This window comes from Daejeonella sp., from assembly GCF_030684675.1.
Taxonomy (GTDB): Bacteria; Bacteroidota; Bacteroidia; order Sphingobacteriales; family Sphingobacteriaceae; genus Daejeonella.
On sequence record NZ_JAUXXZ010000035.1, the window covers coordinates 1 to 57,671 of the forward strand.

Annotated in this window: 43 protein-coding genes; 17 read left to right on the top strand and 26 right to left on the bottom strand. The window is 39.3% G+C overall.

Annotated features, from left to right (window positions below):
* Positions 1-3,434 (bottom strand): SprB repeat-containing protein (locus tag Q8M41_RS07305; protein WP_305364593.1); only part of this gene is annotated, 3,434 nt, incomplete at its 3' end.
* A gap of 112 nt (positions 3,435-3,546) precedes the next feature.
* On the bottom strand, positions 3,547-3,768 hold the full coding sequence (locus tag Q8M41_RS07310; RefSeq protein WP_305364594.1) for a VF530 family protein: 222 nt from the start codon (positions 3,766-3,768) through the stop codon (positions 3,547-3,549).
* A gap of 139 nt (positions 3,769-3,907) precedes the next feature.
* On the opposite strand from Q8M41_RS07310, the gene Q8M41_RS07315 reads away from it, so the two are divergent.
* Both Q8M41_RS07315 and Q8M41_RS07320 read left to right on the top strand, forming a co-directional pair.
* A complete protein-coding gene (locus Q8M41_RS07315; RefSeq protein WP_305364595.1) occupies positions 3,908-4,858 on the top strand; it encodes a Smr/MutS family protein in 951 nt (316 codons plus the stop codon).
* Positions 4,859-4,999: 141 nt separating this feature from the next.
* Complete coding sequence (locus Q8M41_RS07320; protein WP_305364596.1) at positions 5,000-6,592, top strand: peptide chain release factor 3; 1,593 nt, start codon at positions 5,000-5,002, stop codon at positions 6,590-6,592.
* Positions 6,593-6,666: 74 nt separating this feature from the next.
* Here Q8M41_RS07320 and Q8M41_RS07325 read toward each other — a convergent pair whose 3' ends face one another.
* Positions 6,667-8,430 (bottom strand): murein L,D-transpeptidase, encoded by a 1,764-nt coding sequence (locus tag Q8M41_RS07325; protein WP_305364597.1) that lies wholly within the window; start codon positions 8,428-8,430, stop codon positions 6,667-6,669.
* A 623-nt stretch (positions 8,431-9,053) separates the two neighbouring features.
* Here Q8M41_RS07325 and htpG point away from each other — a divergent pair.
* The 3 genes from htpG to Q8M41_RS07340 all read left to right on the top strand — a co-directional run bounded on the left by htpG (position 9,054) and on the right by Q8M41_RS07340 (position 13,639).
* Positions 9,054-10,937, top strand: a complete 1,884-nt coding sequence (htpG, locus tag Q8M41_RS07330; protein ID WP_305364598.1) for a molecular chaperone HtpG — start codon at positions 9,054-9,056, stop codon at positions 10,935-10,937.
* A gap of 125 nt (positions 10,938-11,062) precedes the next feature.
* Positions 11,063-12,268 carry a M14 family zinc carboxypeptidase gene (locus Q8M41_RS07335; protein ID WP_305364599.1) on the top strand — a complete coding sequence of 402 codons (1,206 nt, stop codon included), beginning with the start codon at positions 11,063-11,065 and terminating at the stop codon, positions 12,266-12,268.
* A gap of 129 nt (positions 12,269-12,397) precedes the next feature.
* The gene (locus Q8M41_RS07340) at positions 12,398-13,639 is read left to right on the top strand and encodes a nucleoside recognition domain-containing protein (RefSeq protein ID WP_305364600.1); all 1,242 of its coding nucleotides are present in this window, start codon (positions 12,398-12,400) and stop codon (positions 13,637-13,639) included.
* 649 nt (positions 13,640-14,288) lie between these two features.
* Here Q8M41_RS07340 and Q8M41_RS07345 read toward each other — a convergent pair.
* Genes Q8M41_RS07345 through Q8M41_RS07355 form a run of 3 tightly spaced genes read right to left on the bottom strand, consistent with a single transcriptional unit; the run spans position 14,289 to position 17,488 of the window.
* Positions 14,289-14,723 carry a PaaI family thioesterase gene (locus Q8M41_RS07345; protein ID WP_305364601.1) on the bottom strand — a complete coding sequence of 145 codons (435 nt, stop codon included), beginning with the start codon at positions 14,721-14,723 and terminating at the stop codon, positions 14,289-14,291.
* 54 nt (positions 14,724-14,777) lie between these two features.
* Complete coding sequence (locus Q8M41_RS07350) at positions 14,778-16,031, bottom strand: YeiH family protein (RefSeq protein WP_305364602.1); 1,254 nt, start codon at positions 16,029-16,031, stop codon at positions 14,778-14,780.
* 5 nt (positions 16,032-16,036) lie between these two features.
* Positions 16,037-17,488 (bottom strand): NAD(P)/FAD-dependent oxidoreductase, encoded by a 1,452-nt coding sequence (locus Q8M41_RS07355; RefSeq protein WP_305364603.1) that lies wholly within the window; start codon positions 17,486-17,488, stop codon positions 16,037-16,039.
* Between the two features lie 210 nt (positions 17,489-17,698).
* On the opposite strand from Q8M41_RS07355, the gene Q8M41_RS07360 reads away from it, so the two are divergent.
* Positions 17,699-18,157 carry a DinB family protein gene (locus Q8M41_RS07360; protein ID WP_305364604.1) on the top strand — a complete coding sequence of 153 codons (459 nt, stop codon included), beginning with the start codon at positions 17,699-17,701 and terminating at the stop codon, positions 18,155-18,157.
* A 3-nt stretch (positions 18,158-18,160) separates the two neighbouring features.
* Here the strand turns inward: Q8M41_RS07360 and Q8M41_RS07365 are convergent, their stop codons facing one another.
* From Q8M41_RS07365 to Q8M41_RS07375, 3 genes are all read right to left on the bottom strand, one after another.
* Entirely contained in the window at positions 18,161-20,320 is a 2,160-nt protein-coding gene (locus Q8M41_RS07365; RefSeq protein WP_305364605.1) for a cation:proton antiporter, read from the bottom strand.
* Between the two features lie 8 nt (positions 20,321-20,328).
* Positions 20,329-20,910 (bottom strand): hypothetical protein, encoded by a 582-nt coding sequence (locus tag Q8M41_RS07370; protein ID WP_305364606.1) that lies wholly within the window; start codon positions 20,908-20,910, stop codon positions 20,329-20,331.
* Positions 20,911-21,114: 204 nt separating this feature from the next.
* Positions 21,115-21,957 carry a metallophosphoesterase gene (locus Q8M41_RS07375; RefSeq protein WP_305364607.1) on the bottom strand — a complete coding sequence of 281 codons (843 nt, stop codon included), beginning with the start codon at positions 21,955-21,957 and terminating at the stop codon, positions 21,115-21,117.
* 220 nt (positions 21,958-22,177) lie between these two features.
* On the opposite strand from Q8M41_RS07375, the gene Q8M41_RS07380 reads away from it, so the two are divergent.
* Together Q8M41_RS07380 and Q8M41_RS07385 are read left to right on the top strand one after the other, a co-directional pair.
* Positions 22,178-23,356, top strand: coding sequence for an acetyl-CoA C-acyltransferase (locus Q8M41_RS07380; RefSeq protein ID WP_305364608.1), 1,179 nt, complete (start codon positions 22,178-22,180; stop codon positions 23,354-23,356).
* A 6-nt stretch (positions 23,357-23,362) separates the two neighbouring features.
* Positions 23,363-24,268 (top strand): hypothetical protein, encoded by a 906-nt coding sequence (locus Q8M41_RS07385; RefSeq protein ID WP_305364609.1) that lies wholly within the window; start codon positions 23,363-23,365, stop codon positions 24,266-24,268.
* A gap of 457 nt (positions 24,269-24,725) precedes the next feature.
* Here Q8M41_RS07385 and Q8M41_RS07390 read toward each other — a convergent pair whose 3' ends face one another.
* Positions 24,726-25,976: a DUF819 domain-containing protein gene (locus Q8M41_RS07390; RefSeq protein ID WP_305364610.1), complete on the bottom strand. Its 1,251-nt coding sequence runs from the start codon at positions 25,974-25,976 to the stop codon at positions 24,726-24,728.
* A 151-nt stretch (positions 25,977-26,127) separates the two neighbouring features.
* On the opposite strand from Q8M41_RS07390, the gene Q8M41_RS07395 reads away from it, so the two are divergent.
* From Q8M41_RS07395 to Q8M41_RS07410, 4 genes are all read left to right on the top strand, one after another.
* Positions 26,128-27,489, top strand: a complete 1,362-nt coding sequence (locus Q8M41_RS07395) for a peptide MFS transporter (protein ID WP_305364611.1) — start codon at positions 26,128-26,130, stop codon at positions 27,487-27,489.
* A 91-nt stretch (positions 27,490-27,580) separates the two neighbouring features.
* Positions 27,581-28,309: a polyprenol monophosphomannose synthase gene (locus tag Q8M41_RS07400; RefSeq protein ID WP_305364612.1), complete on the top strand. Its 729-nt coding sequence runs from the start codon at positions 27,581-27,583 to the stop codon at positions 28,307-28,309.
* A 244-nt stretch (positions 28,310-28,553) separates the two neighbouring features.
* Complete coding sequence (gene ruvB, locus Q8M41_RS07405) at positions 28,554-29,576, top strand: Holliday junction branch migration DNA helicase RuvB (RefSeq protein WP_305364613.1); 1,023 nt, start codon at positions 28,554-28,556, stop codon at positions 29,574-29,576.
* Between the two features lie 41 nt (positions 29,577-29,617).
* A complete protein-coding gene (locus Q8M41_RS07410; RefSeq protein ID WP_305364614.1) occupies positions 29,618-30,475 on the top strand; it encodes a dienelactone hydrolase family protein in 858 nt (285 codons plus the stop codon).
* 53 nt (positions 30,476-30,528) lie between these two features.
* On the opposite strand, the gene Q8M41_RS07415 is transcribed toward Q8M41_RS07410, so the two are convergent.
* Positions 30,529-31,887, bottom strand: coding sequence for an OmpA family protein (locus Q8M41_RS07415; protein WP_305364615.1), 1,359 nt, complete (start codon positions 31,885-31,887; stop codon positions 30,529-30,531).
* A gap of 128 nt (positions 31,888-32,015) precedes the next feature.
* Between Q8M41_RS07415 and queG the strand changes: the two genes are divergently transcribed.
* The 5 genes from queG to Q8M41_RS07440 all read left to right on the top strand — a co-directional run bounded on the left by queG (position 32,016) and on the right by Q8M41_RS07440 (position 36,450).
* Positions 32,016-32,948, top strand: coding sequence for a tRNA epoxyqueuosine(34) reductase QueG (gene queG / locus Q8M41_RS07420; RefSeq protein WP_305364616.1), 933 nt, complete (start codon positions 32,016-32,018; stop codon positions 32,946-32,948).
* Between the two features lie 145 nt (positions 32,949-33,093).
* Positions 33,094-34,617 (top strand): sensor histidine kinase, encoded by a 1,524-nt coding sequence (locus Q8M41_RS07425; RefSeq protein ID WP_305364617.1) that lies wholly within the window; start codon positions 33,094-33,096, stop codon positions 34,615-34,617.
* A 10-nt stretch (positions 34,618-34,627) separates the two neighbouring features.
* Positions 34,628-34,915 (top strand): hypothetical protein, encoded by a 288-nt coding sequence (locus Q8M41_RS07430; protein WP_305364618.1) that lies wholly within the window; start codon positions 34,628-34,630, stop codon positions 34,913-34,915.
* Entirely contained in the window at positions 34,912-35,592 is a 681-nt protein-coding gene (locus tag Q8M41_RS07435; RefSeq protein WP_305364619.1) for a LytTR family DNA-binding domain-containing protein, read from the top strand. The genes Q8M41_RS07430 and Q8M41_RS07435 overlap by 4 nt, the downstream gene beginning before the upstream one ends.
* A 21-nt stretch (positions 35,593-35,613) precedes the next feature.
* The gene (locus Q8M41_RS07440; RefSeq protein ID WP_305364620.1) at positions 35,614-36,450 is read left to right on the top strand and encodes a hypothetical protein; all 837 of its coding nucleotides are present in this window, start codon (positions 35,614-35,616) and stop codon (positions 36,448-36,450) included.
* An 85-nt stretch (positions 36,451-36,535) separates the two neighbouring features.
* On the opposite strand, the gene Q8M41_RS07445 is transcribed toward Q8M41_RS07440, so the two are convergent.
* The 15 genes from Q8M41_RS07445 to Q8M41_RS07515 all read right to left on the bottom strand — a co-directional run bounded on the left by Q8M41_RS07445 (position 36,536) and on the right by Q8M41_RS07515 (position 57,257).
* Positions 36,536-37,480 carry a 3'-5' exonuclease gene (locus tag Q8M41_RS07445; protein ID WP_305364621.1) on the bottom strand — a complete coding sequence of 315 codons (945 nt, stop codon included), beginning with the start codon at positions 37,478-37,480 and terminating at the stop codon, positions 36,536-36,538.
* A gap of 4 nt (positions 37,481-37,484) precedes the next feature.
* Complete coding sequence (locus tag Q8M41_RS07450; RefSeq protein ID WP_305364622.1) at positions 37,485-37,607, bottom strand: hypothetical protein; 123 nt, start codon at positions 37,605-37,607, stop codon at positions 37,485-37,487.
* 68 nt (positions 37,608-37,675) lie between these two features.
* Entirely contained in the window at positions 37,676-38,221 is a 546-nt protein-coding gene (locus tag Q8M41_RS07455) for a C40 family peptidase (protein WP_305364623.1), read from the bottom strand.
* A 650-nt stretch (positions 38,222-38,871) separates the two neighbouring features.
* Positions 38,872-40,371 (bottom strand): mandelate racemase/muconate lactonizing enzyme family protein, encoded by a 1,500-nt coding sequence (locus Q8M41_RS07460; protein ID WP_305364624.1) that lies wholly within the window; start codon positions 40,369-40,371, stop codon positions 38,872-38,874.
* A gap of 28 nt (positions 40,372-40,399) precedes the next feature.
* A complete protein-coding gene (locus Q8M41_RS07465; RefSeq protein ID WP_305364625.1) occupies positions 40,400-41,329 on the bottom strand; it encodes an RraA family protein in 930 nt (309 codons plus the stop codon).
* Between the two features lie 59 nt (positions 41,330-41,388).
* Entirely contained in the window at positions 41,389-42,546 is a 1,158-nt protein-coding gene (locus Q8M41_RS07470) for a mannonate dehydratase (RefSeq protein ID WP_305364626.1), read from the bottom strand.
* Between the two features lie 107 nt (positions 42,547-42,653).
* On the bottom strand, positions 42,654-43,928 hold the full coding sequence (gene dgoD / locus Q8M41_RS07475; RefSeq protein WP_305364627.1) for a galactonate dehydratase: 1,275 nt from the start codon (positions 43,926-43,928) through the stop codon (positions 42,654-42,656).
* A gap of 435 nt (positions 43,929-44,363) precedes the next feature.
* On the bottom strand, positions 44,364-45,725 hold the full coding sequence (locus tag Q8M41_RS07480; RefSeq protein ID WP_305364628.1) for an enolase C-terminal domain-like protein: 1,362 nt from the start codon (positions 45,723-45,725) through the stop codon (positions 44,364-44,366).
* A 31-nt stretch (positions 45,726-45,756) separates the two neighbouring features.
* Positions 45,757-47,136 (bottom strand): mandelate racemase/muconate lactonizing enzyme family protein, encoded by a 1,380-nt coding sequence (locus Q8M41_RS07485; protein WP_305364629.1) that lies wholly within the window; start codon positions 47,134-47,136, stop codon positions 45,757-45,759.
* Between the two features lie 56 nt (positions 47,137-47,192).
* Positions 47,193-48,575: a mandelate racemase/muconate lactonizing enzyme family protein gene (locus Q8M41_RS07490; RefSeq protein ID WP_305364630.1), complete on the bottom strand. Its 1,383-nt coding sequence runs from the start codon at positions 48,573-48,575 to the stop codon at positions 47,193-47,195.
* A 60-nt stretch (positions 48,576-48,635) separates the two neighbouring features.
* Positions 48,636-49,985: a mandelate racemase/muconate lactonizing enzyme family protein gene (locus Q8M41_RS07495; protein WP_305364631.1), complete on the bottom strand. Its 1,350-nt coding sequence runs from the start codon at positions 49,983-49,985 to the stop codon at positions 48,636-48,638.
* A gap of 107 nt (positions 49,986-50,092) precedes the next feature.
* A complete protein-coding gene (locus Q8M41_RS07500) occupies positions 50,093-51,631 on the bottom strand; it encodes a SusD/RagB family nutrient-binding outer membrane lipoprotein (RefSeq protein WP_305364632.1) in 1,539 nt (512 codons plus the stop codon).
* A gap of 41 nt (positions 51,632-51,672) precedes the next feature.
* Entirely contained in the window at positions 51,673-55,134 is a 3,462-nt protein-coding gene (locus Q8M41_RS07505) for a SusC/RagA family TonB-linked outer membrane protein (protein WP_305364633.1), read from the bottom strand.
* 243 nt (positions 55,135-55,377) lie between these two features.
* Entirely contained in the window at positions 55,378-56,595 is a 1,218-nt protein-coding gene (locus tag Q8M41_RS07510; RefSeq protein ID WP_305364634.1) for a FecR family protein, read from the bottom strand.
* Between the two features lie 89 nt (positions 56,596-56,684).
* Positions 56,685-57,257, bottom strand: coding sequence for an RNA polymerase sigma factor (locus Q8M41_RS07515; protein ID WP_305364635.1), 573 nt, complete (start codon positions 57,255-57,257; stop codon positions 56,685-56,687).
* Positions 57,258-57,671 lie beyond the last annotated feature (414 nt).

The window sequence follows — 57,671 nt, forward strand, 5'->3', positions numbered from 1 at the left end:
TGACCGGAACTCCAGCTGTAAGAATATGGTGCTGTTCCACCGGAAACTGTCAGATTGATCGAACCGGTACTTTCACCAAAGCAGTTGATATTGGTTTGAGTACTGCTTATTGAAAGAATAGCAGTGGGTTGAGTAATCAGAATAGTTTCTGTAGAAGTGCATCCTTTCGAATCTGTGACGGTAATTGTGTAAGAACCTGCTGTCAAAGCACTCAAATCCTCTGTCGTCTGGCCGGTACTCCAGTTATAAGAATACGGTGCAGTCCCACCGGAAACTGTCAGATTGATTGAACCGGTGCTTTCTCCAAAGCAGTTGATATTGGTTTGAGTAGTGGTCAGGGATAAAACTGTAGCAGGTTGAGTAATCAAAATCGTTTCTGTAACAGTGCACCCTTTGGAATCTGTGATGGTAGCTGTGTAAGAACCTGCTGTCAAAGCACTCAGGTCTTCCGTTGCCTGACCAGAACTCCAGCTGTAAGAATATGGTGCAGTTCCACCCGAAACTGCTAGATTGATTGCACCGGTACTCTCTCCAAAGCAATTGATATTGGTTTGAAGCGCAGTTAAGGATAAAACTACCGCAGGTTGAGTAATCAGAATCGTTTCTGTAACAGTACATCCTTTTGAATCAGTGACGGTAATTGTGTAAGAACCTGCTGTCAAGCCGCTCAAATCCTCAGCAGTTTGACCGGAACTCCAGGTGTAAGAATATGGTGCTGTTCCACCGGAAACCGTCAGATTGATCGCGCCTGTACTTTCACCAAAGCAGTTGATATTGGTTTGAGTACTGCTTATTGAAAGAATAGCAGTGGGTTGAGTAATCAGAATCGTTTCTGTAGCGGTACACCCTTTGGAATCTGTGACTGTAACCGTATAAGAACCTGCTGCTAAAGCATTCAGGTCTTCCGTTGCCTGACCAGAACTCCAGTTGTAAGAATATGGTGCTGTTCCTCCGGAAACTATCAGATTGATTGAACCGGTGCTTTCTCCAAAGCAGTTGATATTGGTTTGAGTACTGCTTATTGAAAGAATAGCAGTGGGTTGAGTAATCAGAATCGTTTCTGTAGCGGTACACCCTTTGGAATCTGTGATGGTAGCTGTGTAAGAACCTGCTGCTAAAGCATTCAGGTCTTCCGTTGCCTGACCAGAACTCCAGTTGTAAGAATATGGTGCTGTTCCTCCGGAAACTATCAGATTGATTGAACCGGTGCTTTCTCCAAAGCAGTTGATATTGGTTTGGGTGCTGCTCAAAGTAAGAGCTGCCAATGGTTGAGAAATTAAGATAGTGTCAGTTGCTGTACAGCCTATTGAATCAAGCACCGAAATAATATAGGTTCCAGCAGATAAACCATTCAGATCTTCACTTGACTGACCAGAATTCCAGCTATATGTGTAAGGTGCAGTTCCGCCTGATATGGTCAAATTAATCGTACCCGTACTTTCACCGAAACAATTTACATTAGTTTGGCTCGAAATTAAAGTAAGACTTGAACGAGTAATTGATACATCATCCGTGCATCCCCCATAGTCAGATTTTAACATAAAACGATAAATACCATCAGCCGACATACCTGTCACCTCCCCTGTCAATGAATCTATACTTGCATCAACAGGATTTCCAGCCAACTTTATCCATTTGTAACCCAGTCCGGAATCAGCAAGTTTATAGGTACTCTGTGGAGAACAGATTTTTACATCTATTCCAGCACTTGCAACTACATCACGGGTTACGCTAACCGTATCTGTACATCCACTCGAATTAATCAAATGAAATCTATAAAAACCATTGGAGACCATGCCACTTATATTTCCCGATTGATCAATGGTGGCCGGGGCCGGATTCCCAGCAACAATAGCCCAGGTCTCTCCTGAACCTGCAACTTTCAATTTGGCTGTGCTTGAACTGTTACATCCTGTTATATCTGCACCGGCAAGAGGCTTTTCAAATGCCGAAACTGTGATGATCTTATCTGCAGAAATATTGCATGTCGTACCTGATAAATTATTTGCATCTGTAGCAACTTTCAATCTGTACCTATACCCATTCATACTGGGATCAATTGGAATATCGCCGTAAATAGCCTGATATTCATAAGATCCTGTTAATGTGTTATATACAGGACTCCCGGTAGCCGGGCTTCCCATATCTGTCCAGGTTAGTCCACCATCTACACTATTCTGAAAAATATAAGATGCATAGGTATTAATTGAGGCTACGATATTGGCTTTTAAGGGTAAAACACCGTAAGAACAAAATTTCGGAGTCAATGAAATATCAGGATAAGTTATCTCAGGGCCACAAATGGCCATAGAAATATCATCCAGACCAAGATCATTGCCGCTGGCGACAAATGTTGCATTATCAATTCTCAGGTTCACGGAGGTATTGGGACCAGAATACCATAAACCTCCCACCTTTACCCAGGCTGGTTCAAAACTTGTAGAAGCATTCGAATAAGGTATAGCTCCCGAAGTAGATACCAGTTGATTATTAATATAAAAACTGATGTTGGGCTCAGTACCAGGTAAGGCTGCAGAATGATTTCCTGGTAATACATTGATCACATAAGCTGAAAATTCATAGAGCGTATTCGGGCATACTGCAATACTGCTGGCATTATAAAATGTCTTCCCAAATGTTGCGGAGTTTGGTGAGCCATTCACAATCATAGCATATCCTCCATCACCAGTATGATCTGATGCTACCCAATCCGTCTTGATACAGTTACGGGTGGCCATGGTACCAAGTGTTTTCAGAAAGGAATAAGTTCCCTCAGGACCTAGTCCGCCACTCGTTGAAGCATAATTATAATTCGTGAGTCCGGGCTTGGCATTACCAAGGTTTTGTGAAGGCGATGCAACTGTTGAATTATTATTTATGCAACTGCTTGTAGCATTAGCTGTTATAAACGGGGAACTAAAGGTTCCTTGTGCCCCAAGAATATTATTTCCGAGTCCAGCCCCACTGCATACCAGCAATGTTCCATTATCTGTAACCGGAATACTAAATATAGCTGCCGAGTCGTCGGAATTACCATCATTATCAGTTGCAGTAAACGCAAAAGATGCCGTCCCGGTAAATGTGGATTTAACTTCAAACTGTAGTTGTTTCGCCTGAACAGGATTTAAAACCTGATTTACACTAACAATTACATTATTTAAGTACAGGGTACCGTGTAAATTATTGGGAAGGCTTAGAATCTTAAAGGAAATGATAGTACCATCAGAATCACTGCCTATCAGTGGAAGGATTTGGGAGCGGCCGGAAATATTCTGAATAGGAAAGTTATTGATATTGATAGCGATTGGAGGACTTGAAACAAGCCTCCTGTTGTTTTCTGAATTAAAAAAATAAGCAAATAACGGCGAAAAAGAAAAAAGTACGAACAAAAAAATGACTATAAAGCTGGAAATAAGCTTTGGTATAATTCTCATCTTATGTTAATCACAGTAGGTGATTATTTCTACGTCAAAAACCCGAAAAGGTTATGATTTTAACGATAAGAGGGGATATTTTAGAATTTTTTGTTGATTGGGGATCGGAATCTTATCGCGACAGAGTCCTGATATAAAGCTCTTCAACCTTTTTACGAGCCCATTCTGTTTTCCTGAGAAATTTCAGACTGGATGGAATGCCCGGATTCTCATTAAAGCAATTGATCCTGATCAGAGTACCAAGTTTATCCCATCCGTAATGATCTACAAGATACACCAGGATCATTTCTAGGGTTTTGCCATGAAGCGGATTATTTGGCTGCTCTGTTTTCATAGAAAAATTTTAAATTCAGGACAAATGTAAAAAGCAATCTGGATTTTTTCCTTTAAAGATGATTGTCTGACATCCGGATTTTTATTTTCATAAATTTGCTTCATGCAATCCATTTCCAGGGCTGCCAAAATCCGTGAATATGAAGTATAAATTAGGTGAGTTCGTTCGGTTTGTCAATGAACGAAGAGAAGGTTATATCACCAGGATAATTGATGAAAGTACCATTGCGGTAACCGACGACGATGGATTTGAAATTCCGGTACTGGCAAGTCAGGTTACACGTGTGCATGGAAAAACTGATAGCTCTGATGATCTGCCTGTTGAAACCGATTCCGATCTAAAAACATCACAATTCATTTCAAAAGGTATATTTCTTGCCATCAGCCCCGACAAAAGAAGCCCATCGGTAGTTCATTTCCATTTAATCAATTCGAGTTCATGGCAATTGCTAACCACACTATACATCCGAAATAAGAACAAGCATAAAGGCGAATATGCCGGAATTCTAAAGGCTCAGTCCACAGTTCAGATTTATTCATGTTCATTGAATGAACTTGATCTTTGGCCTGAATTTAATATTCAGGCACTTTTTTTCAGCCCGGGCAACGAACAGTATCAAAAGCCTATTGAGTTTTCAGAGAAATTCAAAGCCAAAGATTTTTCCGGAGCGAAAAAGCAACATGAATTACTTGAGCAAGCCGCCTGGTTAATACAGCTTGACAGTCCTGAACCGGTCATTGATCCCGAAAAACTAAAAGAAAGCTTTTTCAGACCTCATGCAGAAAAAATTGAAATAGAAAAGCCAGGAAAAGAGGTTGACCTGCACATCGAAAAGCTCCGGGATGATTATCAGTTCCTGAGCAACTCGGAAATACTGGATATCCAGATGGGTTATTTCCGAAAATCTCTCGATGCGGCAATTGTTCATAAAATACCTTCTATCATTTTTATTCATGGCTCCGGAAACGGTACTTTAAGAAATGAAATATATAAAATCATCAGCAAACATGCCCAGGTTAAAACTTTCATGGATGCCTATAAAGAAAAATTTGGATACGGGGCAACTGAGGTCTTCTTTAAAACCCTGTAAGTCTTCTAAAGGCTGACAGGGTTCTCAAAAGCCGACAGGGTTATAAAATATTATTATCTTTGCGTGACAATGAAAATACTCGGTATCCTTCCGTTATCTCTAAACCTACCGTCTTAATCTCAATACCCTCTCTTTATAAATATGCTTAGTCCTGAAATTGAAAAAAGAAAAACATTTGCGATCATTAGTCACCCAGATGCTGGTAAAACAACGCTAACTGAAAAGTTTCTGCTTTTTGGTGGCGCTATAAACACCGCTGGCACCGTAAAACGAAATAAAGCAAATCAAAGCAGCACATCCGATTTCATGGAGATTGAAAAGCAGCGGGGGATTTCTGTTGCTACGTCAGTAATGGGCTTTGAATATAATGGGAAACGAATCAACATACTTGATACACCGGGACACAAGGATTTTGCTGAAGACACTTACCGCACCTTATCTGCTGTAGATAGTGTTATTCTGATTGTCGATAGTGTTAAAGGTGTCGAAGAGCAAACACAAAAGCTAATGGATGTCTGCAGGATGCGCAATACCCCTGTTATCATATTCGTAAACAAACTTGACCGCGAAGGAAAAGACACCTTTGAACTGCTCGATGAACTTGAGAACAATCTGAATATCAGTGTATGTCCGCTTTCGTGGCCAATAGGGCAAGGTTATAATTTCAAGGGGGTATATAATATATTCGACAAGCAGCTTAATCTATTTAAACCTGATAAATCTAAAATCAGTGAACCGGTAATACAGGTTAAAGATCTTAATGATCCACTACTAACTCAATTTCTGCAGCCTAAAGAACTTAAAACCTTACAGGATGACCTTGAACTTGTTGATGGAGTTTATGGAAATCTGGATAAAGACCTCTACCTGGAAGGTCTGCTTGCACCTGTTTTCTTCGGAAGTGCTATAAATAATTTCGGAATTCGCGAATTGCTTGACACATTTGTTGCTATTGCTCCAAGCCCAAAAAGCCGGGAAGCCAATGAGCGGATGGTAATGGCGAATGAAAAGAATTTTACCGGCTTTGTATTTAAGATCCATGCCAACCTCGATCCAAACCATCGCGACAGAATTGCCTTTTTAAGAATATGTTCCGGCAAGTTTGAACGTAATAAATTCTTTTATCACACCCGACTGAATAAAAAATTGAAATTCTCAAACCCTGTGGATTTTATGGCCAATGAAAAAAGTCTGGTAGAAGAAGCATGGCCAGGGGATGTTGTAGGGCTCTATGACAGCGGGAATTTTAAGATTGGTGATACACTAAGTGAAGGTGAACAATTACAATTTAAAGGAATCCCTAGTTTCTCCCCTGAAATATTCAAAGAAGTTGAAAACCGTGATCCATTAAAATCCAAACAACTTGAAAAAGGCTTGCAACAATTAACAGAAGAAGGTGTTGCTCAATTGTTCGTTCAACAACCCGGAAACCGTAAAATCATTGGTACAGTTGGAGAACTTCAATATGAAGTAATCGTGTTCAGACTTCAGCATGAATATGGTGCAAAATGTGCCTTCAGGCCACTTACATTTAGAAAATCAAGCTGGATGACTTCAAAAGACAAGAAGAATATCAATGAAATAACCCAGCGCAGACATCATCATATTGCGACCGATAAAGATGGAAATCCTGTATTCCTGGCAGATAATGACTGGACATTAAATCTTGCAAAGCGTGATTTTCCTGAAGTTGAGTTTCATAATACTTCGGAGTTTAAGAGACAACAATCTTAGAAGCGGTAAGTTGTAAGTTCCCTAATGTGTTAAGCACCCAGACTTACAACTTATAAGCTACAACTTACAAATAATTACAAATCCCTTTTAACAGTCGGCTTCACAACAGCGGCACTCACTTCATTAAAATACTGTTGTGCAAGCGTCTTATCATGCCCGTAGATATCCTCACGGAAGTGTACATTTCCACTTTCATCAGCCCATGCAGTGAAGTAAACGAGGTAAACTGGTAATACTTGTTTTAGCTTTACATATTTTTCCTGCCCCTGGGCAATTGTGCTTTGAATTTTGTTCATATCCCATCCAACAGGGCGTAAAAGGTATTCCGCTAGTTCAAGTGGCCTTTCAACACGAACACAGCCGTGGCTGAAATTACGTTTTATCTGACTGAATAATTCGTCGTGCGGGGTATCATGAAGATAAATATCATTTGTATTCGGGAAGATGAATTTCACATCGCCAAGGTCATTTTTAGGTCCTGGTTTTTTGCGAAGTGTGTATTTCCAGTTATCCCTGGTAACAGAACTCCAGTTCACTTGCGAAGGACTAACCCGGTTCCCTTTTGCATCAATCAGCTCCATATTCGAGCGGTCAAGATAACCGGGATCACTTGCTATTTTAGGGCCTAGCTCCTCTCTCACGATGCTTGCTGGAACATTCCAGTAAGGTGCAAGAACCACGTTTTCCATCTTATCGCTGAAAATTGGTGTACTGTTCATCGTTTTACCAACGATCACGTTCATTGCTATCTGCTCTTTTCCTTTCTCATATACGCGCAACCTGTATTCCGGGATATTAACAATCAGGTAATCTTCTTCAAAGCTTTTCGGGATCCATCTCCAGCGTTCCATATTCAGGATGATCTGTTTAATCCGCTGATCTACCGGAACGTTAAGAAGCTTTGCAGTTTCAGGATCCAGGGCTCCGTCAGGCTTCATGCCCTGGTCCGATTGAAACTTCTTTAGCGCGTTAACTGTTTCGGCATCGAATGTTGAATCTATCGAACTCAGGTTGAGGCGCTTCTTCAAAGCAGCAACTACGGGCGCCTTTTGCCCTTCTTTTAATTTAGGACTAGGAGTTACTGAAGGCCAGCCCCCGGCAGCCTGAATCTTGCGATAGGCTGCAAGCGCTGATTTAAGTCTCGCATAATCCGGGTGAAGCGGACTAAAGCTAGCATAGGAATACTTACTCTCCCGCTCTTTCAAAACGGCCATTAAAGCCTTATGCAGCTTGATCTTATTCCGCTTAATGTCCCATTCAATTTCTTCATTGTCCCGAGGAATAATTACTCCCCGGTAATAATCAGACGCCCATACAAAATACGTGGATGAAAGAGCTACATCGATCTCTTTCTGGATTGCTGTAAATTTGGCAGAATCGCGCTTCGCAGATTCGAGGTTAGCAAAAAGTGTATTAAAATCTATAAATTGGTATTTCTTAGGATTAAGCCCTTCCTCACCGGCTTTGCTAATCATGTTCAGCATATCCTTAGCCTGAGGAACGATCTCATTATTTTTAAACCAGCCTAACTTAAAATTACGCTCCCTGTAAAATTTTTTCGCCCAATCCGTATGCTCTTTTAGCAAGGGATCATTATTCATATAGTTAATATAGGACATACTATCCAGGGTCGGCTGCGGTTTCCCAGCCACTTGCCTTTCCTGCTTCTTCTTATCACCGCAAGCGGAGGCTAATCCGATGAGGCTGATTCCCGTTAATACCAGGAGATATTTTTTCAGAGATCGGATACTTGTCCGGAAATAGTGATGGGTATTACTATTTTGTTTGGTATTTTTATACATATCGGGTTTCAAGGTTTGGTTATTATTTGGACTCATAATATTGATTATCAGTTATATAGCAAGTGTAAAGGTTTATGTTGTGTTTAGTTGTGCTTGTAATGCAACAAATGTGCCGTTGCTTCACTTCGCTACCCATGACATCGATTATTTTTTGAATTTGTTTCATTGCTAGCGAAGCAATCTCCCTATTAAAGATTATCAGCAAAGTTGCCCGGAACCGCGTCATCTTAACGACGTAATCTATTCATTACGCTTTACAAACAGCCTGGGCAAAAGAAAACTGTATTGCGTAAATTAAACCGGGGCGGCAGCGTTAGCTTTTTTGCCACAGAAATAGCTATAATTATACACCCTTTGTTATGGTAAAAAACTAAAGCAGAGCACGGGACCATCGGAACCGAAGAGCTACTGACTTTGCTTTTCACAAAAATCCAAAACCGCCCCCTGTCGCGCCCGACTGGAGTATTCAGACAGGCCTCACTGAAAAAAGACTACCCGGAAGCTAGCAGGAGGGGGGAAATATTACAAGATAGAAGTATCACCTTCCATCCTCCGCTAAGCTACGGCGGGTAACGTGTGCCAACTTGACACTTCCAACCTTTTGGAACATCCTTTGTTACACACCTTACATCTAAAACATTAATATCAAACAAAGAAAAATGCAAGAAAAAGGAACCATTTCGATCCACACGGAAAATATCTTTCCAATCATTAAGAAATTTTTATACTCTGATAACGAGATCTTCCTGAGAGAGCTGGTTGCAAATGCAGTCGATGCCACTCAAAAAATCAAACGCCTCTCCTCTTTAGGTGAATATAAAGGGGATCTGGGTGAGTTAAAAGTTTCAGTATCGGTCGACGAAAAGAAAAAAACCATCACTATTTCCGACAATGGTTTGGGAATGACAGGCGAAGAAATTAAAAAATACATCAATCAGATTGCATTCTCGGGTGCAACAGAATTTGTTGAGAAATTCAAGGATGCCAAAGATGCGAATGAAATTATCGGAAAATTCGGACTTGGGTTTTACTCAGCCTTCATGGTTGCTGATCAGGTTGAAATTCAAACACTTTCTTATCAGGACGGTGCAGAACCTACGCGCTGGATCTGCGACGGAAGCACAGAATTTGAAATCAGTGCCGGAACACGTGCAAGCAGAGGTACTGATATCATCCTACATGTAAATAAAGAGTCCAAAGAATTTCTGGACAAAGCAAAAATCAAGGTTATTCTTGATAAATACTGTAAATTCCTCCCAATTCCGGTACAATTTGGAACCCGTTCAGAGCAAGAACCTGATGGAGAAGATAAAGAAGGAAAACCAAAATTCAAATCTGTTGAGGTTGATAATATCATCAACAATACCAGTCCGATTTGGACAAAATCTCCTTCTGAATTAAAAGACGAAGATTATCTTGCCTTCTACAAAGAGCTTTATCCATTCTCAGAAGATCCCTTGTTTTGGATCCATCTGAATGTAGATTATCCTTTCAATCTGACAGGTGTTCTATACTTCCCGAAAGTGAAGAATGAGTTTGAAATACAGCGAAATAAAATCAAGCTCTTCTCGCGCCAGGTATTCATTACCGACGAGGTAAAAGATGTAGTTCCTGAATTTTTAATGCTGCTGCATGGAGTAATCGATTCACCGGATATTCCGCTGAACGTTTCAAGAAGCTTCCTGCAAGCTGACAGTGCCGTTAAAAAGATCAATAGTTATATCACCAAAAAAGTGGCCGATAAACTGGCTTCACTGTTCAAGAATGATCGTAAAGCTTTTGAAGAAAAATGGAGCGACATCGGTTTATTCGTAAAATACGGAATGGTTAGTGAAGAGAAGTTTTATGATAAGGGAAAAGATTTCGTGCTGCTTAACAATAGCCAAAACGAATATTTTACTCTTGAAGAGTACAAAGAAAAAGTAAAAGCAGCCCAAACTGATAAGAATGATATGCTGGTTTACCTGTATGCAACCGATACCGATAAGCAGGATACCTTTATACAGTCGGCAAACAAAAAGGGATACGATGTTCTAAACCTGAACTCTCCAATCGATCCGCACTTTATCAGTCAATTGGAGCAAAAACTCGAAAAAACATCCCTTAAGCGTGTTGATGCTGAGGTTGCCGATAAGATCATCAGTAAAGAAGATCAAACCGTACATGTATTGAACGACGAGGAAAAAGCACAGGTTAAAGCAATCTTTGAAAAGGCCATCGTTAAACCAAACATGAGGATTGAGATTGAAAGTCTGAATCCTGAGGAACTTCCTGTTATAGTAACCATGGATGAATTTATGAGACGTATGAAAGATATGTCTAAAATGGGTGGAGGCATGGGATTCTATGGAAATCTCCCGGATAATTATAATGTAGCCATTAATGGTAATCATAAGCTTATCGGTAAAATCCTTCAAACTCAGGACGAGGCAGAACAAACACAATTGGCAAAACAAGCTTTTGATCTGGCTTTATTGTCGCAGGGTATGCTGACTGGTGCTGAGTTAACTGAATTTGTGAACAGAAGTGTGAGTTTGATCTGATAATTCGTCTCTAACCATCGCATATTTAAAAAAAGCATCCTTTCCATTCAAGAAAGGATGCTTTTTTTGTTCAATTGAAATTTAAAATTGAATAATATTCCAGAGGTAAATACTAATTTAGTCGGATGGATGCGCTAAATATTCTCATGGAGAATTATCAGGAATTTGAAGAAACGCGAATAAAAGATCGTTTTTTCAAACATGCTGATCTCCTGAAAATACTGGGAAAGTTAAAGACAAATTCTGCCTTTAGTATAAAAGAAGCAGGAATGTCAACCAAGGGACTTTCCATCAATCTGGTTACCTGGGGTAAAGGGCCCAAACGGGTATTTCTTTGGAGCCAGATGCACGGTGATGAAGCTACGGCTACAATGGCTATTGCTGATCTTTTGAATTTTTTATCACAACCTGGCCAGTTTCGGCAGATTCATGATTTGCTGGCTGAAAAATGCACGCTGTATATATTGCCACTGGTAAATCCTGATGGCGCCGAAGTATTCAATCGCAGGAATGCAATGAATATTGACATTAACCGGGATTTTCATCGGCAACAGAGTCCGGAAGGAAGAATATTACGCCATTTAAGGGATGAAATTAACCCCCACTTTGGCTTTAATCTCCATGATCAAAGCACCTTATGGTCGGCAGGACATACCGGGAATCCGGCAACAATCTCTTTGCTTGCTCCGGCATATGATGAAGGCCTGAGTATCAATTCAACCAGGGAACAGGCAATGAAAGTAATTGCCATCATGAATTCAGCTATTCAAAAAAGTATATCAGATCAAGTCGGACGTTTTGATGATGAATATGAACCAAGGGCATTTGGTGATAATTTTCAGGCTGCAGGAACCAGCACAATATTGATCGAAGCAGGTGGTTTTTACAATGACCCCGAGAAACAATATATCCGAAAAGTATTTTTTAAAGCTATTCTTTCAGGACTGATCAGTATTGCAGATGAAACCTACTTGAAGGCTAAAACCAAAGATTATTTTTCAATACCCGAGAATAAAAAACTACATTTTCACATATTACTCAGGAATTGTAAACTGGAAAAAAATGGCATCCCTTACAAGCTTGATATCGGACTTTGCGCAGAGGAGAAAGTCACAAAGGATGCCAAATCGGTAAAATACACCTATATGGTAACTGAGTTGGGCGACCTGTCGGATTATTTCGGTTACGTAGAATTTAACTGCGAGTTTTTGACTTTAACAGAAAAAACAAAATTGAAGCTTGATGAACCTGCAGATTTAATTGTTCATCATGATAAGAATATTTTGATTAAACTTAAAAATGGGGTTTTGAAAACGGTGATTGGTTGTTAATTGGTTTTTGTTAGTAATTTCAATCATTTATAATAAATTCATTTTTCCTGCTATCTGTTGTCTGTTACCAGGCATACATAACCAGATAACTGGTAACAGACAACAGATAACAGGCAACTGATTACACCTATGGCATTAAACTACATCTGGATCGGCTTCTTTGTAATTGCATTCCTTGTCGCATTAGTTAAGCTAATCTTCTTTGGGGATACTGCGATTTTCAATAATGTAGTTAATGGAATGTTCGACAGTGCAAAAACAGGTGCAGAAATCTCCATAGGTTTGATTGGGGTTATGACTTTCTGGCTGGGCATCATGAAAATCGGCGAACGGGCAGGTATGATCTCGCTTTTTGCAAAAGGTGTGAGTCCGTTTTTTAGCAGATTATTTCCCGGAGTACCTAAAAATCACCCGGCCAATGGTTCAATCATCATGAACTTTTCGGCCAATATGCTGGGACTGGATAATGCAGCTACTCCTGTAGGTTTGAAAGCCATGCAGGAATTGCAGGAATTAAATCCTGAAAAAGATACTGCAACAAATGCTCAGATCATGTTCCTAGTGCTGAATACAGCTGGAATTACCCTGATACCAACAGGGGTTATTGCATTGCGAATGGCAAATGGTGCTGCAAATCCAGCAGATGTGTTTATTCCTTGTTTGATAGGCACGTTTATTTCATTTTTAGCCGGGATGATCGCAGTATCTTTCTACCAAAAGATCAATCTATTACAGCTTCCTATATTGATATTTTTCGGAGGGTTCATTGCCCTGATGGCTGGATTATATTTCTGGCTTGGAAGTCTCCCTCCTGATCAGATACAGATCTATGCTGGCTTATTAGGAGGTATCATTATTTTTTCAATCATCACCCTGTTCATCGTTTATGGGGCTTCTAAAAAAGTAAATGTTTATGAGGCATTTATTGATGGCGCGAAAGAAGGTTTCAGTACCTCCATCATGATTATTCCCTTTCTGATTGCAATTCTGGTTGCCATCAGTGCATTTCGTACCACAGGATGTATGGATTATGTGGTAAATGCAATCGGTGCAGTGGTTGCTGCCATGGGACTGGATACTTCCTTCGTTCCGGCGCTTCCTGTAGGTTTAATGAAGACCTTGAGTGGTGGTGGTGCAAGAGGACTAATGGTCGATGTTATGACCACCTATGGTGCTGATTCCTTTCAGGGTAGACTGGCAAGTGTGATTCAGGGTAGCTCAGAAACTACATTTTATGTACTGGCGGTATATTTCGGGTCAGTTGGAATTAAGAAACCACGGTATGCATTAGTCTGCGGACTTATTGCAGATCTAGTTGGACTCATCGCCGCAATTTTCCTGACCTACCTCTTCTTCGGACATACCATTTAATAGTAACCAGACTTTAATAATTTAACCTTCCTTATATCGAATTCAGATTAATTTATTATCTTTTAGTGTTACCTCACTCATCAATTGACGGATAAAGTTTCAATAATTTCATCCTATCATCGTCCCAGTTAAACCGCCATTTTATTTAAGCCTCCCTGGTATTCCGATTGGTTTGTCAAAGTATTTATGACATGACACTAGTACGGCCGCTCAATAGGCCCCAGCTTTAGCTAGGGTTAACCAGTTTGTTCGTTTTTGGGCTTCAGCCCAACATTCAGCAACATGTGAGGAAAATTACATTGGGCTTTAGCCCGATAGCTAGAAATTTTGGCGCTGAAGCACCAGTATTTGTTCCGTTCTGGTCGCTCAGGCTTTGGGCTGAAGCCGATCTGAAAACCTGATCTTTACCCGGAGCTAAAGCCCCTGTCTATTGAGCGATGCGGGTATCCCAAGACACAGTATTTTTTATTCAATCATTTCAATTACCCAACATTCAGTGTCATCTCACCTATTAATTGATGTTTAGAGTTTCAATAGTTTTACCCTGGTATAGTCACATTAAACTGTCTTTATTTTAGCCTCCTTAGTATTCCGATGTGATCGTCAAATTAAGTATGACGTGACACTAGTTTATTAAGAATAATTAAAATTATTCCAGCCGTATCATATTCGAATATCCCCTGACAATTAATCTGTTCTTTATGGGGAGCCATAGTTCACATTGCAGGTTGATTATCTGTTTACCTCGCTTAACAACCGAGCTTCTAGCTTCAATAATATCTCCCTCATGTGCCGGAGCAAAATAGTCTATGTAATTATTGATGGTAGTGTAATGATGGCTTAAATTCATTGTAAACACGGTTGCACCGATAACATCATCAATTATACCGGCACTAACCCCGCCATGCAGGACCTGCATCGGATTGGTCATATCCTTTCTGATCCGGTATTCAAAAATCAGGGCACCAGCTTCAGCACTTCTGACGATAGGTTTGAGCCAGTGGGCAAAGGGTGAGGGGCTATTGCTGAACTCTTTTCCAATTTCCTGCTGGATCGCAGCTAAATGTGCGTTAATTTCGTTCATCTCAATTTTTAATTATAATAAAATATTGGTGTTTAACAATAGAATTCCTGTTCATCAAAAAAGAATCAAAGCAATAATCAAGGTTACAATCACATTGAAGCCCTGAGCGATCAAAAAAGCGTAAAAAGGTTTCTTGCTCTGTTTATTAAAAAGATCAGCAAAATTGGTTTCAAGCCCGATGCTGGTAAATGCTAGCGCAAACCATAAGCCCTGCAAGTTTTTAAGACTCCCTTTTACAGATGAACTGACTTCAGGACTCAATACAAAAGAAAACAATAACGAAGCTGCCAGAAAACCCAAAACGAATTTGGGAAAACGCTCCCAGATGACTTTCAGACCTGGCTTCCCATCAGGCTCATTAGCTTTTGGGTGTTTGGTATAAGTCCAGTAAACGGAGATTGCAAAAGCGGCCAAACCCAGCAATACATTTTGGGAGAACTTAACAATGGTACTGATCTTTAATGCAGTTTCCCCAACTAATGAACCTGAGGCAACTACCGCACCTGTGGTATCGATACTGCCACCAAGCCATGCACCTGTAACTTCCTGCGATAAGTCAAAGTATTTGGCTATCATAGGCATGAATATCATCATCGGAATAGCTGTGATCAATACCATTGAAATTACATAGGAAAGCTTTTTCGAATCTCCATTAATTGCTCCTGAAGTTGCAATAGCTGCCGAAACACCACAGATAGAAACCGCACTGGAGATCATCATTGTGAGTTCATCGTCTATTTTCATCTTCTTACACAGCCAGAAAGCAAAATACCATACCGATACAACCACAGCCAAAGCCTGAATCAGTCCGAGTGAGCCTGCTTTTAATACATCAGAGAAGATTACACTAGTTCCCAGCAACACTAGTCCGATTTTGACGAACAATTCGGTTGAAAGTGATGAACGCAGCCATTCAGGTAGTTTAAAGAAGTTACTGATAGCAAGCCCCAGACTTAGACTAAAAATAACTGCCTCGAGATTAAAAGATTTGACCTGACTATTCCCTGCAAGTATTAAAGCAATGATGGTGATTAGATAGACCAATGGAAAACCAAATAAAAAATGTTTAAATGGCTTTCCTGTTAAAAATGCACCTATTGCAGCTATGACCAATACAAACATGAACTGGATAAAAATGAGACTCAGATTACTGGCTGAGAGTACCTTCCCGAAAAGCTCACCGGAATTACTCCAACTGAAAGCCGGGACTTCTAAAATTAGTCCTACAATCGACAGGATAATGATCAGAGCACCCAGTATTACAACTGTCCAGTCCTCATGAATTGCAACTTTTTTCTGTTCTGACATAAAATTTATAATGTGATTTTGATATTAAAAATGTCCTTAAGTACTTGCTTAGCAGCATTATAACCACACATCCCATGTACTCCTCCACCCGGAGGAGTTGATGATGAGCAAATATAGATTCCTCTCGCAGAAGTACGGTATGGCGAACTTCTGAGGGCGGGACGGGTAAATAGCTGACCTATATCTATAACTCCTCCATTGATATCTCCACCAATATAATTGGGATTATATGCTTCAATTTCCCGGGTATTCATCGTATGTTTTGCGAGAATCAAATCTTTGAATCCTGGCGCAAAACGTTCTACCTGATTTTCGATGGCATTTGTCATGTCCTTCTCAGATCCATTGGGCACGTGGCAATATGCCCATGCCGTATGTTTACCTTCAGGGGCACGCAAAGAATCAAATAAACTTTGCTGAGCCAAAAGAACAAATGGCTTTTCAGGTAATACACCTGCATTTGTCATTTCTTCCCCCCTAGCAATCTCCTCAAAAGTGTTTCCAAGATGAACAGTTCCTGCTTTACGGCATTCGAGAGCAGTAAAAGGAATCTGTCCATCCAAGGCCCAGTCTATTTTAAAAACTCCCATCCCATATCGGTATCGCTTTAATTGCCAGGAATAAATAGATGAAAAACGCTCCCCTGCTATTTCCAGAATCTGTTTCGGAGTAAGATCAAAGAGAACAACAGTAGATGCAGGTATATCTTTCATTGATCGAACAGGTATACCAGTTTCTATTTTTCCACCGATTGAAAGAAAGTAGGAAACAAGTGCATTAGCAATTACTTTTGATCCACCTTTAGGCACAGGCCAGCCTTTTAGGTGTCCGGTAGCCATTAAGACCAGTCCGAAGGCTGAAGTACCTAAATTGCTTAATGGTTGCAGTGAATGGGCTGCCATACCTGCCCATAGACCTCTGGCTTCTTTAGCTTTAAATTTCCGTACAAGTGATGTTGCAGAACGCAAAGCATTCAGGCCAAATGCAGCCATATCTAAGGGATGCTTTGGCAAATTCAAAGGTCTCAGTAAATCCTTCACCAAGCCGGGCCAGCTTTTGACCAGCGGGTTTAACAAATTGCTATAGGTTTCCTTGTCAATCCCAAGAGTTTCGGCGGTATTGTCTACACTTCCGTTCAGTGCTGCCGAAGTTCCATCATCAAACGGATGGGCTGCTGCCACCCCCGGATAAATATATTCGAGTCCGTGTTGCTCAAGTGGCAAGGAATTAAAAAAAGGAGAACCAGCTGCCAATGGATGAATCGCAGAACAGATATCATGTACAAATCCGGGCAAAGTGAGTTCTGCAGATCTTAATCCTCCTCCTAGTGAATCCTTTGCCTCCAGGATCAGAACAGAAAGTCCGGCCTGTTGTAAGGTAATTGCTGCTGACAAACCATTTGGGCCTGAACCTATAACAATTGCATCAAATTCAGAACTGACATTTACTCGTCTCATTTTAGATGAATATCATCATTCTGGACTAAAAAACATAATAATACCCTAAATATGAGGAATCATATCAAACTTTAATTTATAGATGGCTGAAGTAAAAAAACAGACAGATTTTACCATTTAGCAATTACAAAAGCAATAGACCTTTCCTTAAATAAATACATCATCCGAAATTGTAAAGAATCCTTATTTTCGAAAGCAAAACCGTATAACATGAATTCAAAAATAGATTTAATCAGAAAAACAAGGTTCAAAGCATTGGAAATTATCAACGGACTAAGTATTCCGGAATTAAATAAAATTCCCGAAGGATTCAACAATAATATTATCTGGCATCTGGGACATCTGATCGCTGCCCAGGAAGGAATATTTTACCTTCGGGGCAAACTTGAACTTAATGTAGAACAGGAGTTTTTCAATTCATTCAAGAATGGTTCAAGACCTGATCGTGAGATTCTTGCTGAAGAGCTTGAAAACATTAAATCCCTACTTTTCAGTAGTCTGGATCAGTTTGAATCAGACCTGGGGAAAAATGTCTTTCATAATTATCCTGCATGGACTACCAGTATGGGAATAGAAATCAATTCTATTGAAGATGCATTAAACTTTTTGCCATTTCATGAAGGACTTCACCTGAGTTATATTATGGTGTATAAACGTATGATTTTCTAATACTTATTTCTTAAATATCCTTTTAAGATTTAGAGCTGATTTCCCAACTGTACTTATTTTATCGGCAATAGATTCGATAACATAAGGATCAACCTGTTCAATATTATTCATATTTATACCCTGATCAAGCTGTTTTGGATAAACAATCAAGAAACTGTTGGAATTGAAATATGTTCCTAAATAGTAAGGTAATTTCTCTAAATAATTGTTGTATGAAATATGCCCCTTTCGGGAAGTAATCACGACAAAAAAATCATTTGGTTTCAGCTCTCTGCTGAAGATTAAAAAATCTTCCCAGTTATCAAATTCGCTATATGACACACTAATCTGGCTCTTTGCCTTCTGATGGGCACTTTTAATTTCCGACAAGGTACCAGGTGTTGCATAGAACCAAATCGGAATTCCGGCAGATATGGCAACAATTGATAATTTGTTTAACCAATGAAAGAAACCAGGCTCCTGCTCAGCATTTTTAGAAACAAGTACGAGCATCCTTTTTAATGTATTAAATGGCTGTGCTGGTTTGTAGATATAAATAGTTTCAGGAATTTTATTGAACAATTCTTCAGTTGTAGAGCCAAAAAACTTGTTTTGATCTGATTTATGATGAAGGCCAATTAGAATATCTGTAATCTTATGTTCCTTAATCGTATAAATAATACCATGGCTGATATTAATATCGTATCGGGTAAGTGGATGAATAGTGTTCTCAGTTGCCGCAGCATGCATGATTGCCTTTTCCAATACTTTTTCAGGCTTTACTTGAGTATTGCTATCTGACCATTCATCATCCGTAACATGAAGTGCATAAACAGGAACTGAACTCTTTGAAGGTTTAAGCATTAAACCAAAATCAACCAGTTCATTTACCGAATCAGGATATGCCAGGGAAATCAGGATTTTTTCCTCTCCCAAATCAGAATCGCTACTATCCGATTCATTGATTAGTGCCAGACGTCTTGAAGCTTTTTCAACCACAAATGAACTGACTGCACAACTTACCAGAATTAACAGAATCGTACCGTTAAGCACATCCTCGTTCAATAATCGTATCGGTTCACCTGAACTCGTTTCACCAATAATAATGTTATAACCTACCAGAATAATAGCTAAAGTTGCAGCAGCATGGCTAGAGCTTAATCCAAAAATAAGTCTCCCCTCCTCAGATGTTAGCTTAAAAGCCTTCTGAGTTATTACTGCTGCGAGATATTTGGCTAAAATGGCCACAAAAATGATCACTCCTGCAACTTTCAGTGCTCCCCAGCCATTGACCAGAACACTTATATCAACCAGCATTCCTACACTGATCAAAAAAAACGGGATAAAAATTGCATTCCCAACAAAGTCAATACGATTCATCAATGGAGAGGAATGAGGTACAAATTTGTTAAGTACCAAACCCGAAAAAAAAGCCCCGATTATGGCTTCTAGTCCGGCTGCTTCCGCCAGAAAAGAAGCCAAAAAAACCATAGCTAACACAAAAATATATTGAGAAACACTATCGTCATAATGCTTAAAAAACCACCTCGTTATCATCGGAAATACAAAAAATACAATAGACACAAATGCTGCTGTTGAAATTATCAACTGCAGCCAGAAGCTTAAAGAAACTTCTTCCTTCGTTACCCCTGAAATACCAGCAAGTATAAGCAAGGCAAGAATGTCGGTAATCATTGTCCCACCGATTGTTAGTGTCACTGCCCGGTTTTTTGCAATTCCATATTTACTGGCAATGGGATATGAAACCAATGTATGTGTTGAAAACATACTTGCAAGCAACATTGATGAGAGAAAACTATATCCTAATATGTAGTAACTAGCCATAATTCCGAGAACGAATGGCAATAAAAACGTAAGTAAACCAAAGAACAATATTTTAGTTCTGTTCTTCTTAAATTCTACCAGATCTATTTCAAGACCAGCAAGAAACATGATATATAATAACCCTACAGTACCAAATAAAACAATACTGCTATCCCTTCTCAGGAGATCTAATCCATAAGGACCTACAATAACACCGGCAAGTATAAGCCCTATGATATGAGGTACCTTAATCTTATTGAATAAAATCGGAGCAAATAATATGATGAAAAGAACCAGGGAAAATATAATTACCGGGTTCCTTAATGGTAATGAAAGATCGAGAGCTGATAATATAAGCATATCAAATTTTAAAGGGTATTTATTTTAGATAATCCGACTGAGTAGATAATTTTACAATTACCTCCCTGATTAATTTCTCTGATCCCTTCCATCTTACTATCAGAAATTTGATTGAGCTGAATGTTCATGCTTGTTAAGAGATTACCCTCCTGCTGCCTTGACTGGACTGTCAGGCCGGTTTCGGTGTATACTCCCAGGTACACTCTGCTTATGCTGTTTTTAGACATTACCTTAACAACTACTCTGTTATTATGATAAGCAATATTCCATCGCTCAGTTTTAGTATCTCCAAGAGCTGAACCTTCACAACTGGTTTCAATACACTTCATAATCACAGTCCAGTTTCCAATCAGCTTTGAATTATAAATTCCGGTTGTGTCACCAATATGCTCCAAACTATCTAAAAGCTGTTCACGGCTACTAAGATCAATGTCTCTGGAAATAAGCTGCTGCTCAAATATCTTTAATTCTTCCTCCTTCTGTGTAACTTTCAATTCCCGCAATTTAAGCTGATTAGAACCTTCCTTGTTACCACAAGCTATAAGAAATGAAATAATTAAAATAAAGCTGATCAAATGTGATTTTAACATTGACATCCTGATTTATTTGGTTTAAAAAATATTTCGATAACCCGAAAGTATCAGAAATTTTAAGCCCGGCCATATAAAAATATTAGAATACGATTTTAATATTTATACCTGAAGTAGGGAATATACGCCAAATTGAGCTAAAAAAAAAGGATAAATAAAATTTTAAAGATCCATCTCATAGTAGAAAATGGCTAACTTCCGAAACTAAGGAAGCAATGAAAGAGAATCAAGCGTGTGATATTTATGTTCGACTACCCGACCTTTTACATTAACAATCCTGAACCCCGAACTATCGGCTCCGAGTGGTCTTCCGACAGGCCCGGTAGTGATCATTTCCAAATCACCAGCTTTTCCATACGAATTACGATGATAGTGGCCTGCAAAAACCTGTTTTACGCCATAATGCTTAAATAATTCAAGATACATTTTGCGGCGCTCAGTATTAATATTGAAATATTCGTCAGGTTCATTTTGATCTTTCAGGAAGAGTGAGTGGTGCATAAATACCATGATGTTTTTTGCTCCTGAATTTTTAGCCTTTTCTAAGATAATTCTTAACCAGGCTTCCTGTGCTGCGGCCTCGGCTGGCGCCAATGAAGGGTCTTTGATCAATGATGAATTAATTATTATTCCAAGCATATTACCTGAACGGAAAGTATAGCGGTCCTCGCCAAAATGCTTTTTATAAAGTTCAAGACTGGCAGGAGTTGGAACATTTTCGACATCATGATTGCCGGAAACGCTGTACAATTTAATTGAGGGATCCAGTTTAGCAGCAATCCGCTTATATTCTGCAATCTGTGCAAGATCACCGGGTTTGTTTACAAGATCGCCGCATATTATTACAAAAGCAGGTTTTAAACGGTTTGACTCAGCAATTGCCCTTTCCATGTTTACAGTTTCCCTGCTGAATTCCTTATTGGCATTAAAAAAACCAAATTGGGTATCTGCCATTTGAAAAAATGTATAGGGCTTTGATGAGCAGCCTGCTATCAATAAGAATAAAAGGATTGCAAGTATATGTCCGGGATAAAAAAATCTTTTCATTTGTTAAATATCTCTATTCAATATGACTAAGCAAAACATTTATATGATCATTACGTTAAGTTTATGCTAAAAAACACGATGAATACGCAGAGAACATCTCTGAATGTGTTGATTTATCTGGAATTTAAAATATAACATCTAAGCATAGCAATAATTATGTGTTTATATTCTGTTGACCTTAATTTCTTAACTTGCGCCTTCTAACCAAAACAAGATAAAAATGAACGAAGTATATATCATCTCTGCGGTAAGAACTCCTATTGGAAGTTTTGGAGGCTCACTCTCAAGCCTTTCTGCGAGTACTTTGGGCGCTGCTGCAATCAAAGCTGCGGTTGAACGCGCAGGTATTAAAGCTGATCAGGTGCAGGAAGTATTTATGGGAAATGTTTTATCGGCAAATCTCGGACAGGCTCCTGCTACCCAGGCAGCAAAATTTGCGGGCTTACCTGATATACCGGCAACCACAATCAACAAAGTATGCGCATCAGGAACCAAGGCAATTATGATAGCTGCCCAGAGTATTGCATTGGGAGAGAATGATATTGTTATTGCCGGCGGAATGGAAAGCATGAGCAATGTGCCTTATTATCTGGATAAAGCAAGAAATGGCTATCGGCTGGGCAACGGACAGATCATTGACGGACTTGTAAAGGACGGCTTATGGGATGTTTATAATGATTATCACATGGGTTCTGCAGCAGAACTTTGCGCTACAGAATGTAATATCAGCCGTGAAGATCAGGATGCATTCACCATAGAATCATATAAACGATCGCAATCAGCACAGGCAAACAGCAAATTTAAAAATGAGATCGTAGCTGTTGAAATAAAGGACCGAAAAGGGGAAATAAGCCTGATTGAGCATGATGAAGAGATCAATGCCGTTAAATTTGACAAAATTCCTTCGCTAAAACCTGTATTTAAAAAGGATGGTACCGTAACAGCTGCAAATGCTTCCACTTTAAACGATGGTGCGGCGGCTCTGGTACTCATGAGTAAAGCAAAGGCCGATGAATTGGGACTTAAGCCCTTAGCTAGGATTATATCCTACGCAGATGCCCAGCAGGCTCCCGAATGGTTTACAACTACACCATCGAAAGCAATTCCTAAAGCACTGGAGCGTGCCGGAATCAAGGCTTCAGATGTAGATTTTTACGAGATCAATGAAGCATTTTCAGTGGTTTCAGTAGCAAATAACCGAATTCTTCAACTTGATCCTGCTAAAGTTAACGTAAATGGAGGTGCCGTTTCAATGGGACATCCGCTTGGAGCATCGGGTGCACGAATTGTGGTTACCTTGCTGAATGTTCTTAAGCAAAATGGCGGAAAGATTGGTGTTGCCGGCATCTGTAACGGAGGTGGTGGAGCAAGTGCGATCATCATCGAAAATATGCAATAAGAAATAATGAGAATTCTTTTTATAATTTTCGGTTTGTTAGTTTTTACTTCGGGCAAAGCTAAGGCTCAGCATTCTGATAGTAATAAAAACAATCAGACCATGCTGAATCTTCAGGATAGTCTGCAGATTCTAAGTTATAAAATGATCAATGACAGCATTGAACCTGAACGCTATAATGCCAATTATAAATTCATTAAAACCTTAGTCAATAGCTTAAAGACACCCTATTCTTTCAATTTTTCATTCGATTCACTAAAGACAATTTCAATTCAGTCATCTTCGGATAAAAGATTCAGGATCTTCAGCTGGCATGTGATGAATAATGATGGCAGCTACCGTTACTATGGCACCATACAAATGAATAACCCTGATGGTAAGCTGCAAATGTTTCCGCTGGTTGATTATACTCCTGCAATAAAAAACAGCGCTGACACTATCACTACATCTGATAAGTGGTATGGCGCTCAGTATTACCGTGTTATATCGGTTTTGAATAATGTTCAAACTCCTTATTATGTATTACTTGGCTGGAAAGGCAATACAGTCAGGTCAACTAAAAAAGTAATGGAAATCCTGTATTTCAAGGATGGTAAAGCCTATTTCGGGATGCCTGTATTCGACGGTGACAAAGAACAGCCCTTTAAAAAACGGGCAATCTTTGAGTACGACCGTCGCGCATCGATGGTGCTAAACTATGAGCCATCAATAAGTACAGTGGTTTTCGACCATCTCGCCCCACCTGATCCCAAATTAAAGGGAAGATTTGAACTCTATGGTCCTGATTTCTCATACGATGGTTACCGGCTTGTAAACTGCAGATGGAAATTTGTACAGGATCTGGAACTAAAAAATATGCCAACAGATCAGGATGATAATTTCAATGACCCGAAGAAAATGAAAGGTAATAGATAGTTGACAATTGATAGTCATTGTTGTCCGGTTAAAATTAAATTTTTAGTCAAATGTGCCATCTATGACTTTAAAATGAGAATTTATTATCGTTTTAAAAAGCATGCCCACCTGTTTTATCAAAATTATAGGATAAGCAAAATGAGGTTCAGCTTTCGCTGAATGACATGCACTTTTTTAGTATTTGAGAGATCCTGACCTTCGTCAGGATCGTAGTGCCTGAAAAGCCCTTTCATTAAAGATAGAAATTGATAGAAATCAGATTCCGGCGAAGGCCGTATTCTCCCTATTTCACCCCATGGGCTGTCACCAAAGGGAACCTCCTAAATCTTTAGGGAATTACATTTCAAGCTTTCACCGGACACTGGTGATTGATAGTTGACAATTAAACTCATAACTCGCACCAGATAACTGCTAACAGATAACAGGCAACAGATAACAGATAACAGATAACAGATAACTACGGCGATACCGCCTGCATCATCAATCCACAAACATAAGCACCGTAAGTACCAATTACATACCCGAATACCGCCAGCAATACTCCTACTGGTGCAAGGGAAGGGTGAAATGCACTGGCTATAACTGGAGCTGATGCCGGTCCGCCAATATTGGCCATACTACCAACCGCTGCAAAAAAGAAGGGTGTCTTTGTGATCTTGGCAGTAATCAATAAAAAAATCGCATGAATAAGTATCCAGACCAAGCCGATGAGCAGAATTCCCGGATTCCTGAAAATGGCCATCACATTCATTTGCATCCCAATAGTAGCAATCAGAACATATAAGAGAACACTCCCTATCCTGGATGCTCCCGCTCCTTCCAGATTTCTCATTTTTGTGAACGAGAGTATCATTCCCAATGTGGTAGCAATGATAACCAGCCAGAAAAAACCAGATGTAAGGCTGAAGGTACTTAAATAAGGTGCATTGATTGTAACCCAGGGCGCAATCGTATCAGCTCCAAGATGAGCAATACCGGTAACCCCGAAACCGATTCCAAGAATCATAAGAATATCTTCCATTTTTGGAATCCTCATAATACTTAATTGATAGGCTTCAATCTTATCCTTTATTTCAGTAACCGACTGATCATCAGCCTTTAAAAATTGGTTAATCTTATTATTCTTTCCTGCTCCATATAACAGGAGTGCCATCCATGTGTAACTAACAAATACGTCCAAAGCCACCATGGCTGAAAAAAGGTCTGTACTTGGCTTAAATATCTCAAACATAGCAGCCTGGTTAGCTCCCCCACCTATCCAGGTGCCGGCGACCGTACTCAATCCCCTCCAAACCGCATCCGCTCCTTCTCCACCAACTATTTCAGGTGCAAATAAAGAAACAATCAACACAGCTAATGGCCCACCGATTATTATACTGAATGAAGCTGTGATAAACATCAAACCGGCTTTCTTTCTTAATTTCCAAATTTCACTCAGATCAAGGCTTAGGGTAAATAAAACCAAACTGGCAGGTAAAAGATACCTGGAAGCCATTGCATATAATCCGGATGAAGTACCGGAAATAATACCCGCAGAATTTAGAATACCCGGCAGAAAATAACAGAGCAATATTGGAGGAATAACCGAATAAAGTTTTTTGAAGAATGTCAGACCACTTTGAGAAGACCAGAATACTAATCCCAGAATACTCATTAAAATCCCCAGAACAACGGCATCATTCGTAATTAATGGAATTTCTTTGATCATTGAAAGGGATTTTATTTAGTACAATTAATATAAGTGGGCAATTTTAGTAAATTTTAATTATAATTGAACTTTTTACTCCTTTTTAACCAATTAAAGAGTAAGACCTTATCCAATTATAAATTCTAAACAATCAATTATTTTATTAAAACGTATGGAAATACAGCAAAAACAGCTTTTTGGACACCCAAGAGGGTTATATGTACTGTTTCTTACCGAAATGTGGGAAAGGTTCAGTTTTTATGGAATGAGAGCCCTGCTCGTACTATTTCTTGTTTCATCAGTAAATGGTGAGAACCCCGGATTTGGTTGGACCAGTAGTGAAGCCTTAAAGCTTTATGGCATTTATACTTTCCTTGTCTATTTATCCTCTATCCCGGGGGGAATCCTGGCAGATAAATTGATTGGACAAAAAAAGGCCGTAATCCTTGGCGGTTTACTGCTGGTAGCCGGACACAGTATCCTTGCATTCCAGTCATTAATTACTTTTTACATAGGATTAGGGCTTATCATTGCTGGCGTGGGATGTTTAAAACCCAATATTTCGACCATGGTTGGGGGTCTGTACCCGAAAGGTGATGACCGTCGTGATAAGGGCTTTACAATTTTCTACATTGGTATAAATACCGGAGCCTTTTTAGCAGGTATCATTATTGGATATGTCGGTGAAACTATGGGCTGGCATTATGGTTTCGGACTTGCAGGAATAGGAATGGCATTCGGACTGATTATATTTATGCTTGGCCATAAGTATTTAAAGGGAGTTGGTGAAGCAACTACAGCATTATCAGCTGCTGATCAGGCAATTATCTCAAAACCGCTTACCAGTATTGAAAAAGACCGCGTAAAAGTAATGTTGCTTTCTTTCTTGATGATTATTGTATTCTGGGGTGCCTTTGAGCAGGCCGGGGGATTAATGAACCTCTATGCATCAGAAAAAACCAATCGCATGATTGAATTCCTGAACTGGACAGTCCCTGCGACCTGGTTTCAATCGGTAAACTCATTCTTCATAATCACTCTGGGCATTCCTGTAGCTGCATTCTGGTTTAACCGGAAAAGAAATGGCAAGGAAGCTTCCTCGATCTTCAAGATCGCAATCGGTGTGATCATTATGGGCTGGGGATTTTTATTCATGTCGGCAGCATCAGTTCAATATCAAAATGATGGCGCTTCAGCGATGTACTGGCTGGTTCTTGCCTACCTGTTCCACACCATTGGTGAACTTAGTGCCTCCCCTGTTGCATTATCCTTTATTACTAAACTTGCGCCAATGAAATATGCATCAATCATGATGGGTGTATTTTTCGCAGCTACCGGACTTGGTAATTACGTAGCCGGATGGGTCGGTGTATGGTCGCAAACAGCCGGCGAACTCGAAATATTTACCGGAATTGCCATTTTCTGCACACTTATCGGAGGTATTGTAATCGCCATTCTTAAGCCATTGAAAAGACTTGCCCATGGAGCTGAGGACTTTTCTAAGGAAACCATGGCCACAGCCAAAGCCGAATAGAGTTCTATTACAAGTATAAAATGAAGAGAGAGATACAGAAATATCTCTCTCTTCGTTTAAAGCAGTATATTCGCAAATCAAATCTGTATTCGTGTTATCAGACAGCATCGTCATAATTCCCACCTATAACGAGAAGGAAAATATTGAAAATATCATTCGGAAGGTATTTTCACTGCCTGATGTATTTCATATTCTGGTTGTTGACGACGGATCACCTGACGGTACTGCCGAAATTGTTAAAAATCTGCAGGAAGAATACGAAGGCATGATTCATATTGAAGAGCGGTCTGGCAAACTCGGGCTTGGGACTGCTTATATTCACGGCTTTAAATGGGCCCTTGAACGTAATTACGAATATATTTTTGAAATGGATGCAGATTTTTCGCACAATCCGGAAGACCTGATCCGTTTAAAAACTGCATGTATTGAAGGCGCTGACCTGGCTATTGGTTCAAGGTATATCAGAGGGGTGAATGTAGTAAACTGGCCAATGAGCAGAGTACTCATGTCCTATTTTGCCTCCGTGTACGTCAGGCTGATCACAAGAATCGATATTCAGGATGCAACCGCTGGTTTTAAATGCTACCGTCGTGTGGTGCTTGCAACCATACCTCTGGATAAAATCAAGTTTATCGGTTACGCGTTCCAGATTGAAATGAAATTTACTGCAATCAAATATGGTTTTAATGTAGTGGAAGTTCCGATTATCTTTACCGATCGTACTGAAGGCATCTCTAAAATGAGTACTAAGATATTCAGGGAAGCCTTTTTGGGCGTGATTCAGATCAAATTAAACAGCCTTTTCAGGAAGTATAAATAATCTGGCTTGAAACTGAATTTTAAGAATTTAAGGACATATGGTTTATATTTACTTCATATTTATCAATTCTTTTATGATATGTTACAACTAAAATGACCATGAAAACTTTTGGCAATTGGTGTTAAGTGTTAAGTATCAAGAGCCAGGAACCAGGACAAAATTTTGGTTCATTTTAGAATTTCTTATCAAGAATAAAGATATTAGCCGGAAATCTGAAAAAAATATCTATCATAAAACATAACCTATGAATGAACATCTTGACCCTGGAGAAGAGAACTTATCACCTGTAGAACGGGAGATCGAAAAGGTTCTGCGTCCCCAGGTCTTTGAAGATTTCACAGGTCAGCATAAAATTCTGGCGAACCTTCGTGTATTCGTTCAGGCGGCTAAACAACGTGGTGAAGCTCTGGATCATGTATTGCTACATGGCCCGCCCGGATTAGGAAAAACAACCCTGTCGCATATCATTGCTAATGAAATGGGTGTTAATATCCGCATCACCTCCGGACCTGTTCTGGATAAACCCGGGGATCTCGCCGGATTATTAACCAATCTTGAAGAAGGAGATATCCTCTTCATTGACGAAATCCACCGTTTAAGTCCGCTGGTAGAAGAATATCTCTACTCAGCAATGGAAGATTTCAAGATCGATATCATGCTCGAAACTGGCCCGAATGCCCGTTCCGTACAGATTTCATTAAATCCCTTTACTTTAGTTGGTGCTACGACCCGCTCAGGCCTGCTTACAGCACCTTTACGAGCCCGTTTCGGCATTAACAGTCGCTTAGAGTACTATGATGCCAAATTACTAACTACTATTGTCCAGCGTTCTGCGCAAATTCTAAAAACAGAAATTTCTGATGAAGGATCTTATGAAATTGCCCGCAGAAGTCGCGGTACACCCCGTATCGCCAATGCCTTATTACGCCGTACCAGAGATTTCGCACAGATAAAGGGTACAGGAAATATCGATACTGATATTGCAAAATATGCCCTGAATGCTCTTAATGTGGACGAGCATGGTCTTGATGAAATGGATAATAAGATTCTGCTGACTATTATCGATAAATTCAAAGGCGGACCGGTAGGTCTCAAAACCATTGCTACTGCGGTTGGTGAAGAAGAAGGAACCATTGAGGAAGTATACGAGCCTTTTCTGATCCAGGAGGGCTATATTATGCGTACTTCAAGAGGCAGGGAATGTACAGAGGCAGCCTATAAACATTTGGGCAGGATAAAAACAGGAGGCAGCAACACCTTGTTTTGATACGATTATTGATTTATATTTAAGAATAAATATAAATCAATATGGATCAGAAAATCATTAATCTTTACGACGAATACACTCATAAGCCCTTAAGCCGAAAGTCGTTTATGAACCGCCTGGTAAAGCTCACAGGGAGTGCTGCTATGGCTATGACGGCGCTTTCTGTACTGGAAGTTGGCTATGCAAATGCAGAAACTGTTTCTGAGCAAGATGAAGACCTGATACTTGAAGATATTTCCTATCCCGGGGATGATTGCACCATGAAGGGGTATCTTGCCCGTCCTAAAGGAAGGGGGAAATTTGGAAGTGTAGTAGTAATACATGAAAATCGTGGCTTAAACCCTCATATAAAAGATATAGCACGACGTGTTGCTAAGGCAGGTTTTATTGCCCTTGCACCGGATGCCCTATCCCCTTTTGGCGGAACACCTGCAAATACCGACGATGCCCGCGGTATGTTCAGTAAGATAGATGCATCAAAAAACCTGAACAATTTCCTGAACGCACTGGACTATCTGAAATCTAGAAAAGAAAGTAATGGTAAAACTGCTTGTGTAGGATTCTGCTGGGGTGGTAGAATGACTAATTTCCTTGCGGTAAATTCAGCATCCCTGAATGCAGCTGTTGCTTATTATGGCGGACAACCTGATGCAGGAGATGTTCCAAAAATAAAAGCAAAATTAATGCTGCATTATGCAGGGATGGATGAGCGTGTCAATGCGGGAATTCCTGCTTACGAAGCCGCATTAAAAGCATCAGGTGTTGATTACCAGCTTTATATTTATGATGGAGTTCAGCATGCCTTCAATAATGATACTGGTGGCGAACGTTATAATGCTGAAGCTGCTAAACTTGCCTGGGGCAGAACGCTGGAACTTTTCAATAAAGCAATCAACTAAAAAAAAGGGGCTGATCCGAATGGAGAGCCCCTTTTTTAGGATTATAATTGATCTTAGTATAAAGTAAATTCTACTCTTCTGTTGTCCTGACGACCTTTGGTAGTCTTATTAGTTGAGATCGGCTGGCTTTCACCATAACCTATTGCTTCAATACGTGAAGAACTAGCTCCCTGACTTACCAGGTAAGATTTCACTGATTCAGCACGGTCTTTTGACAATTTCAAATTTGCTGCATCGCTACCTACATTATCTGTATGGCCTGCTAATTTAAGACTAAAATCTTTAGATTTTAATAAATCAGCAACTCTGTTCAAGGTTGGATATGACGTTGAACGTAAAGTTGATTTTGCAAAATCAAATTCAAGATTACGAATAGCATCGGCAACAATCCTTCTGTCTTCTTCGGTTACTACAACACGAACAGGATTAACAACAGTTGTTGTTGAAGTTACTTTAATTTCACAACCTGCACCATCAACCTGTATTCCTACTGGTGTGTTCGGGCATTTATCAAAGTAATCAGAAACACCATCCTTATCGCTATCATTTAAAAAGCGCATTCTTTCCTTATTCATCTCTTCCATATGTGCTGCATGCTTAGCTCTGTCTGCATCAAGGCTTGCCTGAAGTGCTGCATTTCTGGTGATATAATCATCCTGTAACGCCGCAACCGGATTATAGCTGGACAATGGAGTTTTTGATTTGCTTCCTAAATTAAATTCCAATCCGATATGAGAATAAGAAAATTTATCGTTTTGTGGTCCTGCACGATATCCATCAAGGTTATCGCCATCAACAAAATTCATGGTGTAACCCATATCCAGATTAATAGCATTAGATAAACCGAACTTTATTCCAAGTCCAACAGGTAAATAAGCTTCTTTAACATTCTCACCAGCATTAAATTTGGCTTCAACTCCGGCTTTAGTTTTAGTAGTTGGCTTATAACCCATAATACCATATCCTGCGGTCATGTAAGGTCTAATGACATTCACACGATTCATCCAGTAAATATTTGCAAGAGTTAAGTTAGCACTCAAACTAGCTGCATAGGAAACTTTGGTCTCGTATGAATCAAACGCACTTACAGGAGGCAAACCATTACCCCAATTTCTGCTATTATCAGCCTTAAGTTTTCCGGCTAAAAAGTCGGCCTGAATTCCTAATGCCGGTAAAATTTGATTTTTCAAAGTAGCACCATATCCGACATCGGCTTTCCAGTTTGTAAAATCATTCATTCCATTGATAACCGTAGGAGCAAGGATACCAGCATGGATACCAAAAGACCATGTATTAAATGCTGATGAAGGAGCGAACAGCTTGGGACTCTCAGGTTTCTCCTGAGCATTTGCTCCGGCAGTAACAATTAAGCTGAGTGCCAGTGCTGATAGTTTTAGAAAATGTGTTTTCATAATTTATGATTAATTTAACAGCTTAATGCAAATGCTATACCATAAAGTCAACTAACGCCATTATTAGAGCCGTATGCTGATTCTGAACCAGGAAGCACGTATTCTTATTCCTATCTTTGAACTAAATAATGGTCAGTAGTTCACGATATTCAAAATTCATAAAGACTGAAGCCCTTAAACTGGGATTTCAGTTTTGCGGCATTTCTAAAGCCGGATTTCTGGAAGAAGAGGCTCCAAGACTTGAAAACTGGCTAAAAAGTGGGTACCATGGCGAAATGAGCTATATGGAGAACCATTTTGATAAGCGCTTGGATCCGCGAAAGCTTGTAGATGGTGCCCGTTCGATCATTTCCCTGTCCCTAAATTACTATACTGATCAACAACAGGAAGATGAAAGTGCGCCAAAGATCAGCAAATACGCTTATGGTAAGGACTATCATTTTGTGATAAAAGATAAGCTGAAGCTTCTGATGGAAGCTATCAGAGGTAATATTGGAGAGGTAAACGGCCGGGCATTTGTAGATTCGGCACCTGTTCTGGACAAGGTTTGGGCAAAAAAAGCAGGAATCGGCTGGGTCGGAAAACATAGTAACCTGATCAATAAGAATACCGGCTCATTTTTCTTTCTGGCTGAATTAATTACTGACCTTGATCTGGAATACGATATAATTCCAACAAAAGATCATTGCGGAACCTGTACCCGTTGCATAGATGCATGTCCTACTGAAGCTATTGTGGCTCCATACATGGTCGATGGAAGCCGCTGCATCTCTTACCTGACTATAGAGCTAAAAAGTGAATTACCTCCGGAATTCAGTATAAAAATGAAAAACTGGATGTTCGGCTGTGACATTTGTCAGGATGTTTGCCCCTGGAATAAATTTTCTTTACTAAATACTGAGCAGAATTTCAGTCCGCATAAGGACCTTCTCGGACTTAAACAGGCAGAGTGGCATGAACTTACCGAAGAAACTTTTAACAAAGTATTCAAAAACTCTGCGGTTAAAAGAACAAAGTATAGCGGATTAAAACGGAATATTGATTTTCTGAAACCACTTTAAGGCTTATTTCTATCAAAAAAATTGGAAAATAAGTCAACTCATCACATTTATCCCCTATCCCATCACATTTATTAGCGGAGCAGTAATAGCAACTGTATCATTGTTTCATAATTCATTACAGAAAATGATAAATAAAAATATACAAATGAAAAGTATAATTAAAAACCCTTCAGATATTAATAGAATAGAATTCTGGGCTGCAACTACCATGTTCGTATTCTCAATATTCTTTCTCGTTTCAGGAGCTATAAACAATAACTGGGAGCCGGGAAAATATGAATTCGATGAAGCTCATCAGCACTATTCATATTTCAGTAACCATTTTTTACCAATGTTATGCAGATACCTTAGCTTTTATGCCAGTTATTGCCTGCTCACCTTTGTGATCATACCACCCCTCGGCAGAAAAGAAAACATCACACTGAATATCATATTCACGCTGATTATATTTTACCTGATCAGCGTTGTACTTGCCATTACTGATACCTGGACTCAGGGGTATCTTTTCGATAAATATTCAGAAGATGAGCTTTATTCAAAGCTCTTTCAGGAAGCAGCCATCTATTCTTTCTGGTTGTTGATGATGTTTGCCCTGTATAACATCATAAAGTTCCTTGCGATCTACCTTCTGGAAAACTCAGATCTGATCCAATCAAAATACAGGGTAATCACCCGCGACGGAATATTTGCATTTATTTTCTGGATGATAGCATTGTTCCTTTTATTGATTGGTCAGAGTGATGCAGAAGTTGTCGTAGGTATTGCCACATGTTCACTTGCTGGGATATTTTTGTACTGCTATTCGATGTATGCCTTATTACCGGATATCTACAAGAAATCGAAGCCATTTAAAACTTATCTGAAAAAAATTTTCCTTTTAGTTTTACTCAGTACTATACCCATCTTCACAATACTGCTTGTTCTGATTCCACATCATCATGGTGAAATAGCTTTTGTAGCTGCATTATTTAATATCGGATTTCAACTTTTATTTACAGCACCACTGGCCTGGTATGTTTACAAGCATAGAACCACAGTAGATTATGAAATTAAAGGACTTCAGACCGCATTAGGGCGTTCAACAGCCGACCTGAACTTCCTTCGCTCCCAGATCAATCCTCATTTCCTTTTCAATGTGCTGAATACTCTCTATGGAACCGCACTTCAGGAAAATGCGGAACGAACTTCTGAGGGTATTCAGAAACTTGGTGATATGATGCGCTTTATGCTGAGGGAAAACCTTCAGGAGAAAATTTCTCTAACAAGGGAAATAGAATACCTGAATAATTATATCGGACTTCAGACCCTGCGTACCCAGTCATCCCCTGATATACAGATTCATACAGAAATCGAGGAGCATACAGGCATACTGCAAATCGCACCGATGCTGCTCATCCCTTTTATTGAAAATGCATTTAAACATGGCATCAGTCTGAAGGAGCCTTCAAACATTCGTATCAGTCTGGTTTGTAAAGACAAAACCCTCTATTTCGATATTTCTAACAGTATCCATCCAAAATCTATAAATGATCCGGAAAAGGACAATAATGGTATAGGCCTGAATAATGTGCAGCAAAGACTTAGGCTAATATATTCAGGAAAACATGAGCTATCTATCCGCGAAAGCGGGAAAGAATTTTTTGTTCACCTAACTATTCAACTGGACTAATTCAGAAAAAATGAAAAGTTTATTGTGCATACTGCTCTTTAGCCTCATATTCAATGCCTGCTGCGAAAGTTTATGTGATGAACCCGGTTCAGAGGAAATCAACAAGGCCGAAAATCCCAAAATGATTGACCACCAGCCAAATAAAAAACATGCTATAACAGAAAGCAAATGTCATTTATTGAATGAATGGCTAAATCGAAAAAGCATGGGTCATTTTCTAAAAAATCATATTTCATTGGAATCAGGAATCAGCTGTATCAATGAAAAAACTCTTTTTAATGATACATTTATACCATGAATGCCATTGCACTTGACGATGAACCATTAGCACTTGAAGTAGTGCGCAGTCATGCTTCAAAAGTTTCTTTTCTGAACCTGAAGGCCGAATTTACCGATGCTTTTAAAGCTATGGAGTATATTCAGAAGGAAAATATTGACCTGATATTTCTGGATATTAAAATGCCAGATATTTCGGGTATCGATTTCATGAACAGCCTCAATAAAAAGCCGATGGTAATCTTCACAACCGCTTATTCTGAACACGCGGTTACCAGCTTTGAACTGGATGCTATCGATTACCTTCTCAAACCATTCTCATTGAGCCGCTTTGTAAAGGGATGTAATAAAGCATATGAACTGTTCCAATTGAGAAATAAAAGTGGCAGCGCTGATTTCATTTTTCTAAAAACAGGATATGAGCAGGAAAAAGTACATTTTGACGATATACTATACCTGGAAGCCGCTGGAAATTATGTCAATTTTGTTCTGAAAAATAAAAGTCTGCTTTCGCGAATGACCTTCGCCGAACTTGAAGTGATCCTGCCAAAGAATAAATTTATCAGAGTCCATCGCTCCTACATGGCCGCTGTGACTGCAATAAACAGAATTGAAAGACATCAGATTCATATAAATGACCTTCAAATCCCTGTAAGTGAATCGTATATGTCAAATCTGAGTAGTTTGGATAAGAGATAAGGCTTTTCTTAGATTTATAATATGAAATATGTCCTGCTCCTGTTTATTTCTATTTGTACTATCGACTGCTATTCGCAGCATCTGAAATTAAAAAAGCGTGTATCTAATGCATTAAATGGCTCTGATTTCTCAAGGAGCATCAGAGATAGTTCTTTAAGCCTTGAGGACCGTGAAAGTATTATATTTAATGAGATCCGATCCGGTAATATTCCCCGCTTTTATAGAAAACTTTCAGTGATCAGGGATACAGCAATGATTATAGGACAATTACAAACGATCAGGTATTATGTTCTGCCTGATTTTCTGGCGATTGGTTCTGATTCTGATTATTTTTATTGTCCGATGCGACCTCAGTTAGCTCAGAAAGTTGCTGATTTTCTCGACTGCAGTCTGCCAACAAGAAAGATCTCCGACAGAATTTACCATACTGCAAAGGTAAAAATGATGCCCCAGCCAATCCCTCCTTCCAAAGCAATGATCACTGTTCCGGTATTTGAAAGGCATACCAGGATGGTACAGCAGCAAAGGGAACAATCAATAAAGCAATTTCCATTGGGAAGTCTGGTAGCTGGAAATAAGAAAGATGTTGTAATCTCAAATATGATTTTCAATTCCAAAAATCAACTCAGAGTTGCAATTTATGGCTGGCATAAACCCGATGGAAAAGCCATTCAACCCCTGCATAATGGACATACAACTGACCATGTGGATTACAGCCACGGTATACGACTGGTTCAGAATAAGTTATGGATTAATGGAAAGAAATCTACACTGCGTGCCATACTTGGATCGGAAACATTACACCCGCTGCTAAGCGATGAAGGAATGATTAGTAAGGCGTATTACCCGGTAGAATAGATGTTGCCGGTTATATACCAATTACGAATTATTAATTACGAATTACGGACTATCTCATTGTCAACTGTCCATTGTCAACTGTCAATTACTTCCCAAATTTCATCTTCAGCTGCTCCAAATGATCATTTGTGATTGGTTTAGCTTCTTCCTTAGGTTTTGGGGGAGTACTTTGATCGGCCTGCGGGGCAGCCGCCGCAGTCTGCCGCTCAGTTCTTAACTGTTCTTTTTTTGCATTAAAACGATTCCATATTTTTTCGAGACAACGCTTGGTATACAATGGAAAATCACCATTCAGCATCCAGTTATAATAACTAGGTTCTGATTGAAATACATCTTCAACAGGACGGCCTTTATGCTTTCCAAAATTAATTACCTCCACCCCATCTTCATTATAAACCATTCTGGCAGCGAAATCTACCGGTTTGTTCAGATTTGTGAATGCATGAAGTGCTTCGATATTGTTTTGAACGGGTTTTGAAACTGTACCCTTTTTATCCTCCCAGCTCTGATTTTCATAACGTTCAATCTGGGCTTTCAGAACTTCATAGGTAGCTTTAATATCCGCTTCCGCTGAATGTGCATTTTCAATATCTTTACCGCAATAGAACTTATACGCGGCCTTTAAAGTACGCTGCTCCATCTGATGAAATATATTCTGAACATCAACAAAGTGCCTGTTTTCAATGTCAAAATCAATACCGGCACGCAGAAACTCCTCCATTAATACCGGAATATCAAAGCGGTTGGAATTGTATCCTGCAAGGTCGCAATCATCCAGAAAACGGGCCAGTTCCTCTCCTGCCTGCTTGAAAGTACGCTCATGACGGATATCCTCATCATAAATACCGTGAATCAGTGATGACTCAAGGGGAATTGGAATTCCCGGATTGATACGCAGGGTTTTTACATCTTCCGTTCCATCAGGCATTGCTTTCAGGATAGAGATTTCAACTATGCGGTCGGAAGCAACATTTACGCCGGTTGTTTCAAGATCAAAAAAGGCAAGCGGACGTTTGAGGTTTAATTTCATGTGATTAACTAAAGATTATGATGCCTGCCAGAATACCTAGAACCATTATCATGTACATCAGAATCTCTGTGGTAGCAAAGCGCTTATATTTCTTCCAGAATGTATAGTCGCCTTTTTCTGTGCTCATAAATAGGTCCGGGATTATTATTGTCCAAAATTACTGATAAAAACAGATAATCAATGAAAGAATTGAGCCTATGGTTTGACACTACCAGCCCTTGTAAAATATTTATAATACCATGGATCTTTTAAATCACTGATTATTACCCCTTTCGAGGTAGAAGCATGAACAAATTTATTATTGTGAAGATAAACCCCAACATGGCTAAACTTTTGACCGTCGAAATCAAAGAAAACCAGATCACCCTCCTCCAGATCATGCTCATATTTTCGCTTCACTTTATCTGCCATTGTACGGGCAGTACGGGGTAGATCTTTGTCATAAACCTCTTTTTCAAGCAGAAAAGTGAACCCGGAGCAATCAACACCCCTTTTATCCATTCCTCCCGAACGGTGAGGCACTCCTATCCAGCTGTCAATAAAACGGTATAGTTTCTCATTATTAAGCTCCTTTTCTTTTACATTCAAGAGGGATGCATAACGCTCCTTTATACTTCCAGAAGATATTGCATTTGATTTTGAGGCATCGGTAATGATCTTTTTGCTTTTACAGGAGGTATAGATAAGCGGTGTAAAAATAACTAAATACAAAAAAACAATTGATCTGACTCTTATCATCATGATTCAAAGTTCAGTGATAGAATAGTTGACAGTATATAACTTTTATAAACACCTGTTGATAAACGCAGAATTCAGATTAATTTAATGAGTATAATTTAACCTGAGCTCGATATAAGGAAGGTTAAAATAATACCGTTACAATTGGTTAGTTAAGGCTCTGGAATCACAATAATTAGGTATTGGAAATCAATACCTGTATGTTATAGGCTGGTTCAGCCCTTTCCTCCGGTTAGTTCCGGCAAGAAATCGCGTTCTGATGCAAATTACCATTAGCCGGAAGCTACCTCCTCCGGCAAGGTTTATTTTACCCGGAGCTGTATTTCATCGGGACGAGCCTGGCAAAAGGACCATCAACCATTTGAAATAAACCTAAGGGGGTGGAAGCTGTAGATTTTTTGCAATACTGAATTTCATGATATATACTAAATCTGCTGCAAAAATAACAGCAGAACACGGGAAGGCGCGACCGAAGAAGCACAGACCTTGCTTTCTAGAACAAGAGAAAATTATACAATTTAAACTTATTTTATATCGAACTCACCTTAATTTAAAACAGATATTAATAAATGAAAAAATTATAAGTTCAAGAAAATAACCCCTCTTAATCATCCATATTAATACATTAACATCTTATTATCATGATCATCATATCAACTATAAGTCCTATCATGAGAGCGTAGTTCATTCCACTCATTTGTAGGGGCGAAATAACTCTTATCAGTAGATTTTAAATGCTGTTTTAAAACCTCCTCATTCAATTCAATACCTAATCCAGGAGAATTAAGCGGCAGAATAGCATAACCTTTTTCTATCATTTTTTTACCATCTGTCGTCTTTACCAGGTCTTCCCACCATGGGATATCAACTGAATGATGCTCCAGTGCAAGGAAATTCTGTGTCGCTGCAGCACAATGTACACTAGCCATAAAAGAGACCGGTGTACCTGCCTGATGCATTGCCATAGCTACTCCATATTCTTCGGCATAATCCCCTATCCTCTTGGTTTCAAGCAGACCGCCCGATGAGGCAAGATCAGGGTGAATAATATCCACCGCCCGTGCATGGATCAAAGGCTTGAAATCTTTCAGCAAATAGATATCTTCACCGGTTGTAGTAGGCGTTTCCAATGCATCTGAAATGGTTTTCCATTGCTCGGTATAAGTCCAGGGTACCATATCTTCAAACCAGGCTAACCTGTATTTTTCCATTGCCTTGCCCAAACGGATGCTATTATTCAGGTCAAAATGACCATAATGGTCAGTAGAAATTGGAATTTCATACCCAACCATTTTACGTATTGAATCTACAACTTGAGATAAATCCTCCAAACCTTTTTCAGTGATCTGAATCTGTGTAAACGGATGTGCGGTATTACCATAAGACATCATATTTCGCTGATCCCCCCATTGTGCCAGATCTCCTTTATCATTCTCCCAGAATTTAGAATTCACAACTGTACCTGGTTTCCCTTTTAACTCACTGATTGAGATATCCATTTTCAACCAGGTATATCCCTGATCATTGATCCGGTAATTGATCAGTTTTTTTTGTTCTTCAGGACTTGCAGCTTCAGGTGTATCCGCATAAAGCCTTACTTTATCGCGATATCTTCCGCCAAGTAACTGCCATGCAGGTACGCCATATGCTTTTCCGCATAGATCCCATAAGGCCATTTCTACAGCACAAACGCCTCCGGCCTGACGAGCTGGTCCGCCGAATTGCTTAATCACTTTAAAAATCATTTCTACATTACAAGGATTCCTTCCGAGAATACGGCTCTTTAACATCAGGGCATACCTGACGTCTGCAGCATCCCTTACCTCACCGAGGCCATAAATGCCCTGGTTCGTATCGATACGTATGATCGCTGTTCCTCCCATTACATTTGTGAGGCAATAACGCATATCGGTTATCTTCAGATCCGAAGGGTTAGAAGACCTTTTTACATTTTGCGTTGTATGGGCAATAGTATCTTCAATAGTCAGATTCATCAATCCACCTAAGGCAATACCACCCAAGGCTGTTTTTTTAAGAAAACTCCTCCTGTTGGTGCCGGTCTCCGGATTATTGATTTCAGCCTGCCTTGAAGCAGCATAGAACTTTTCCTCTTCCTTATTTCTGGAAATCAAAGATTGTAAAGTGCTTTTCATATCGTTTAAATTAGAGATTAATAAAATATCAGTGTTTTTTACCCAGATAAGTATCGAGTTGTTCAGGAGTGTACATGGTCTTCCTTGGATACTTTGCCAGCCAGGCTCTGAATTCATTTTTTATTGTCTCAGTCCAGTCCCCATGGATCTCTCCAGAAAGATATTTACCCTGTTTCAGCAATAAACGTTCGAACTCATCACGCAGACCTGTCAGTTCATTTGCCTTGACCAGATCTTCTACAAGATGAGCAGGAATAAATACAACCCCATAATCATTAGCAAATATTATATCTCCCGGAAAAACGGTAACCTCACCAACGCGGATTGGTGCGTTGATCGAAGTTGGGGTCATGTCCCTGATATAAGAAGGATCATGTCCTTTCACCCATGCATTAAATCCTTCAGTATCCCGAAGCTCCTGCATATCCCTGATAGATCCATTAAAAACTACGCCATTGCCTGTTTTGGCATAAATTGAATTTCCCAGGCTTGAGCCAATAAGGGTACCATCCTTCACTTTACCAAATCCATCAGCTACATAAACGTCTCCTTTACTTAAGATATCAATAGGCCAAATATTAAATCCACCACGCTGAGAGCGTCCTTCTTTACGACCCTGTACTCTTACCAGTGTATCAAGATCTGGTCTGGAAGGCATAAACTGTGCGGTAACAACCCGACCAACCATTGTTTGTCCTGATTTTAGAATAGTCCAGTTCTTTTCAACCTGATTTCGGTAGCCTTTATTATTCAGATAACCCCATATCTGTTCGAGTGTATTATATTGTAAACGTTCAAGCACGATCTCAGAAACCAAAGGACGGCCATCCGCCGAACGCTCACCTTTCCATAATGCAGTCATCTGTTGTACATACTCAGAGCTTGAACCAATTCGCTGAGCATAGGATAAAAAACTACTACAAACAAGAAGAACTAAAAGGATTGTTATTTTTTTCATGATTTAGAATTTAATTATTTTTTAAAATTTCAGAATAAAATATTGAGTTGATTAATAATTTATACTCTTTTTTCTTTTGCCACTGCTTCAGCCAGACCCCGCATGTACCCGATAGCAAAAAGGTTTCCCAGAGTCATATATCCTGGTCTGGCATTCTCTTCACCAGCCATAGTAGGAACATGATCAGCACGGATTGGACCTTTAAATCCTATATCGTAATATGCCTTCATGGCAGCATACATATCAATCTGGCCTTCATCATGAAAGGTTTCAGTAAATTTGGTACTGGGTATCACACCACTCAGGTCCTGAACATTTCTGAAATGAACAAAATGAATTTTACCCGCTTTCCCCCATCTTCTAACTAATTTAGGGATATTGGCACCCATCAGAGAAAAATTACCCTGACAAAGTGTAACTCCATTAAATTCACTGGGCATGATTTTTAACATTCTATCAAAATTTTCTACCGTATTCATAATTCTTGGAATTCCTTGAATACTATTAACCTGAGGATCATCAGGGTGTAACGCCAGTTTCATTTCAATTTTTTCTGCCTCAGGTACAACAGCCTTCAGGAAATATTCCAGGTTCTTCCACATACTTTCAGGAGAAACTTCTCCATACTTTGTAAGTGGTCGGTTCTTAATCTCTTCATAATCAAAAGCGGTAACAAGTGCACCGCCCCGACCAGGACGGTCCATTTGTGTCCGGGCCCAACTAATGACCGGCATCCAATTATAACAGATGACATCAACTCCTGAGCGCTTGAGGTTTTTCATGAAGGTTATAAAATTTGCTATTTCTTCATCCCTACCTTCAAGGCCAAGCTTAGTCTTTTCTCCCAAACAAGGTGGCCCTTCGACGGTATTGTAATTTAGTCCAACCTTTTTCCAGGAATCCCTTACCTCCATTATGGCATTATAATCCCATGGCTTTGCATTTACATTTCGTGTGAGCCTCATATCAATTCCAGCGATTGCACCAAACGCTCCCATCTGTTTTGCAAGCTCAATCAGCTGCTTATTAGCTTCCATTCCTGAAAAATAAGCATTACTCATTTCCATGCCTGCATCTTTTGCAACTGAAATTAATTCTAAACTGACAGGCGCAATTTGATTAAGAGGTTTTGAGATAGTTGAATTTATACCACCCACAGAAAGAGCAGCTGCAATTGATGCACTTTTTTTAAGGAAATCTCTGCGATTATCTGTCATGACTACATAAGTTTTGAATAGATGTTGGCAATGCTATTAATAATCGAAGGTCCCAGTTAGATAATTGAACTTTCGATTATGGGGTTCTGATCTTAACTACAATTCTTTTACCAGTCTACTACCGATCCGTCAAGTGAATTGTAAGTTTCCGGATTTTTCCAATCATGACCTATTTTATCAGCCATTAATGCTTCATCCAATTCAACACCCAAACCTGGTCCTTTAGGAATAAGAACAGTCCCATCCTTTTGTAATTTAAACGGGTTTTTTAAATATCCTTCGCCTAATGAAACTTGTTCCTGCACTAAAAAATTGGGTATGCTGGCGGCTAGTTGCAAGCCTGTGGCTAATGATATCGGTCCCATTGGATTATGTGGTGCAATTGGAACATAATACGCTTCGGCCATACCAGCGATAATCCGACCCTCAGTAATACCACCTGCATGACAAAGATCCGGCTGAATTATACTTGCAGCTCCTTTTTCAAGTATTTCCCGAAAACCCCATTTGGTAAAAATTCTTTCTCCGGTTGCAATGGGTATATGTGTACCTCTGGCAATGTCGACCATTACATCAACATTTTGACATTGACAAGGCTCTTCAATGAACATTGGCTGGTAAACTTCAAGTTCTTTAATCAGAATTTTTGCCGTTTGGGGAGAAATACTGCCATGAAAATCAATTCCTATATCCATATCATCACCACCAGCATCCCGTAAGGAAGCAAAATTATCTACTGCATATTTGATAAATCTTGGATTTTCGACAATATTAGCATGAGTTTTTTTTGCAACTGATGTTTTAATTACAGTAAAACCAGCGGCCTTTTGCTGTTTGATTTGCTCCGGAGTACCCGCACGTCCATATACCCTCACGCGATCGCGTGTAGGACCACCCAATAATTCATAGATCGGAACATTTAAAAGCTTTCCTTTAATATCCCATAAAGCCTGATCTATTCCACTTAAAGCGCTTGTAAGAATCGGACCTCCACGATAGAAAGCATGTCTGTATATAGCTTGCCAATGATGCACTACATTTCTGGGATCTTTACCAATTAAATATGGCTCTATCTCTTTTATAGCCGTTTGAATTGTCAATGCCCGACCCTCCAGTAAGGGTTCGCCCAGACCATAAATTCCGACATCTGTATGAATTTTTAGAAAAATCCATCGAGGCTTTACCAGAAATGTTTCAAGCCTGGTAATCTTGACCTCTCCATTTCCTTTTATTTGTTCAAGTGTAGAGGGTGATATTTTATTTCCAACATCTTTTGCATAAGAAGATTCTGGTAAAGCCATAATGCCAATCCCTGCAACCCCTAAAACAGACTGTATCGCAGTGCGACGGGAAATTTCTAATTTCTTTGTGTTAGATTTCATCAGATAAAAATTCTAAAGTAGTATTATTATTTTTTTGTGTATTCAGGTGATCTTGAAATTCAATACTTTAAGTTATGACTAATCTCATCAGCACTAATCGAACCTACTCCACAAAACTATTTAAGGTCAATTTCATAATCAATAAAAATTAAAATAGAAAGTTATTCCGGGTAAATGAGTAGAGCATAAAATCCCATAAATAAGTTTCATAGAGGATAAAAAAGATTCTTCAATAGTGATTGGATAATTTGGTAAAATAATTTACCGGAAAGTGGGCAAACACTTTCCGGAATTCTTTACTTAAAAATCTTTCTTTTAATGTTTAATTACCCTTAAATTAAAAGTTTGAGTCATGTTGTTCAAATTAAATATGATTAAACCTTCATCATTTTAACATAGAGTTGAATTCTCAAGATTAATTCTTTAAAAAAGAGACTATGGTCTTATAATGGTTCCATCTGATTTTCTAACCTGCCAATTAGATTTTGTACCGATAGGATACTTAGCGGCTTCTTTTTCATTCACCTCCACACCTAAACCAGGTACTTCATTTATATACATATAACCATCTTTCATTGTTGGCGAACCGGGGAATATAGCCCTTGATTTATCCGAAATAATAGCTGCCTCCTGAATTCCGAAGTTCCAGATGGCAAGATCAATATGAGCATGTGCCGCGTGACCAACAGGAGAAACATCACCTGGGCCATGCCAAGCGGTTCTAACATTAAACCACTCCCCTAATCTGGCAATTTTCATGGCCGGGGTAATACCACCTATTTGAGAAACATGGCATCTGATATAGTCAAACCATTGATTAACCATAGGCATTTTAAATTCATTAACATTATTAAACAGCTCTCCCATGGCAATCGGCACAGTGGTACTTTGTCGAAGAAGTTTGAACCATTCCATATTTTCAGGAGAGAAAGGATCTTCAATAAAGAATGGACGGTATTGCTCCAGCTGTTTAATCATGTTAATAGAGTCCATAGGCTGAGTATTCTCATGGATATCATGTAATAATTCGACCTCGCCTCCACAAACCCTTCTAACGGTTTCAAACATCTTAGGAACTCCTTTAATATAGGCATACTCATTAATATGACGATCTCCTTCATATCCAAAGCCGGCCACCTTAAAATCAGGTTGTTTAGAATTTGTACCTACACCTCCATAACCACCCTGTTGAATCCTGATATATTTATATCCTTGAGCCATGAATGATTGAACACTTTCAGCAACAGCTTCTGGGGTGTTCCCTCCAGCATGGCCATAGCATGGTATTGCAAATCTTGATTTACCACCTAAAAGCTGATAAACCGGCATATTGGCTCGTTTACCTTTTATATCCCAAAGTGCCTCATCAAGTCCGCTTAAAGCATTATTTAAAACCGCACTATTCCTCCAGTATGAACTTACATAACAGGAATTCCACATGTCTTCGATATTGTCAACATCCTTACCGGCACAGAAGTCATTAAGGTAGTCGTTAATTGCTGATACCACTGCCAGTGCACGTTGTGTAAATGTTGCACAACCATATCCATAAAGGCCAGGTTCAGTTGTCTCAACTTTAACAACAATTAAGTTTGATCCCTGTGGGGCTGTAACAATGGCTTTGACACTTTTAATTTTAACAGGAGCTAATCCCTTTTGATAATTTGGTGTTTCATAATTAGCTGCATTTGCTTCAGCTGATCCGAATAAACCCAACAGCCCGGCTGAAGAACCAAGTGCAAGCATCTTTAAAGCATCACGGCGGCTTGAGGACGCATTTTCTTCTAAATTTTTCATGTTTTATCTTGTATTTAAAGTTTATTTATTATTAATCAAAGAAGTTTTTGTCTTCTTCCGCCAGAAATTTCTTTGCTTCTTTTTCAATAAAATTAACTCCTAATCCCGGTCTATCCCATACATCAATTAAACCGTCCTTTACAATTTGTTTAGGCAGGCCTTCTACTATATCATACCAAAATGGAGCTGCTTGGGTATATTCAAAGGCAATAAAATTCTCCGGCATCGTTGCGCCAACCTGAACCTGTGCGGCTAGACCAAGAAGTCCGTTAAAGGTACCATGGGGAGCTATTTTTATTCCATAAAGGTCGGCATGCTGAGCAACCCACTTCAGCTCTGATATACCTCCCATATCTGCCGGGTCTGGCCCCAGGATATCAATAGCATGCCTGTCTATCAGTTCTCTAAAATTTTGTCTTAAATAGATCTGCTCACCGGTAAATATTGGCAGTGATGTACTTTCTGTAAGTTGGCGGTAGTCGTCTGCCGTCACATAAGGTGTATAATCACCGGATAGCATATCTTCCGCCCAACAAATGTTATAAGGCTCCAATAAATTTGCCATTTTAATGGCGTCAAACAACATAAAGCCAGGTCCGATATCAAGACCCAGGTCAATATCGTCACCAAGTGCAGTCCTCATTCCTTCAACATGGTCAACGATCATTTTATATCCCGTAATTTTCATTGGACCGCGATAATATGGGTTGTCTTTCTTGCTCTCTGAAGATTTGCTTAGATTACTATAGCTGAAGTCGGGATTATTTTTCATTGAGGGTCCGTGAAAACCTAAATTTTCCTTAATGATTTCCCAACCATATCCGGAAGACTTGACCTTTTCTGCCCAGTCACGATAATGCTGAGGTGTTTTACCCTCAACCGTGAACCGTATTCCTTTGCCATAACTGGCATAACAACGCACCTGGTCGCGAACCTTACCGCCTAACAGCTTATAAATGGGAAGGTTTGCAGCTTTCCCTGCGATATCCCATAGTGCCGTCTCAATAATGCTGACAGCACTCCCCCAGGGTTTAAAACTACCCATACGTCTGATCTTCATCATTACACGCTCCACATTGGTAGGATCCTCCCCAATCAAATAATCTTTGTAAAAAAGGACAAATGGTTTAAGGTAAGGCTTAGCAGTTTCGGCTTGCCCATAGCCGCTAATACCTTCATTTGTTGTTATGCGTACCACCGGACTTCCTCCGATTATGGCACACTTAAGGTCTGTAATCTTTAGTGCAGCCTTTGCAGTAGCCATTCCATTTACATACAAAGGAACATCACGAGCAGCAGCATGTGCAGGATTGCTATCAAATAGTCCGAGAAGTCCGGATGCCGTACCTAAACCCAGCATTTTAAGTGTGTTTCTACGCTGAATGCCAAAATCGTTTTTTTCTTTTGTCATAAATTTTGAGTTTAATAAGATTACTTAATTGAATAGTTTCGGATTAATTGAATTTCTCAGTCAAAAAACTTCATATCTTCTTCCGCTAAATATTTCTTTGCTTCTTTCACAATAAATTCAACACCTAAACCCGGGCTATCCCATACATCTATGTGTCCATTTTTTACTATTGGATCTGGCAGACCGGTAATAATATCGTACCACCACTCAGGTGTAGCAACGGAATATTCAAATGCGATGAAGTTCTGAGGCATAACAGCCCCTACATGTACCTGCGCTGCATTACCAATCAGTCCGTTAAAAATACCATGAGGTGCCATTTGAATTCCGTGCAGATCGGCATACTCCGCAATCCATTTTATTTCTGCCATCCCACCTACATCAGCTACATCAGGTCCTATGACCCGTATTGCATTTTTCTCTATTAGTTCACGAAAATTTTGACGAAGGTAAATTTGTTCGCCTGTATGTATGGGCACCGTTGTACTTCTTGTTAATTCAAGGTAATCATCAGCCATGACATAAGGGCGGTAGTCTCCGGTTAGGAGATCTTCCATCCACATCAGGTTATAAGGTTCCAATACTTTACAAAGTCTGATTGCATCAGACAACATAAACCCTGGCCCACAGTCGAGTGCTAAGCCAATCCCATCGCCCAAAACCTTTTTCATTGCCTCAACACAGGCAACAATTCTTTTTAATCCTTGTTCTGTTAGCGGGCCACGATTTGCATGAGGTTGATTGTTGGGTCCAGCTGGATCACCGTAAAAAAAATTGGGTGCTTTTGAGCCCATTGAGCTGTGAAACCCAATCGCCATTTTAATTATGGTTACCTTCTCTTTTGCATCCTTCATACGGGAAACCGTATCGGCATAATACTGTGGATCAATACCGGTATCTTTAGCACTTAGAGGATTTGTTCTTGCAATTCCACCATTATAAATTCTAACACGATCACGCACCTTACCGCCAAGTAACTTATAGACAGGTAATCCGGCAGCTTTCCCTGCCAGGTCCCAAAGCGCCATCTCGATTGCGCTTACTGCAGCTCCCCATGGCTTGAAAGCTCCCATGCGCCTTATCTTCATCATACAGCGCTCTACATTGGTTGGATCTTCACCCAATAGATATTCTTTATAAAAGAGCACGAATGGTTTTAAATACATTTTACGGCTTTCCGCTTGGCCATAACCACTAATACCTTCATTTGTAATTATGCGTACTACCGGGCTTCCCCCAATTATAGCACACCTGAGGTCTGTAATAGTAAGCGCAGCTTTTGCAGGAGTCATTCCTTTTCCATAATAAGGACTATCAAATTTTGAGGCATGCGCATCATTGCTGTCAAACAGGCCCAGGAGTCCGGCGGTAGAGCCTAAGCCCAACATTTTAATTGTGTTTCTACGCTGAACAGTAAAGTTATTCGCTGCTTTTGCCATAATTTTTGCGCTTACTAAAGATCAATTAATTGATTTAATTCAAATTATATCTGGAATTTCTTAGTCAAAAAACTTACTATCCTCTTCGCTCAAATATTTTTTTGCTTCCTTGACTATAAAATCAACACCTAAACCTGGTCGGTCCCAAACGTCAATATGACCATTTTTTACCATCTGATCAGGTAGTCCATCTATAATGTCGTACCACCATTCTGGAGTTGCAAAGGAGTATTCAAAAGCGATGAAGTTTTGAGGCATAACGGCCGCTACATGTACCTGAGCAGCATTACCGATGAGTCCATCATAAATCCCATGAGGAGCCATTTGAATACCATGTAAATCAGCAAATTCAGCAATCCATTTTATTTCGGCCATTCCACCTACATCAGCCACATCAGGCCCAATTACCCTTATTGCATTTCGTTCTATTAATTCGCGAAAGTTTTGCCGTAAATAAATTTGTTCGCCTGTATGAATTGGTACTGTTGTACTTCTGGTTAATTCGAGGTAATCATCGGCCATAACATAAGGGCGGTAATCTCCTGTAAGAAGATCTTCCATCCACATCAGATTATAAGGTTCGAGTGATTTGCAAAGTCTGATTGCATCCGATAGCATAAAGCCAGGTCCACAATCTATGGCCAGTCCAATCTCATCACCAAGTACTTTTTTCATTGCCTCAACACAGGCAATTATTCTTTTTAATCCTTGTTCTGTTAAAGGTCCACGATTGGCATGAGGTGGATTTCCCGGTCCGACCGGATCGCCATAAAAAAAATTTGGTGCCTTACCTGCCATCTGGCTATGAAAACCAATAGGCATTTTTATAATTGTAAAACCTTCTTTGGCTTCCTTAACTTTTGAGACTGCCTGTGCATAATCAGCGGGGTTAATACCTGCTGTTTGACGATATTGTGCAACTGCTGTAGTATAAACCCGAACCCGGTCGCGAACCTTCCCACCCAGTAATTTGTAAACCGGTAGTGAAGCGGCTTTACCTGCGATATCCCATAAAGCCATTTCAATAATACTTACAGCACTGCCATATGGTTTGAAACTTCCCATTCGTCTGATTTTAAGCATACAGCGCTCAACATTTGTTGGGTCTTCGCCAACTAAATAGTCTTTATAAAAAAGCACGAATGGTTTTAAATACTTTTTAGAGGTTTCTGCCTGCCCATAACCACTGATACCTTCATTGGTTGTTATACGTACTACCGGGCTTCCTCCAATGATGGCGCACTTAATGTCTGTAATAATTAAGCCACCTTTTGAGGGTACTTTAATTTCCAGATCCTTCCCTTTCTCAAATGAATCCCCAAAAAGTTTATTACTCATCAGACCGAGTCCTAATCCACTTAAAGTAGATTTAAACAAAAAATCTCTCCGGCTTGCCTTAGTTTGTTCCATAAGATCCACAGATTGGTTTATTGATGTGGCGCGTGATAGAACAACTTCCGATTTAAAAATCGGAAGTTGTTGCTCTATAAAACTGAATTGATTAAAACTTTGACTTATTACTTATCCCACCAAACACGAGTATTTAATTTATCTCCACCTTGCTTTGTAATCGCAGCATTGAGATTCGTTTTGTTGATCGCATACTCAGAATCCGGATAAGTTAGTTTCCGTACAAAGGGTGTAACATCTCTGCCTTGATAAGGATTTGGAGTTAATGCCGGAAATCCGCTTCTACGGAAGTTTGCAAATGTTTCAGGTCCATTTAGAAGTGTCGCTACCCAGTATTGTTCGTTAATATCTCTTAACTCATTTCCAACACTTAAAGGATTGGCTGTAACAAAAGCCTCAATATCAGAATTAGCTATGGCTGATGCAGGTGAGAATTGTGCCATTTCGGCCATATTTGCACGAATTGCATCTGCATAAAGAGCGGCTGCAGTTGGTCCTGTTGTGATCCAGCCCCGAACCCGGGCTTCGGCTAATAATAATTTAGTTTGAGCATTAGTTAGTAAAAACATTGGAGCATCAATTCTGCCCAATCTAAACCTGTCAAGCTGAGAGTAATCATAAAAACTAGCTAATCCATCAAGTCTTGCTTTTGCCACAATTGTTCCATTATCGAAACCGATTGGCATACCTCTTTGAGCTGCCGGAGTAAAATCTGCCCGGGATGGGGCTTGCTGTGGACCGCTTGCCGCACCGACGTACCGCACCGACATAGATCTCAATCTTGGATCGCCTTTCAAGAATAAAAAATCTACAAAAGGTTTAGCCAAAAAATAGTTATTAGCTTCCGAGCCATTCAATAAACCGTTAACAGCGTTTTGGTACAAAGAAGTATGACGGATTACCGCACTTCCGCTATTTGCCTGGATCACGCCACCTGCAACTGCTTTTGCAACAGACTGCTGGGCAAGCGTTGGGTCAACTTTAGAGAGACGCATGCCCGCTCTAAGCATGAGCGAATATCCAAAGGCCTTCCATTGAGCGATATCGCCACCAAATAAAACATCACTGTTATTTCTGGGCTTGGCTGGATCTAAGCCAGCGGAGGCTTGTTCCAGTTCTTTTAAAATATCTTTATAAATAGACTCCTGACTATCATAAACCGGAACTGAAATGTTTTCTGAAAATCCCTTACCTGCTTGAAAATAGGGAATATCACCATAAGAATCTGTTAGAACCATGAATGCATAAGCACGCATGATGCGCGCAGAGTGATAGAGATTTGATCGGTCTGGAGCACCTGGCTTAGTAACCGCTGTTTCAGTGATTACCGAGGCCAAAGACTTAATGACTGTCTGATAGTATCGAACCCAATTTCCCTGGTTACGAACTTTGTTGTCCTGGTTATAATTTCCACCACCAAGCACACCACCAAAGGGAGTTATAATTTGTTGGACAATCGCAAGTTCAAAAATCATTGTTTCTAATGGAACAGAAGAGCCAATTATTGCATTGTTCATTAAAAAAGCCGGATCGAGTGCGATAGGCAACGTTTTATTTGTATTGATTTCCTCAAAGCCTTTATCACAACTCGGCAATAAGCATATTGTTGATAAAAACAGGATGGTATATAAAGTTATCTTTTTCATTTTATTGTTTTTAATATTTCAGTAAGAGATACTATTTCAATTTAAAATCTCACATTAAGATTGAACCCGATACTACGGCTGGTAGGAAGTCCAGTCTGCTCCAAGCCCTCTTGATTATCCGATACGCTATTTGCCATTTCAGGATCAATATTCGGTACCCATTTCTTTAGGATTGCCACATTGTTCGCAACCGCACTCAATCGTAAGCCTTTAATAAAAAGCCGTGAAGGCAGCATTTTTGTAAAGTCGTAGCCCATAGTAATTTGTCTCAATTTCCAGAAACCTGCATTATAAGCAAATTCTTCACGTATACTACTTGTGTTAACCGTTTCATAAAAAGTTTGAAGTGGTGTTGCAACTGCGTTGGGTGCACCTAGCTGATTTACACCTACACCGGTTACAAGGTTTGTTTCCCGTCCAACCAATGTTGATCTGTGTAAGCCGTGGCGGTATAAGTTGAAGTTAGTTTGTGATCCTAAATAATGACCTAGTTTGAAATCGATTAAACCGGAAAGTGTTACACCCTTAAAGTTGAAGGAGTTAAAAATACCACCCACATATTTTGGGATAGTTGTTCCTATCAATAAAGCTTGAGGAGCTCGTAGCGGTCGGCCATTATTCGTATCAAAAACTTGACGGCCCTGGGCATCACGAAGATAAGCAGTTGCATACAAACCGTTTAAATTCTGTCCCACAGTTTGTCTGATTGAATTGGAACCGGCAGCGCCACCTGAAATTATTTCAGTCACACCCTCCCCCAGGTCAAGCACTTCGGTAGCATTTTGAGCAAAATTAAAGTTAGTTTCCCATCTAAAATTTTTGGTTAAAAAAGGCGTTCCTGATAACATTAATTCAATACCCGAATTCTTGCTTTGGCCTACGTTAATTACCGAACTTGTAAAACCGGACGCATCTGAAATTTGAGATGCCAAAATTTGATCATTTGTAATCTTATTATAATAAGTTACTTCAAATCCAATTCTATTTTCAAAAAATTTTGTTTCAATACCAAACTCAGCTTCTTCAACACGTGAAGGTCTTAAATTTGCATTGGGCACTACACCGCTAGGAATAGAACCAACCGGTTGAGCTGCACCCGCTGGATTAGGAAATAAATTATTATTAACTCCAAAAAATAAACTATTTGCATAAGGACCAACTGCGTTATCACTTCCTACCTGAGAATAACCGGCTCTTATTTTTCCGAACGAAAACCATTTAGGCATGCCTTCAAATGCCTCGCTAAAAATAAAACTTGCGTTAGCCGAAGGATAAAGAATACTTCTGTTGGCAGGAGCTAAGGTAGAGAACCAATCATTACGTGCGGTGAGGTTCAAATATAGATAGCTTTTGTAGGAAAGTTCTGCTGCTGCATAAAGTGAGTTAATTTTTACTTCACTTAAATCATAAAAAGGATCCTTTACACGTCCATTTGCCACGGTATACAGATTGCGCACAACAAAATCCTGAACCGTAACCGAGTTACGATCAAATACACTGTAGCGCTGGTTCCCTCCAACTGTGGCATCAAAAGCAAATCCATTTTTAAAACTTTTAGTAGCTCCAAGGAGGAAATCAGAATTTAATTCGCGACTACGAAGTACTTCTTGTGTAAATCGTCCGTTAACAAAACCGGCAGGTGCAGCAGGATTTGATGCTCTTCCGGTCGGATCATTGAAGTCACGATCACGCGAGAAATAATCCTGCCCAATTCGACCTTGTAAATAAAGCCAATCTGTAAAATTGTACTTTGCAGTTATATTTCCGAAAACACGATCACGTTTTATATTTTCAAAACGATTGTATGTTGACATATAAGGATTGGTTCTATTCCTAAATCGTGTCCAAACAAACTCATCTCCATTGGCATCAAAACGCTTTGCACTCAACACATCAAATGGCATAGAGTTAGACAGAGTATAAATCACAACAGGTGTACTGTTATCCTGTCCCCCAACTACTACCGGGTTTGTATTTTTCTCATTAGAGTAGGCAATGTTACCGGAGACACTTAGTTTCTGGGAAATTTTTTGATTAAATCCGAGATTGATTGTTCTACGATTGAATTTGCTATTTGGCTGAATACTACTGTTATCCATATTCGCAATAGAGAGATTAAAACCACCATTTGCACCTCCATTCGAAACGGAAACGGTGTTAGTCAATGTGCTCCCTACCTGATAGAATTTTTTAATACGATCTCTAACGGGCTCATATGGAGCAGTTACGCCATCAAACAAAACTTGTGTCATACCAGGCTGAAATCTTTCTCCAAAACTCCAAACACCCGATGTTGGATTTGCTGTTGTTGGTCGAACTCCAAACTCTCCCTGACCATATTCATACTGCAGGTCGGTAAAGTCCAGAGGAGTATCTGATGTGTAATTGGTATTAAAATCAACACCCAAGCCTTTGTTGGAAGTACCGGATTTAGTCGTAATCATTACTACTCCATTTTGAGCGCGAGAACCATATAATGCCGCGGCAGCACCTCCTTTAAGAATAGTCATTGATTCAATATCATCTGGATTAATACTACTTAGTCCATCCCCTCCATCGGTAGAAACTACAGCACCCTGTCCTCCAAAATCTCCACCCACACCAAAAGTTGTATTATTAATAGGAACTCCATTAACAACGATAAGCGGACTATTTTGAGCTCCAAAAGAAGATTGGCCCCTGATTCGGATTTTGCTGGATCCGGCAGGACCTGTACCCATCGGTGTAATATTCACACCAGGCATTTTTCCTACAAGGCCACTCATGAAATTTACCGTGCGGTTTTCGCTGATTTGTAGCGCATTAACGGTTGCAGTGGCATAACCAAGTCTCTTTGTTTCTTTCTTGATACCTAACGCAGTAACTACTACCTCAGTTAAAGAGGTTAATTCTTCAGACAATCTCACATCAATGCTTGTACGATCGCCAACTGATATTTCCTGCGAATTAAAGCCGATAGAACTGAATACTAGGACTGCATTTCCATCAGGAACGGTAATTGAATATTTGCCATCAATGTCTGTTGAAGCACCGATCATTGTACCTTTAATCCTAATACTAACACCAGGAAGAGATAGCCCTTTACTGTCACTGACTATTCCCTTTATTATGATATCTTTTGGAGGGCTTGATTCAGCATTAGGATTATCCAAACTCTTTACTACAATGGTATTTTGAAAAATCTTGTAAGTTAAAGATTTGTCTTTAAGGCACTTATTCAATGCCTGCTCTATTGTAGCATTTTCAATATTAACATTTATGGTACCAGCTTTAGAAATGTCCCTTTTATCATATAGAAAGTGATAATTTGTCTGCTTTTCTATTAAGCTAAGAACATTAGCAATAGAAATATTCTTCTCTCGAAGTGTTACCATTTGACTATAAGTGTTAGCACTCACCGTGGAAAGTGTTGCAACTATAATAATCATAGTCAATTTCATAGCCAATAGAATTTTGGACAGTTTAAGTCCTCCAGCAGGAATGACTTTGTAATTAAATTTCATAACTTTGTTTGGTTTTGGTTAAACATAATTCTTCAATTGGTGATTGGATAATTTGGGAACCAACTATTTACCGGGTAAGTGGGCAAACACTTCCCGGTTTTTTTTTCTTTACAAATTGTCAACCTAAAATTTAAATTTTATTAAATAGGCTTTTAATTTCGAGTTCCTTTTTCCTAATTTTTCTGTATTTTTTATCTCATAATTATAATTTTAGTGAATTATCAATTTTTCATTTCTGGATTCTTATTTGTTCATAATAACAATATTTTTCCCTGTAATTTTAAATTTTACTCCGGCATAATTGAGTAAGTTCATGAATTCTAAAGCATTTACATTCCGCGAAACTTTTCCTGTAAGATATTTTTTTGGAACTTTTCCTTCAAAAGTTACATTTAAATCATACCATGAAGCTACCTGACTCATCACTTCCTCTATACTTGCATCTTTGAATATAAATAATCCATTTTTCCATGCAATTTGTTCTTCAATATCAACATTATTCAAAATCGTCAAATTTCCTCCTGTTAGTCGTACCTGCTGTCCCGGCTTTAACAAAAGAGAGGAGTTACCCTCATTGATCTTAACTGAGCCCTCAACCAGTGTTGTTTTCATTATCTTTTCTTTGGAATAGGCTTTAACATTGAAATGCGTTCCCAATACCTCGATCTCCGTTCTTCCGGACCTCACCATGAACGGCATAGCAGATTTTTTTACAATTTCAAAATATGCCTCCCCATCCAGCTCGACCTCGCGTATGTTACGCTTGAACACTCCGGGAAACTTTATTGAAGAAGCTGCATTTAACCACACTTTACTTCCGTCGGGCAGAGTTATCCGGTAACCACCGCCACGCGGCGTGCTGACCACATTAAAATCTCCGTTACGGGCATTTTTATAATTTCTATCAAATGCATGATAAACTAATTGCCCGTTCTCAGTTTTAATTATTTCGAAACTCTCATTTTTCGCAATAATTCCGTTATTAATGCTATCCAGAATAATTCTTTGACCATTTTCAAATGTCAACACAGCTCTATTCCCTCCTGGCGAAAGATCCGTATTTACCTTAGCTGAAACAATTTGAACAGATGCGGGAGTAATCTTTTCACTCCAGAAATCAAATCCGATAATATTGATGATTATAAGTGCAGCTGCAGCAGAAATACTTATGAATATTAATGGCTTTCTCCTTGATATTACAGCGGGGACTTCTTCATGAAACTTATTTTTATCTCTCCCGGAAGCTAGGATCTTGTCAAGCATTTCTTGACTCTTTTCAAAACTAAAAAAGGGAGCTTCCATATGTTGAAAATTCTCCCATTCATCCCTCATCAGCTTGGTTAATTCCTGGTCAGAGCTAGATTTTAAAATGTCGAATAATTCTTTAATCTCCTTCTGACTGGCAGTTCTATCATAATATTTACTGAAAAGATAAGTTGTCCTGGAGTTTGAAAAATTCATCTTGTTCAAATTAATTAACAAAAAAGAATGAACTGTTTAATTCTCTTTGTATACAAGACACCAAAGAATCATAAAAGGGGGGTATTGGCTTAAATAAAAATAATGGAGAGTATTAATAAAATATGGAAATTTGTCAGAACATAATTAGTTATGGAAAAAGTAGCTATCTGTAAATATTTTTTTACTGATTCACGGGAAATGTTCATCCTGTTCGCCACTTCGGCATACCTTAGTCGCTCATGTCTGCTTAAAAGGTATACCTTTTGTTGTTGAGGAGGTAGACGATCGATTGCTTCGTCAAGGATAGTATAGTAATCGTTGGGATCAGAGCTTGAACCAATATGTGAGCTCGTATAGCTTTCTTCAAAGTCGTTGAAATGTTGACGTTCAATACTCAGCTTTCTCAAACAATTTAAAGTGTGATTTTTGGAGATTACAAATAAATATGCTTTAAAATTTTTTACCCCGGCGAGAACTTCCCTGTTCATCCATATTTTAAGGAATACATCCATTACAATCTCTTCAGCAAGATCAACAGAGTTGGTGATCCGGAATATATGCTTTCCAAGTTGCTGATGATATTTATAATAAAGTCGATTATAGGCTATTTCGTCGCCTCCAGCGACTTTTATCAACTCATTACTTTCAGATAAATCTGACATAAATATTTCTAAAGGATAAGGAAGTTAACAACAATATTACATTAATACAAAATAATTTTATTTATTTTTTTAAAAAATTTCTTGGAAAAGTGATAAAAACTGTTTATAAATCAAATACTCCAATTGGTAACAATATCCCATCGAGCAATAATGGTTGTTCTGGTAAATCAGGAATAAAAAAATAGTTATGAGGCTGCTTCCTGCACAAAAAATCTTAAAATAATTTAAGTGAAAGTTCCAGAACTCTTAAAATCTGTCTAACCGCTTGTGAGCTACATATCAATAAATTCTAAATATAGAAAGTCAGAATAATTAAATAAATCCTGAATCCCGTAAATTAAATTTCGCAAAACAAAATTTTTGGCACCATTATTTCTGTACTATATTGGCCATCAACCATGTGGCCAAAAGGAA

Bases quoted from the DNA above. Each gene is read 5' to 3' on its own strand.
- Q8M41_RS07350 (WP_305364602.1), bottom strand. From the start codon at position 16,031: ATGTCAGAACAGAAAAAAGTTGCAATTCATGAGGACTGGACAGTTGTA.
- Q8M41_RS07445 (WP_305364621.1), bottom strand. From the start codon at position 37,480: ATGAAATTAAACCTCAAACGTCCGCTTGCCTTTTTTGATCTTGAAACA.
- Q8M41_RS07335 (WP_305364599.1), top strand. From the start codon at position 11,063: ATGGATGCGCTAAATATTCTCATGGAGAATTATCAGGAATTTGAAGAA.
- Q8M41_RS07485 (WP_305364629.1), bottom strand. From the start codon at position 47,136: ATGACAAAAGAAAAAAACGATTTTGGCATTCAGCGTAGAAACACACTT.
- Q8M41_RS07505 (WP_305364633.1), bottom strand. From the start codon at position 55,134: ATGAAATTTAATTACAAAGTCATTCCTGCTGGAGGACTTAAACTGTCC.
- Q8M41_RS07500 (WP_305364632.1), bottom strand. From the start codon at position 51,631: ATGAAAAAGATAACTTTATATACCATCCTGTTTTTATCAACAATATGC.
- Q8M41_RS07395 (WP_305364611.1), top strand. From the start codon at position 26,128: ATGGAAATACAGCAAAAACAGCTTTTTGGACACCCAAGAGGGTTATAT.
- Q8M41_RS07380 (WP_305364608.1), top strand. From the start codon at position 22,178: ATGAACGAAGTATATATCATCTCTGCGGTAAGAACTCCTATTGGAAGT.
- Q8M41_RS07375 (WP_305364607.1), bottom strand. From the start codon at position 21,957: ATGAAAAGATTTTTTTATCCCGGACATATACTTGCAATCCTTTTATTC.
- Q8M41_RS07320 (WP_305364596.1), top strand. From the start codon at position 5,000: ATGCTTAGTCCTGAAATTGAAAAAAGAAAAACATTTGCGATCATTAGT.
- Q8M41_RS07340 (WP_305364600.1), top strand. From the start codon at position 12,398: ATGGCATTAAACTACATCTGGATCGGCTTCTTTGTAATTGCATTCCTT.
- Q8M41_RS07370 (WP_305364606.1), bottom strand. From the start codon at position 20,910: ATGTTAAAATCACATTTGATCAGCTTTATTTTAATTATTTCATTTCTT.
- dgoD (WP_305364627.1), bottom strand. From the start codon at position 43,928: ATGAAATCTAACACAAAGAAATTAGAAATTTCCCGTCGCACTGCGATA.
- Q8M41_RS07360 (WP_305364604.1), top strand. From the start codon at position 17,699: ATGAATTCAAAAATAGATTTAATCAGAAAAACAAGGTTCAAAGCATTG.
- Q8M41_RS07390 (WP_305364610.1), bottom strand. From the start codon at position 25,976: ATGATCAAAGAAATTCCATTAATTACGAATGATGCCGTTGTTCTGGGG.
- Q8M41_RS07430 (WP_305364618.1), top strand. From the start codon at position 34,628: ATGAAAAGTTTATTGTGCATACTGCTCTTTAGCCTCATATTCAATGCC.
- ruvB (WP_305364613.1), top strand. From the start codon at position 28,554: ATGAATGAACATCTTGACCCTGGAGAAGAGAACTTATCACCTGTAGAA.
- Q8M41_RS07470 (WP_305364626.1), bottom strand. From the start codon at position 42,546: ATGACAGATAATCGCAGAGATTTCCTTAAAAAAAGTGCATCAATTGCA.
- Q8M41_RS07440 (WP_305364620.1), top strand. From the start codon at position 35,614: ATGAAATATGTCCTGCTCCTGTTTATTTCTATTTGTACTATCGACTGC.
- Q8M41_RS07345 (WP_305364601.1), bottom strand. From the start codon at position 14,723: ATGAACGAAATTAACGCACATTTAGCTGCGATCCAGCAGGAAATTGGA.
- Q8M41_RS07510 (WP_305364634.1), bottom strand. From the start codon at position 56,595: ATGAATTTTTCAAACTCCAGGACAACTTATCTTTTCAGTAAATATTAT.
- Q8M41_RS07460 (WP_305364624.1), bottom strand. From the start codon at position 40,371: ATGAAAAGCACTTTACAATCTTTGATTTCCAGAAATAAGGAAGAGGAA.
- Q8M41_RS07355 (WP_305364603.1), bottom strand. From the start codon at position 17,488: ATGAGACGAGTAAATGTCAGTTCTGAATTTGATGCAATTGTTATAGGT.
- Q8M41_RS07455 (WP_305364623.1), bottom strand. From the start codon at position 38,221: ATGATGATAAGAGTCAGATCAATTGTTTTTTTGTATTTAGTTATTTTT.
- queG (WP_305364616.1), top strand. From the start codon at position 32,016: ATGGTCAGTAGTTCACGATATTCAAAATTCATAAAGACTGAAGCCCTT.
- Q8M41_RS07325 (WP_305364597.1), bottom strand. From the start codon at position 8,430: ATGAGTCCAAATAATAACCAAACCTTGAAACCCGATATGTATAAAAAT.
- Q8M41_RS07385 (WP_305364609.1), top strand. From the start codon at position 23,363: ATGAGAATTCTTTTTATAATTTTCGGTTTGTTAGTTTTTACTTCGGGC.
- Q8M41_RS07415 (WP_305364615.1), bottom strand. From the start codon at position 31,887: ATGAAAACACATTTTCTAAAACTATCAGCACTGGCACTCAGCTTAATT.
- htpG (WP_305364598.1), top strand. From the start codon at position 9,054: ATGCAAGAAAAAGGAACCATTTCGATCCACACGGAAAATATCTTTCCA.
- Q8M41_RS07310 (WP_305364594.1), bottom strand. From the start codon at position 3,768: ATGAAAACAGAGCAGCCAAATAATCCGCTTCATGGCAAAACCCTAGAA.
- Q8M41_RS07515 (WP_305364635.1), bottom strand. From the start codon at position 57,257: ATGTCAGATTTATCTGAAAGTAATGAGTTGATAAAAGTCGCTGGAGGC.
- Q8M41_RS07410 (WP_305364614.1), top strand. From the start codon at position 29,618: ATGGATCAGAAAATCATTAATCTTTACGACGAATACACTCATAAGCCC.
- Q8M41_RS07435 (WP_305364619.1), top strand. From the start codon at position 34,912: ATGAATGCCATTGCACTTGACGATGAACCATTAGCACTTGAAGTAGTG.
- Q8M41_RS07425 (WP_305364617.1), top strand. From the start codon at position 33,094: ATGAAAAGTATAATTAAAAACCCTTCAGATATTAATAGAATAGAATTC.
- Q8M41_RS07495 (WP_305364631.1), bottom strand. From the start codon at position 49,985: ATGGAACAAACTAAGGCAAGCCGGAGAGATTTTTTGTTTAAATCTACT.
- Q8M41_RS07450 (WP_305364622.1), bottom strand. From the start codon at position 37,607: ATGAGCACAGAAAAAGGCGACTATACATTCTGGAAGAAATATAAGCGC.
- Q8M41_RS07465 (WP_305364625.1), bottom strand. From the start codon at position 41,329: ATGAAAAAAATAACAATCCTTTTAGTTCTTCTTGTTTGTAGTAGTTTT.
- Q8M41_RS07365 (WP_305364605.1), bottom strand. From the start codon at position 20,320: ATGCTTATATTATCAGCTCTCGATCTTTCATTACCATTAAGGAACCCG.
- Q8M41_RS07480 (WP_305364628.1), bottom strand. From the start codon at position 45,725: ATGAAAAATTTAGAAGAAAATGCGTCCTCAAGCCGCCGTGATGCTTTA.
- Q8M41_RS07490 (WP_305364630.1), bottom strand. From the start codon at position 48,575: ATGGCAAAAGCAGCGAATAACTTTACTGTTCAGCGTAGAAACACAATT.
- Q8M41_RS07315 (WP_305364595.1), top strand. From the start codon at position 3,908: ATGAAGTATAAATTAGGTGAGTTCGTTCGGTTTGTCAATGAACGAAGA.